This is a genomic window from Stenotrophomonas sp. YJH_SMC_29, assembly GCF_059371235.1.
Genome location: NZ_JCAFUK010000011.1, coordinates 114392 through 160321 on the forward strand (window position 1 = coordinate 114392; position 45930 = coordinate 160321).

Annotated in this window: 45 protein-coding genes and 1 other RNA gene; 15 read left to right on the forward strand and 31 right to left on the reverse strand. The window is 67.1% G+C overall.

Annotated features, from left to right (window positions below):
• Positions 1-26 precede the first annotated feature (26 nt).
• The 3 genes from dnaK to hrcA all read right to left on the reverse strand — a co-directional run bounded on the left by dnaK (position 27) and on the right by hrcA (position 3774).
• Positions 27-1949, reverse strand: coding sequence for a molecular chaperone DnaK (gene dnaK, locus AC5P9I_RS13425; protein ID WP_049470287.1), 1923 nt, complete (start codon positions 1947-1949; stop codon positions 27-29).
• A gap of 181 nt (positions 1950-2130) precedes the next feature.
• Positions 2131-2646 carry a nucleotide exchange factor GrpE gene (gene grpE / locus AC5P9I_RS13430; protein WP_019661244.1) on the reverse strand — a complete coding sequence of 172 codons (516 nt, stop codon included), beginning with the start codon at positions 2644-2646 and terminating at the stop codon, positions 2131-2133.
• Positions 2647-2709: 63 nt separating this feature from the next.
• Positions 2710-3774, reverse strand: coding sequence for a heat-inducible transcriptional repressor HrcA (gene hrcA / locus AC5P9I_RS13435; RefSeq protein ID WP_053463285.1), 1065 nt, complete (start codon positions 3772-3774; stop codon positions 2710-2712).
• 115 nt (positions 3775-3889) lie between these two features.
• On the opposite strand from hrcA, the gene recN reads away from it, so the two are divergent.
• Positions 3890-5551, forward strand: a complete 1662-nt coding sequence (gene recN / locus AC5P9I_RS13440; protein ID WP_088475826.1) for a DNA repair protein RecN — start codon at positions 3890-3892, stop codon at positions 5549-5551.
• A gap of 110 nt (positions 5552-5661) precedes the next feature.
• Here the strand turns inward: recN and AC5P9I_RS13445 are convergent, their stop codons facing one another.
• On the reverse strand, positions 5662-6579 hold the full coding sequence (locus AC5P9I_RS13445) for a LysR family transcriptional regulator (protein ID WP_049470293.1): 918 nt from the start codon (positions 6577-6579) through the stop codon (positions 5662-5664).
• A gap of 97 nt (positions 6580-6676) precedes the next feature.
• On the opposite strand from AC5P9I_RS13445, the gene AC5P9I_RS13450 reads away from it, so the two are divergent.
• Complete coding sequence (locus AC5P9I_RS13450; RefSeq protein ID WP_088475827.1) at positions 6677-7957, forward strand: SGNH/GDSL hydrolase family protein; 1281 nt, start codon at positions 6677-6679, stop codon at positions 7955-7957.
• A 63-nt stretch (positions 7958-8020) separates the two neighbouring features.
• Here the strand turns inward: AC5P9I_RS13450 and fur are convergent, their stop codons facing one another.
• Positions 8021-8437 (reverse strand): ferric iron uptake transcriptional regulator, encoded by a 417-nt coding sequence (fur, locus tag AC5P9I_RS13455; protein WP_014646807.1) that lies wholly within the window; start codon positions 8435-8437, stop codon positions 8021-8023.
• A gap of 103 nt (positions 8438-8540) precedes the next feature.
• On the opposite strand from fur, the gene AC5P9I_RS13460 reads away from it, so the two are divergent.
• The gene (locus AC5P9I_RS13460) at positions 8541-8933 is read left to right on the forward strand and encodes an outer membrane protein assembly factor BamE (RefSeq protein WP_049470299.1); all 393 of its coding nucleotides are present in this window, start codon (positions 8541-8543) and stop codon (positions 8931-8933) included.
• 35 nt (positions 8934-8968) lie between these two features.
• Here the strand turns inward: AC5P9I_RS13460 and AC5P9I_RS13465 are convergent, their stop codons facing one another.
• Both AC5P9I_RS13465 and AC5P9I_RS13470 read right to left on the reverse strand, forming a co-directional pair.
• Positions 8969-9226: an RnfH family protein gene (locus tag AC5P9I_RS13465; RefSeq protein ID WP_049470301.1), complete on the reverse strand. Its 258-nt coding sequence runs from the start codon at positions 9224-9226 to the stop codon at positions 8969-8971.
• Between the two features lie 3 nt (positions 9227-9229).
• Positions 9230-9655, reverse strand: a complete 426-nt coding sequence (locus AC5P9I_RS13470) for a type II toxin-antitoxin system RatA family toxin (RefSeq protein ID WP_049470304.1) — start codon at positions 9653-9655, stop codon at positions 9230-9232.
• Positions 9656-9712: 57 nt separating this feature from the next.
• On the opposite strand from AC5P9I_RS13470, the gene smpB reads away from it, so the two are divergent.
• Entirely contained in the window at positions 9713-10216 is a 504-nt protein-coding gene (smpB, locus tag AC5P9I_RS13475; protein WP_049470305.1) for an SsrA-binding protein SmpB, read from the forward strand.
• The gene (locus AC5P9I_RS13480; RefSeq protein WP_049470307.1) at positions 10213-10644 is read left to right on the forward strand and encodes a GNAT family N-acetyltransferase; all 432 of its coding nucleotides are present in this window, start codon (positions 10213-10215) and stop codon (positions 10642-10644) included. The genes smpB and AC5P9I_RS13480 overlap by 4 nt, the downstream gene beginning before the upstream one ends.
• Positions 10645-10672: 28 nt before the next feature.
• On the opposite strand, the gene AC5P9I_RS13485 is transcribed toward AC5P9I_RS13480, so the two are convergent.
• Positions 10673-11245, reverse strand: a complete 573-nt coding sequence (locus AC5P9I_RS13485) for a hypothetical protein (protein ID WP_049470310.1) — start codon at positions 11243-11245, stop codon at positions 10673-10675.
• Positions 11246-11465: 220 nt separating this feature from the next.
• Here AC5P9I_RS13485 and ssrA point away from each other — a divergent pair.
• Positions 11466-11819, forward strand: a transfer-messenger RNA (tmRNA) gene (gene ssrA, locus AC5P9I_RS13490).
• Positions 11820-12003: 184 nt separating this feature from the next.
• Here ssrA and AC5P9I_RS13495 read toward each other — a convergent pair.
• Together AC5P9I_RS13495 and AC5P9I_RS13500 are read right to left on the reverse strand one after the other, a co-directional pair.
• Positions 12004-12435: a hypothetical protein gene (locus AC5P9I_RS13495; protein ID WP_187756631.1), complete on the reverse strand. Its 432-nt coding sequence runs from the start codon at positions 12433-12435 to the stop codon at positions 12004-12006.
• A gap of 319 nt (positions 12436-12754) precedes the next feature.
• Positions 12755-13216 (reverse strand): methyltransferase family protein, encoded by a 462-nt coding sequence (locus tag AC5P9I_RS13500; RefSeq protein ID WP_049470313.1) that lies wholly within the window; start codon positions 13214-13216, stop codon positions 12755-12757.
• A 154-nt stretch (positions 13217-13370) separates the two neighbouring features.
• Between AC5P9I_RS13500 and AC5P9I_RS13505 the strand changes: the two genes are divergently transcribed.
• The 3 genes from AC5P9I_RS13505 to AC5P9I_RS13515 all read left to right on the forward strand — a co-directional run bounded on the left by AC5P9I_RS13505 (position 13371) and on the right by AC5P9I_RS13515 (position 17067).
• Positions 13371-15401 carry an esterase/lipase family protein gene (locus AC5P9I_RS13505; RefSeq protein ID WP_088475893.1) on the forward strand — a complete coding sequence of 677 codons (2031 nt, stop codon included), beginning with the start codon at positions 13371-13373 and terminating at the stop codon, positions 15399-15401.
• Between the two features lie 84 nt (positions 15402-15485).
• Positions 15486-16358 carry a glyoxalase III HchA gene (gene hchA, locus AC5P9I_RS13510; RefSeq protein ID WP_049470319.1) on the forward strand — a complete coding sequence of 291 codons (873 nt, stop codon included), beginning with the start codon at positions 15486-15488 and terminating at the stop codon, positions 16356-16358.
• 4 nt (positions 16359-16362) lie between these two features.
• A complete protein-coding gene (locus AC5P9I_RS13515; RefSeq protein ID WP_049470322.1) occupies positions 16363-17067 on the forward strand; it encodes a PA1136 family autoinducer-binding transcriptional regulator in 705 nt (234 codons plus the stop codon).
• 20 nt (positions 17068-17087) lie between these two features.
• Here AC5P9I_RS13515 and AC5P9I_RS13520 read toward each other — a convergent pair whose 3' ends face one another.
• Entirely contained in the window at positions 17088-18344 is a 1257-nt protein-coding gene (locus AC5P9I_RS13520; RefSeq protein ID WP_231353043.1) for a cytochrome P450, read from the reverse strand.
• 374 nt (positions 18345-18718) lie between these two features.
• On the opposite strand from AC5P9I_RS13520, the gene AC5P9I_RS13525 reads away from it, so the two are divergent.
• Positions 18719-19576, forward strand: a complete 858-nt coding sequence (locus AC5P9I_RS13525) for an endonuclease/exonuclease/phosphatase family protein (RefSeq protein WP_235645206.1) — start codon at positions 18719-18721, stop codon at positions 19574-19576.
• Between the two features lie 19 nt (positions 19577-19595).
• Here the strand turns inward: AC5P9I_RS13525 and AC5P9I_RS13530 are convergent, their stop codons facing one another.
• A complete protein-coding gene (locus AC5P9I_RS13530) occupies positions 19596-19859 on the reverse strand; it encodes a hypothetical protein (RefSeq protein ID WP_049470327.1) in 264 nt (87 codons plus the stop codon).
• Positions 19860-20000: 141 nt separating this feature from the next.
• Between AC5P9I_RS13530 and AC5P9I_RS13535 the strand changes: the two genes are divergently transcribed.
• Positions 20001-20378 (forward strand): VOC family protein, encoded by a 378-nt coding sequence (locus AC5P9I_RS13535; protein WP_187756630.1) that lies wholly within the window; start codon positions 20001-20003, stop codon positions 20376-20378.
• Positions 20379-20419: 41 nt separating this feature from the next.
• Here AC5P9I_RS13535 and AC5P9I_RS13540 read toward each other — a convergent pair whose 3' ends face one another.
• From AC5P9I_RS13540 to AC5P9I_RS13565, 6 genes are all read right to left on the reverse strand, one after another.
• Positions 20420-21841, reverse strand: a complete 1422-nt coding sequence (locus AC5P9I_RS13540) for an efflux transporter outer membrane subunit (protein WP_495217366.1) — start codon at positions 21839-21841, stop codon at positions 20420-20422.
• Positions 21835-22572 (reverse strand): SDR family oxidoreductase, encoded by a 738-nt coding sequence (locus AC5P9I_RS13545; RefSeq protein WP_049470334.1) that lies wholly within the window; start codon positions 22570-22572, stop codon positions 21835-21837. The genes AC5P9I_RS13540 and AC5P9I_RS13545 overlap by 7 nt, the downstream gene beginning before the upstream one ends.
• 63 nt (positions 22573-22635) lie before the next feature.
• Complete coding sequence (locus AC5P9I_RS13550; protein WP_057493810.1) at positions 22636-25806, reverse strand: efflux RND transporter permease subunit; 3171 nt, start codon at positions 25804-25806, stop codon at positions 22636-22638.
• A 127-nt stretch (positions 25807-25933) separates the two neighbouring features.
• The gene (locus AC5P9I_RS13555; protein WP_049470340.1) at positions 25934-27157 is read right to left on the reverse strand and encodes an efflux RND transporter periplasmic adaptor subunit; all 1224 of its coding nucleotides are present in this window, start codon (positions 27155-27157) and stop codon (positions 25934-25936) included.
• 91 nt (positions 27158-27248) lie between these two features.
• The gene (locus AC5P9I_RS13560; protein ID WP_049470344.1) at positions 27249-28019 is read right to left on the reverse strand and encodes an SDR family NAD(P)-dependent oxidoreductase; all 771 of its coding nucleotides are present in this window, start codon (positions 28017-28019) and stop codon (positions 27249-27251) included.
• Positions 28016-28243: a hypothetical protein gene (locus tag AC5P9I_RS13565; protein ID WP_049470347.1), complete on the reverse strand. Its 228-nt coding sequence runs from the start codon at positions 28241-28243 to the stop codon at positions 28016-28018. The genes AC5P9I_RS13560 and AC5P9I_RS13565 overlap by 4 nt, the downstream gene beginning before the upstream one ends.
• Positions 28244-28390: 147 nt before the next feature.
• On the opposite strand from AC5P9I_RS13565, the gene AC5P9I_RS13570 reads away from it, so the two are divergent.
• Positions 28391-29422: a LysR family transcriptional regulator gene (locus tag AC5P9I_RS13570; protein WP_005416157.1), complete on the forward strand. Its 1032-nt coding sequence runs from the start codon at positions 28391-28393 to the stop codon at positions 29420-29422.
• Positions 29423-29454: 32 nt separating this feature from the next.
• On the opposite strand, the gene AC5P9I_RS13575 is transcribed toward AC5P9I_RS13570, so the two are convergent.
• A complete protein-coding gene (locus AC5P9I_RS13575; protein ID WP_049470353.1) occupies positions 29455-30345 on the reverse strand; it encodes a LysR family transcriptional regulator in 891 nt (296 codons plus the stop codon).
• 120 nt (positions 30346-30465) lie between these two features.
• Between AC5P9I_RS13575 and AC5P9I_RS13580 the strand changes: the two genes are divergently transcribed.
• A complete protein-coding gene (locus AC5P9I_RS13580) occupies positions 30466-31191 on the forward strand; it encodes an SDR family oxidoreductase (RefSeq protein WP_049470357.1) in 726 nt (241 codons plus the stop codon).
• Between the two features lie 211 nt (positions 31192-31402).
• Here the strand turns inward: AC5P9I_RS13580 and AC5P9I_RS13585 are convergent, their stop codons facing one another.
• The 6 genes from AC5P9I_RS13585 to AC5P9I_RS13610 all read right to left on the reverse strand — a co-directional run bounded on the left by AC5P9I_RS13585 (position 31403) and on the right by AC5P9I_RS13610 (position 39361).
• The gene (locus AC5P9I_RS13585; protein WP_005416156.1) at positions 31403-32098 is read right to left on the reverse strand and encodes a YiaD family glycine zipper/OmpA-like lipoprotein; all 696 of its coding nucleotides are present in this window, start codon (positions 32096-32098) and stop codon (positions 31403-31405) included.
• Between the two features lie 140 nt (positions 32099-32238).
• The gene (locus AC5P9I_RS13590; protein WP_049470359.1) at positions 32239-33654 is read right to left on the reverse strand and encodes a cryptochrome/photolyase family protein; all 1416 of its coding nucleotides are present in this window, start codon (positions 33652-33654) and stop codon (positions 32239-32241) included.
• A gap of 89 nt (positions 33655-33743) precedes the next feature.
• Positions 33744-34358: an inorganic diphosphatase gene (locus AC5P9I_RS13595; RefSeq protein WP_049470361.1), complete on the reverse strand. Its 615-nt coding sequence runs from the start codon at positions 34356-34358 to the stop codon at positions 33744-33746.
• 10 nt (positions 34359-34368) lie between these two features.
• Positions 34369-35718, reverse strand: coding sequence for a purple acid phosphatase family protein (locus AC5P9I_RS13600; RefSeq protein ID WP_231353170.1), 1350 nt, complete (start codon positions 35716-35718; stop codon positions 34369-34371).
• Positions 35719-35732: 14 nt separating this feature from the next.
• A complete protein-coding gene (locus AC5P9I_RS13605; RefSeq protein WP_049470367.1) occupies positions 35733-36848 on the reverse strand; it encodes an NHL repeat-containing protein in 1116 nt (371 codons plus the stop codon).
• Positions 36848-39361 (reverse strand): TonB-dependent receptor, encoded by a 2514-nt coding sequence (locus AC5P9I_RS13610; RefSeq protein WP_223017377.1) that lies wholly within the window; start codon positions 39359-39361, stop codon positions 36848-36850. Before AC5P9I_RS13610 ends, AC5P9I_RS13605 begins: the two co-directional genes overlap by 1 nt.
• 219 nt (positions 39362-39580) lie before the next feature.
• Between AC5P9I_RS13610 and upp the strand changes: the two genes are divergently transcribed.
• Together upp and AC5P9I_RS13620 are read left to right on the forward strand one after the other, a co-directional pair.
• A complete protein-coding gene (gene upp, locus AC5P9I_RS13615; protein WP_005409099.1) occupies positions 39581-40213 on the forward strand; it encodes a uracil phosphoribosyltransferase in 633 nt (210 codons plus the stop codon).
• 186 nt (positions 40214-40399) lie between these two features.
• On the forward strand, positions 40400-40693 hold the full coding sequence (locus tag AC5P9I_RS13620; RefSeq protein ID WP_046430010.1) for a PsiF family protein: 294 nt from the start codon (positions 40400-40402) through the stop codon (positions 40691-40693).
• A 77-nt stretch (positions 40694-40770) separates the two neighbouring features.
• Here AC5P9I_RS13620 and AC5P9I_RS13625 read toward each other — a convergent pair whose 3' ends face one another.
• The 6 genes from AC5P9I_RS13625 to rsmD form a co-directional block, all read right to left on the reverse strand.
• Positions 40771-41658, reverse strand: coding sequence for an MBL fold metallo-hydrolase (locus AC5P9I_RS13625; protein WP_049470373.1), 888 nt, complete (start codon positions 41656-41658; stop codon positions 40771-40773).
• A gap of 118 nt (positions 41659-41776) precedes the next feature.
• On the reverse strand, positions 41777-43507 hold the full coding sequence (gene ggt / locus AC5P9I_RS13630) for a gamma-glutamyltransferase (RefSeq protein WP_049470376.1): 1731 nt from the start codon (positions 43505-43507) through the stop codon (positions 41777-41779).
• On the reverse strand, positions 43504-43785 hold the full coding sequence (locus tag AC5P9I_RS13635) for a YfhL family 4Fe-4S dicluster ferredoxin (RefSeq protein ID WP_010484376.1): 282 nt from the start codon (positions 43783-43785) through the stop codon (positions 43504-43506). The genes ggt and AC5P9I_RS13635 overlap by 4 nt, the downstream gene beginning before the upstream one ends.
• Positions 43786-43917: 132 nt before the next feature.
• On the reverse strand, positions 43918-44409 hold the full coding sequence (locus tag AC5P9I_RS13640) for a hypothetical protein (RefSeq protein ID WP_005409092.1): 492 nt from the start codon (positions 44407-44409) through the stop codon (positions 43918-43920).
• 60 nt (positions 44410-44469) lie between these two features.
• Complete coding sequence (gene coaD, locus AC5P9I_RS13645; protein WP_005416145.1) at positions 44470-44979, reverse strand: pantetheine-phosphate adenylyltransferase; 510 nt, start codon at positions 44977-44979, stop codon at positions 44470-44472.
• Between the two features lie 26 nt (positions 44980-45005).
• Entirely contained in the window at positions 45006-45584 is a 579-nt protein-coding gene (rsmD, locus tag AC5P9I_RS13650) for a 16S rRNA (guanine(966)-N(2))-methyltransferase RsmD (protein ID WP_049470381.1), read from the reverse strand.
• Positions 45585-45930 lie beyond the last annotated feature (346 nt).

A 45930-nucleotide genomic window follows, 5' to 3' on the forward strand; every position in this document is an offset into this window, starting at 1 on the left:
CTGGCAGCGTCCCGCGTCGGTCCGGATCAGGACTTCTTGTCGTCCTTGACTTCGGTGAACTCGGCGTCGACCACGTCATCGTTGCCCTTGCCGGCATTGCCGGCATCGGCACCCGGGGCACCGCCCTGGTCGGCCGAAGCCGCAGCGAACAGCGACTGGCCGGCTTCTTCCAGCGCCTTCGACTTGGCTTCGATCTGCGCCTTGTCGTCACCCTTCATCGCGGTCTCCAGGTCGGCCAGGGCCGCCTCGACCTTGCCGATGACATCGCCGCCGACCTTGCTGCCGTGCTCGGTGATGGCGCTGCGGGTGCCGTGGATCAGGGCGTCGGCCTGGTTGCGGGCCTGCACCAGTTCCTGGAACTTCTTGTCTTCCTCGCGGTTGGCTTCCGCGTCGGCGACCATGCGCGCGATCTCTTCCTCGGACAGGCCCGAACCTGCCTTGATCTCGACCTTCTGTTCCTTGTTGGTCTTCTTGTCCTTGGCCGACACGTGCAGGATGCCGTTGGCGTCGATGTCGAAGGACACTTCCACCTGCGGCAGGCCGCGCGGAGCCGGCTCGATGCCGGACAGGTCGAACTTGGCCAGCGACTTGTTGAAGCGGGCCTGTTCGCGCTCACCCTGCAGCACGTGCACGGTCACGGCCGACTGGTTGTCCTCGGCGGTGGAGAACACCTGCGAGGCCTTGGTCGGGATGGTGGTGTTCTTCTCGATGATCTTGGTGAACACGCCGCCCATGGTCTCGATGCCCAGCGACAGCGGGGTCACGTCCAGCAGCAGCACGTCCTTGACGTCGCCGCCCAGCACGCCGCCCTGGATCGCCGCACCCAGTGCCACGGCTTCGTCCGGGTTGACGTCCTTGCGCGGTTCCTTGCCGAAGAACTCGGTCACCGCCTGCTGCACCTTCGGCATGCGGGTCTGGCCGCCGACCAGGATCACCTCGCTGATGTCGCTCGAACGCAGGCCGGCATCGTTCAGGGCGACGCGGCACGGCTCGATCGACTTCTTGATCAGGTCGTCCACCAGTGCTTCCAGCTTGGCGCGGGTCAGCTTGATGTTCAGGTGCTTCGGACCCGAGGCGTCAGCGGTGACGTACGGCAGGTTCACTTCGGTCTGCTGGGCGCTGGACAGCTCGATCTTGGCGCGCTCGGCAGCGTCCTTCAGGCGCTGCAGGGCCAGCGGATCCTTGCGCAGGTCGATGCCCTGGTCCTTGTTGAACTCTTCAACCAGGTACTCGATGACGCGGTTGTCGAAGTCTTCGCCACCCAGGAAGGTGTCGCCGTTGGTGGCCAGCACTTCGAACTGCTTCTCGCCGTCGACGTTGGCGATCTCGATCACCGACACGTCGAAGGTGCCGCCGCCCAGGTCGTACACCACGATCTTGCGATCCTTGTTGTCGCCCTTGTCCAGGCCATAGGCCAGCGCGGCCGCGGTCGGCTCGTTGATGATGCGCTTGACGTCCAGGCCGGCGATGCGGCCGGCGTCCTTGGTGGCCTGGCGCTGGCTGTCGTTGAAGTAGGCCGGCACGGTGATGACCGCTTCGGTGACCTTCTCACCGAGGAAGTCCTCGGCGGTCTTCTTCATCTTTTCCAGCACCTTGGCCGAGATTTCCTGCGGCGCCATCTTCTTGCCGTCGCTGGTGGCCACCCAGGCATCGCCGTTGTCATGGGCCAGGATGCTGTACGGGACGTGGGCGATGTCCTTCTGCACCTCGCCGTCGGTGAACTTGCGGCCGATCAGGCGCTTCACCGCGTAGAAGGTGTTCTTCGGGTTGGTCACGGCCTGGCGCTTGGCCGAGGCACCGACCAGGACTTCGCCGTCCTTGGTGTAGGCGACGATCGACGGGGTGGTGCGATCGCCTTCCGAATTCTCGATGACGCGGGCCTTGCCGCCGTCCATGATCGCCACGCACGAGTTGGTGGTGCCGAGGTCGATACCAATGATCTTGCCCATGGGGGAGACTCCTGAGGATGCTAGTTGGGGTCAGTCCGGCCGTTCGGCCGGTGGATGAATACGATGTGGGGGAGGCTCGTGGAACATTCAAGCCATCCTCCGAACGCTGTGTTTCCGGTCATCCGGCGCGTTCAGCGTCGGGTCGGGTGGCGGTCTCTGTCCGCCGCCCGGCCCCGCGGGATCACTCGGCGGCCACCACCACCAGCGCCGGCCGCAGCAGGCGCTCGTTGAGCAGGTAGCCCTTCTGGAACACGGTCACCACGCTGCCCGGGGCGGCACCCGGGGTCGGGGCCTGGCTGATCGCCTGGTGGTGTTCCGGGTTGAACGGCTGGCCGATCGGGTCCAGCAGGACCAGGCCGTTGTCGGCAGCGACCTTGAGCAGCTGCTTGTAAGTCAGCTCCAGGCCTTCGCGCAGCGGGTGCGGGTCGTCGCCGGCGGCCTTCAGGCCGGCATCCAGGCTGTCGAACACGGGCAGCAGATCGCCCAGCAGCTTCTCGTTGGCGAACTTGCGGGCCTGTTCGATGTCACGGGCAACGCGCTTGCGCTGGTTCTCCAGGTCGGCGCGCTCACGCAGGGCATCGGCCTTGACCTGTTCGATTTCGGCGCGCAGGCGCTCGACTTCGTCGTTGACGCCGGCGGTGGCGGCCGCATCGGCGGCACTCTGCTGGGATTCGATATCTGGCTGTTCGTGGTTCATGTCTGGGTCCCTGGCGGTCAAACTCCGCCTCCAACCACCCTAGTGTGGGCGGGATGCTGCGTTTCAAGCGTCGGATGTTCCCGGCGTGCGCCCGGCCGGTGAAAAGGCCGCGCCGAGCACATCGGCCGTGGCCTGGACCAGCGGGATGACGCGGTCGTAGGCCATCCGCTTGGGACCGATCACCCCCAGCACGCCCAGCACCTGGCCGTTGGCGGTATAAGGGGCGGTCACCAGCGAGACGCCTTGGAGCGGCATCATCCCGGTCTCCTCGCCGATGAAGATGCGCACGCCCGGAGCCTGGATGGTCCGTTCCAGCAACTGCAGGATCTCGCGCTTGCTGGAGAACAGCTCGAACAGTTCACGCAGGCGCTCCAGGTCGGACAGGTCCTGCACCCCCATCAGCCGGGTCTGCCCGGCCACCAGCATGTCGTCAGCCGCCGGCTGCAGGGCCTGCTCGGCCAGTTCGATGCTGTGCGCCAGCAGCTGCTCCAGTTCGGAACGGGCGTCGTGCAGCTCCAGCAGCAGGCGGGTGCGGATCTCGGCCATCGGCAGGCCGGCGAAATGCGCATTGAGGTAGTTGGCGACCTGTTCCAGCTGGCCCGGCGCAAACTCCTGGCGGGTCTCGATGACCCGGTTCTGCACCTCGTTGTCGGCGAACACCAGGATCGCCAACACCCGCCGTCCGTCCAGCGGCACAAAATCGATCTGGCGGAAGGCGAACTGCTCCCGCCGCGGCGCGCTGACCACGCCGACGAAGTGGCTCATCGCCGACAACAGTTCCGAAGCGCTGCCGAGCAGGGCCTGGGTACTGCCGCCACCGGCCAGTTCCTGGCGCAGGCGGGCCAGTTCGCCCTCGCCCGGCGGCTGCATCTGCAGCAGGCTGTCGACGAACACCCGGTAGCCATGCGCGGTCGGGACGCGCCCGGCCGACGTGTGCGGCGAAGCCAGCAGGCCCAGGTCTTCCAGGTCGCCGAGGATGTTGCGGATGGTCGCCGGGCTGACCTCCAGGCCGGCCACGCGCGCCAGCGTCTGCGAGCCGACCGGCTCACCGTCCTGGATGTAACGCGCGATCAGCGTGCGCAGCAGATGGCGCGCACGCGGGGCAAGCTGGTCGGGAGAACCGTGCATGGAATCAACCTGTGAGACACGGACACTAGATAATGGCGGCGCATCACCTTGGCAAGTCATTGGACCTCCCGCGCCCGCGTGCTAGCGTTGCGCGGCTGCTGATACCCCCTTACCCATGCTCAGACATCTTTCGATCAAGGATTTTGCCGTCGTCCGCGCCACCGAACTGGAGTTCGGGCCAGGCATGACCGTGGTTTCAGGCGAGACCGGCGCCGGCAAGTCGCTGATGGTCGACGCGCTGGGCTTCCTGTCCGGCCTGCGCGCCGACAGCGGCGTGGTCCGCCACGGCGCCGCACGCGCCGAGCTGTCGGCCGAGTTCGTGCTGGACCAGCTGCAGGCCGCGCGCCAGTGGCTGGCCGACAACGAGCTGGACGACGAGGACCAATGCCAGCTGCGCCGCGTGATCCGCGCAGACGGTGGCTCGCGGGCCTGGATCAACGGCCGTCCGGTGACCCTGGCACAGCTGGCCGACCTGGCCTCGCGGCTGGTGGAGATCCACGGCCAGCATGAACAGCAGGCCCTGCTGGCACGCCCGTCGCAGCTGGCCCTGCTCGACGCCTACGCCGGCAACGAGGAAGAACGCCGCCAGGTGCGCCGCGCCGCCGCCGCCTGGCAGGCACTGGTCGATGAATCGCTGGCGCTGTCACAACAGGGCGACGTCAGTGACCGGATCGGCTTCCTCGAGCACCAGCTGCGCGAACTCGACCGCGAGGACCTGGAACCGGAATCGATTGCCGCGCTGGGCGCCAGCCACCGCCGCCAGGCGCATGCCAGCGCCCTGCTGAGCGCCTGCCAGGCCGCCAGCAACCAGCTCAACGGCGATGACGGCAGTTCCGCGCTGGACCTGCTGCAGCAGGTGCGCCACGAGCTGTCGCGCCTGATCGAACACGACCCGCGGCTGGGCGAGGTGGACGGCCTGATCGAGAACGCCTCGATCCAGTTGCACGAGGCCCTGTCGCTGCTGGACCGCGTGCATGACGATCTCGACGCCGACCCGGAGCAGTTCGAGGAGAACGAGCGCCGCCTTGGCCGCCTCCACGACCTGGCCCGCAAGCACCGCGTGCCGATGGACGAGCTGGGCGCGCAGCGCGAGCGCATGCATGCCGAAGTGGAGCAGCTGCGCGGCGCCGACGAGCGCCTGCAGCGCCTGGCCGGCGAGATCGACAAGGCCGCCGCCGCCTGGCGCGCGCAGGCCGAACGGCTGACGGCCAGCCGCCGCAGTGCCGCCGCCGAGCTGTCGGCCACCACCACCGGCATCATCGCCGAGCTGGGCATGGGCGGCGGCCAGTTCCTGATCGAACTGGAGCCGCAGGATGCCGGCAAACCCGATCCGCAGGGCGCCGAGCGCGTGGAATTCCTGGTGGCGGCCAACGCCGGGCAGCCACCCCGAGCCCTGCGCAAGGTGGCCTCCGGTGGCGAACTGTCGCGCATCTCGCTGGCCATCGAAGTGGCCGCGCTCGACCTGGACGCGGTGCCGACGATGGTGTTCGACGAAGTGGACTCCGGCATCGGTGGCGCGGTGGCGGACATCGTCGGCCAGAAGCTGCGCGCCCTTGGCGAGAAGCGCCAGGTCCTGTGCGTGACCCACCTGCCACAGGTCGCCTCCAAGGGCCACGCCCACTACCGGGTCAGCAAGGCGCCGGTGGAAGGCATGACCCAGAGCGCAGTGGAAAAACTGGACAGCAAGGCCCGCGAGGAAGAACTGGCGCGCATGCTGGGTGGCGTGGAAGTGAGCAAGGAAGCGCGCGCCGCCGCACGCAAGCTGCTGCAGGCCTGAGGCCGGCAGAGCAGCGCGTGGGCCCGGCTTCCGGACGGTAGTGCCGGCCGCTGGCCGGCAACCCAACACACGGGGACGAAGATCGGGAGGTTGCCGGCCAGCGGCCGGCATTACCCCCGTGGCTGTGTCAGGTCGACGTTTTCCACCAGAAAATCGAGGAAGGCGCGCACCCGCAGCGGCAGGTAGCCCCCCTGCCCCAGGAACACCGCGTGCACCTCTTCCAGGTCACCCGGATTGGCCTCTTCCAGCACCGGCAGCAGGCGCCCGGCGGCGATGTCGTCCTGCACCTGGAACGCGGCCAGGCGGGCCATGCCCAGCCCGCCCAGCACCAGCTGGCGCAGCGCGTCGCCGTTGCTGGCACGGGCATTGCCACTGGGCAGCACCATCCGCTCGCGCCCGTCCTGCAGCAGCGGCCAGCCCTGCATCGCGCGCGCATGACCGATGTCCAGCCGGTTGTGGGACTGCAGTTCCTCGGCGTTGCGCGGCATCCCATGCCGCTGCAGGTACGCCGGCGCGGCCACGATCATCATCCGCGTCGCGCCCAGCCGACGCGCGACCAGGCTGGAGCTTTTCAGCGGACCGGCCCTTACCGCCACGTCGGTGCGCTGCTCCAGCAGGTCGATCACTTCATCATTGAGGGTCAGGTCCACCCCCACCTGCGGGTTGCGCGCCAGGAACGCCGGCAGCAGCGGCAACAGGAAATGCTGGCCGAACGGCACGTTGGAGTTGACCCGCAGCCGCCCGCGCGGCTCGGCATGGGCGCTGGCGCAGCGCTCGGCTTCCTCGAGGTCAGCCAGCACGCGCAGGCCACGCTCGTAGAACGCGCAGCCTTCCGGGGTCAGCTGCAGCTGGCGGGTGGAGCGCTGCAGCAGGCGCGTGCCGAGCCGCTGCTCCAGCCGTGCCACCAGCTTGCTTACCGCCGAGGGCGTCATGTCCAGGCTGCGGGCGGCGGCAGAAAAGCCACCGGTCTCGATCACCCGCACGAACACTTCCAGTTCGCCGGATCGGTTGATGTCGGATCGCGCCATGGCGATGAATCCAGTTCACAGATGATTGTCCATGCGCAGTCTAGTTCACAGGTGAACCCGGAATCACCATGGCCGTCCCTTTCCTCCGGACCGACCGATGACCCGTTTGCGCCAGCTCACTGCCACCGTCCTGCTCGCCCTGTCCGGCGCGGCCGGCGCCTCGCCCACTGCGCACTGGGTCGCCAGCTGGCAGGCCAGCCCGCAACCGGTCTGGCGCGCGGATTTCCTGTTCCCGACGCTGGTCCCGACCACGCTGCACGACCAGACGTTCCGCCAGACCGCGCGCATCAGCCTGGGCGGTGCACGGTTGCGGGTGCGCCTGAGCAATGCCTACGGTACGCAGCCGCTGCGGATCGGCGCCGCCAGCGTCTCCGCACGCATGGACGGCGCCCCTCGGCCACTCAGCTTCGATGGCCAACCCGGCGTGCTGATCGGCCCCGGCCAGGAGCGGCTGAGCGACCCGCTCGCGCTTGCCACCGACGACCGCCAGGCACTGCAGGTCAGTGTCTTCGTGCCGGGGCCGGCAGCGGTCCAGACGTTCCATTGGGACGGTCGCCAGACCAGCTGGATCGCCGCTGGCGACCAGAGCCAAGCCCAGATGCTGCGCGCTGCCAGCAGCACCACCGCGCGCCTGCTCCTGGCCGGTATCGAGGTCGAGGCCAACGCCAGCGCGCGCAGCGTGGTGGTGATCGGCGACTCGATCACCGATGGCGCCACGGCCAGCCTCGACCAGGACCAGCGCTGGACCGACCACTTGGCCGCGCGGCTGGCCCCGCGCGGGGTGGCGGTGGTCAATGCGGGCATTTCCGGCAATCGGCTGCTGAGCGACGGCATGGGTGAGTCCGCCCTGGCCCGCTTCCAGCGCGATGCACTGGATCAACCCGGGGTAGCCAGCGTCATCGTGCTGATCGGCATCAACGACATCAGCTGGCCCGGCACCGCGTTCGCCCGGGGCCAGGCCCGACCGACGCTGGCCGAACTGCAGGCGGGCTATCGCACCCTGGCCGAACGTGCGCGCCACCGGGGCGTGCGTATCGTCGGCGCCACGTTGCCGCCGTTTGCCGGCGCCCTGCCCGGCACGCCACTGGACGATTACTACCATCCGGACAAGGATGCCCTGCGCCAGCAGCTCAACGCCTGGCTGCGCTCGGACAGCCCGTTCGACGCGGTGATCGACCTGGACGCGGCGCTGCGCGACCCGACCGACCCGGCGCGGATGGCCGCCCCCTACGACTCCGGCGACCACCTCCACCCGGGGGATGCCGGCAACCGGGCGATGGCCGAGGCGGTGGACCTTGAGGTCCTGCTGGGTTGCAAGGGGTCCGACGCCGCGGAGCGCCCGGGGTCGGCCCCCTCTCCTGAAGGGAAAGGGCTCTGACCCCATCAACCAAAAACCCCGGGCAGGCCCGGGGTTTCGTCGCTGGCGGCTGGCCGGAACGGCTTACTTGCGCTTCTTGCGCACGTACAGCACCAGCGAGTGTTCTTCCAGCTCATAGCCGTGATCGGCCGCGATCTTGCGCTGCAGCTCCTCGATCTCATGGCTTTCGAATTCGATGATCTTGCCGCTGTCCACGTCGACCATATGGTCGTGGTGGCCACCACGGTCCAGCTCGTAAACGGCCTGGCCGCCCTCGAAATTGTGCTTGAGCACGAGGCCGGCGGCCTCGAACTGGGTCAGCACCCGGTAGACCGTCGCCAGGCCGATCTCGTCGCCATGCTCGAGCAGCTGGCGGTAGATGTCCTCGGCGGTCATGTGGTGCTGGTGGTGCTGGGCATTGCGCTGTTCGAGCAGCGCCAGGATCCGCATCCGCGGATGGGTCACCTTCAGGCCGACTTTACGCAGGTCGTGGGTTTCCATAGGTCTCCGTTCATTGGCGATTTAGCGCCAGCTGCCTCGGATTGGGTCGCGGTGGCACGCCGGGAGTGTATCATCGGTTTGATTTCCCCAACCGCCAGTCCCGATGCGCAATCTCCTGTTGGTCGCCGCCGTCGCCCTGTCCACCACCGGGTGCGGCATCATCTACAAGCAACCCATCTATCAGGGCAACCTGATCCGGGAAGATGCCGTGGCCAAGCTGCAGGTCGGGCAGAGCAAGCAGCAGGTCAGCGCGCTGCTGGGCACCCCGTCCATTCCCGACCCGTTCCACGCCCAACGCTGGGACTACACGTCCAGCCAGCGCGTGAACCGCCTGGGCCGCACCGAAGTGAAGAACTTCGTGGTCTTCTTCGAGAATGACACCGTGACCCGCTGGGAAGGCGACTACTTCCCGGGCAACGACAAGGCCCTGGCCCAGCAGACCGTGCGCCAGTTCGGCCGCAACCTGCCGAAGGACAAGAAGAAGAAGGGCCGCTGAGCCCCCTGCCCGTCCGCAACGACGGGTTGCCGGGATCAACCGCCGAGCGCGCGACGCCGGCGGTTGTCCTTTGGATCGGCCAGCAGCGGGCGCAGCAGTTCGATGCGGTCGCCATCCAGCAGCACCTGCTGCGGACGCGCCAGGACGCCGTGCACGGCGGCGGCCGGACAAACGGCACTGCCTTCCAGCGCCGCAGCGGCAATGGCGTCGGCCACGGTGGCACCCTCCTCCAGTTTCAGTCGGCGCGACAGCACCCGCTGTGGCCAGGCCAGTACCACCTCGACCTCGATCATCGCTCAGGCCTCGTCGGCGACGCGGATGAAGTCGTTGACCATGCGGTCGGCCAGGCTCTGGAAGCCCAGCGCCAATGCAGGACCAAGCAGGCGCGAGCTGGGTTCGAACTCCAGGGTGAGAGTGACCTTGCAGGCGTCCTCGGCCAGCGCATGGAACTCCCAACGGCCGTGCAGCTGCTTGAACGGGCCGTCGCGCAGCTGCATATCGATGCTGTGCGGGCGCCGCAGCGTGTTTTCCGTCTGGAACCAGGTGCTGAACGAACCCAAGCCCAGGTCAAGGCGCGCCACCAGGCGGTCCTCGCCCTGCTCCAGGATCTGGGCAGCCGAGCACCAGCGGAAACGGCTCGGATAGGCCTGGACATCGTTGACCAGGTCGAACATGCGCGCGGCCGAATGTTCGACCAGGGCGCTGCGGCGGATAGTTGGCATGAATACAGGACGTTTCGGCAATCGACCGGGCGGGCCCGAATCGGAGACAATACGGAAATGAGCAAGAACAGCGGCAAGGATAAAGCAAAGAGCGCGACGGCCAACAAAACCATCGCGTTGAACAAGCGTGCCCGCCACGAATACCACATCGAAGAACGGTTCGAGGCCGGCCTGGCCCTGCAGGGCTGGGAGGTGAAGTCGATCCGCGCTGGCCGCGGCAACATCATCGACGCCTACGCCTACGTGAAGCGCGGCGAGATCTACCTGATCGGCGCACAGATCACCCCGTTGATCCAGGCCTCGACCCACGTGGTGGCCGAAGATCGCCGCGAGCGCAAGCTGCTGCTGCACCGTAGCGAGATCGACAAGCTGGTCGGCAAGGTCGAGCGCGATGGCTACACGATCGTGCCCACCGCGATGTACTGGAGCAAGAACAAGATCAAGCTCGAGATCGCGCTGGCCAAGGGCAAGCAGACCCACGACAAGCGCGATGCCGCCAAGGACCGCGACTGGGCGATCGAGAAGCAGCGCGTGATGCGTCGCGGCAACCGCGACGCATGACCGCCCGCATCGGCGCCCTGGTGACTGCCAGCGCCGATGAAACGCGCACGTTGTGCGCGCGCCTGCTGGCCTTCAACCAGGCCCACGGCGGCGATTCACTCGATGAGACTCCAGTCCGCCTGGCCTGGCATGACGAGCACGGCGCGCTGCGCGGTGGTGTGCTGGCCGACGTCTGTGCCGGCTGGCTGCAGGTACATGTGCTGTGGGTGGATCCGGAACTGCGCGGGCAAGGCATCGGCCAGCGCCTGCTGGCGGAAGCAGAAGCCGCCGCGCGCCAGCTTGGCGCCCGCAACGTGATGCTGGATACCTTCGACTGGCAGGCCGAAGCTTTCTATCTGCGGCAGGGCTACACCGTCTATGGGCGACTGCCCGATTGCCCACCCGGTCACGAGCGGATCTACCTGCGCAAGACGTTGTCGGGGTCGTAGTCGTGTCGGCGCTGGAGTTGCCTGCCGGTCACCCCGCCAGCACGCCCTGCCCTCGCATGCGCGGTGCCAGCGCGGCGTGCATCACGGCCAGATGCATCACCACCGCCAGTTCCGGCGCATGCCGGTCATCGCCGGCGCGCCACCGCTGCGCCAGCTGGGCCGCGTCGGCCGGCAGCAGGGCCAGCAACTGGGCGTCATCCAGCGAATCGGCCGCGCCCTGGAGTTGCCGCGCCATCTGCCGCGACTGCCACACATGCACGCCGATGCTGAGGCTGGCCAGCGACATCAGGACCACGGCCAGCCCGTGCTCGAACCACTGCGACAGCACTTCCGGCCCCCACAGCAGGGCCGCCAACACCGCCAGGCCCGGCAGGCGCCAGCCCAGCCAATGGATGCGACCGCGCTGCGACCAGTGCACCACCACCGCGCTGGCAACCAGTGCCGCGGCCGCGGTGGCCGGCAGTTCGGTCAGCCCGGTGGCCGCAAGCAACACCGCCAGCACCGCCCAGACCCAGCCGGGCGGCAGCGCGCGCCGCTGGTAGTCGGCACCGACCGGCCCGATCAGTTGCCGCAGGCTGCGTTGTTGGCTTGCATCGGTCACCCACAGTCTCCGTGTCTGTCCTGGCCCGGATGGTCGCCGCCAGTGTGTCGCAAATTCGTGCCAATGACGTTACCAATCCGCTATGCCGCTGGCTCTACAACATGTTGTGGATTGCCACGGTGACTGTTCAGCTGTTTTGGCGTAGCATTGGCAGCGTTGGGCAGGCACTGGCCGTGGCGACACGAAACAGGCCTTGTACCTTGCAGAACTTGAAGAAACCGGGGGTGCATTGGTTTCGACGGGGGTTGTGAAGTCGCCTGGCGCATGCCGAGGGGGTAGCTTTCCTCGTAAATCCAGCTGCAAAACTCTAGTTGCCAACGACGACAACTACGCTCTGGCCGCTTAAGGCCTAAGCCTCGAAACCGCTTGTGTCCATGCTCGCGGTGTAGAGTCACTATCATGGAATCGCGCTGGGCGGCTGCCTGTCAGTCCGGCACTAGAACACAACAGGCTGGTTCCCGGATGCGCTTTGCGCACCGTGCTGTTCGGGGACGAGATCCAACGGTGAGCTAAGCATGTAGTGCTGGGGATGGAGTGCCTTCGGACGGCGGTTCAATTCCGCCCACCTCCACCAACGAACGGTTCGTCAAGGACCGGAGAAGCCCGGGAACCCCCGCATAACAAGGGTTCCCGGGCTTTTTTATGTCCCCGACTGGTTCGCGTCAGTTCGTTCTCACCGATGATTCGATCATCGGCGGCGGTTCACCTCGTTCAGCACCTGGAGCGTGTCGCCTGGCGACAGCGCTCCGCCTGTCCGCTCATTGCTCCCGCGTGAGCCGGAGGTTTCCGTCTGACGGGGTAGTCGAGCGGTAGGACTGTCGATCACCGGCAGCCAGCGTAAGGTTCTGCGAAGTGGAAATGTTCGCGCAGAGCCCACCACCGGTCGACAGCTTCAGGAAGTATGAGCCTGGAGCGACATAAAGGGTCGCAGCCTCGGACTGCCGCAGGGCGATGATCTTCACGTTGTTCAGCGAGATGTCGTGGCTGCAGCCCGATCCCAGAAATCCCTTGTCGCGGGCGACGTAAATGGTCGCCGTGCGCTCCGGCGAGGGCGATAGATAGGCGTTTTCGTAGATCCGGTCTGCAGGGACCGCTCTTGCCGTGGTATCGGTGACCGGAACGGTTGAGCAAGCGGAAACGGCTGAAGCAACGAGAACCACCGCGCAGAGCGCCAGCACTGGGTTACGCATCCTGTACCTCCCCTTATGGTGCAGAGATTCTAGCGTGACAGCCTTCTGAACGCCCCAGGAAACTGCAACCTACCTTGCGGGCTTCCGGAAACCCACGCTCGGCCTGGGTTTCCGGGCTTTTCCATTGCCCGTTTGAGTGACCAGCCGATACTGCGCATGGCACCCATCGCATCACCGCCGTTGATGATCGTGGCGCCCTTCAATGCCAGGGCGACGCCAGGAGCCTCGACAGAGTCGTAACCGCGATGCCCGAACGGCACGGCGATCCGGAGATCCCAGAGGCAGCGTCGGCCCGAACGGATGCACCCGCTGGCCTGGCCTAGAGCCAGCGCCGTACACGCCTGCAGAAGGCTGCATAAGCGTCGGGGAAGCGCGCCGACAACATGCGTTCCTCGGGCAGGATCTGAAGGCGTGTGATGTATACGACAAACAGGGGTACCGCCAACAGCGCGCGCAGATCCTGCAGGTAGAGCATGGCGCCGAGCAGGACCAGCGCCTGCCCCAGGTACATGGGATTGCGCGTATGCCGGTACACGCCGTGCGTGACCAGTGCGCTGGCCGCCTGCGGCCGCAGAGGATTGACCGTGGTACCGGCGCGGCGGAACGCCAGCTTCGGCAGCAGATTCAGCGCCACGCCCGTGGCTGCCACTGCCGCCGGCACCAGCACCGGAAACGCCATGGGCCAGGTCCACGGGCTTCCCCAGGCACTGGCGGCAAGACCTGCCATCGCGCATGCCAGCATCACCAGTGGTGGGGGAATCCGGGTTTCCAGCCACGTCATCGGCGTTGCCTGTCGGCGTCCATTCATTTCAGTGTCACACACCGGTGCCTCAATCGCCCAGCGGTGAATGCGTCCGTCGGTCGAGGCGACCGCCCGGGATATTCCGCTTTGACAGACCGCCCGCTAGAGTGGCGCCACCGCGCAGGAGGATCGCATGGCTACCACGGGCTTGGGCTTGATCGGCCGCACGACCCTCATCATCACCGTGCTGCTCACCCTGGGCGGCTGCGCGACGCTGCGCCAGTTCGGGCCGTCGGTGCAGGTCGCTTCGGTCACGCCCGGCCAGTACATCGCGCTCAAGCGCGGTGACATCCTCACCTCCGGCAAGCTCAGCGCGGCGACCACCGAGACCCTGCGCGTGGCCGGGCTCGATGAGGGGGCCTGTGCCAAGCCCGGCCTGCCCTGCATCGAGGCGATGGAAGGCAGCATCGTGGTGCGCGAGGAAGACAAGCGCTCCAGCCTGGCCGAGCTGTGGCTGCAGTATGCGATGACCCTGCCGGCGCCGAAGCGCGAATACTCCGCTTCAGGCCGGGCCAAGACTGCGATCACCGAGCTGGATGCCGACTTCCAGCCGCGCCTGGACGCGTGGATGCAGGTCGCGCGGCAGGCCTATGCCTATCTGTTCTTCACCGAGCGCACCGCCAACCAGCGGGGGTTCGAGGACCGCCAGACCCAGGTGCGCGACTACTACAACCTGGCGGTGCAGGAGGCTTCGGTGCAGCTGTACGATGCCTATGCCACCGGGCGCGTGCACAACACGGCCAACCACCTCCGGCTGGGCCGCTGGACCTTCGTGCTGGCCCCTTCAGACGAAGCATCGGCGCTGGACCAGCGCACCCCCAGCGAGCTGGTACCCGCCGCCTCGCTGTCGTTCACCGGCACGCTGCGCAGCGTGCACCGCCGTGATGGCTTCGGTGCCGAGCTGGTGGCGGTGATGGACGACCCGGCCGGCAGCACGACTACTCCGCCTCCGGCGGCGGCGCAGGCGGCGCAGGCGCCGCAGGCAAGACGTTCTGCCACGCAGAGCTGGAGCGAGATGCCTTCGCCATCGATGACGGTGCTGCTGCGCTTCTCGGGAAAGAACCTGTGGGAAGTGCTGCATGACGACGAGCCGGAACTGGAGATCCACGATCCCTACCAGGTCTCGGAAGTGACCCTGCACGGCCAGCAGGTGCCGCTGGCAGCCAATTTCACCGCCGGCTACGCGCTGTGGCTGGCCCGCTCCAACTTCAGCCGCCAGTCGTTGCGCACGCTGTTCGGTGGCAAGGGCGGCATCGACACGCCGCATCTGTACATGATGCAGCCCTACGACCCGAACCGTCGCGTGCTGCTGATGATCCATGGCCTGGCCAGCAGTCCGGAAGCGTGGGTCAACGTGGCCAACGAACTGCTGCGCGACGACGAGATCCGCCAGGCGTTCCAGGTCTGGCAGTTCTATTACCCCACCAACATGCCCATCGCGATGAGCCACGATGCAATGCGCCACACGCTGGCCGAGGTGTTCAGGCACTTCGACCCCAGCGGCAAGGCGCAGGCCTCGCATGACATGGTCCTGGTCGGGCACAGCATGGGGGGAGTGATCGCACGGTTGATGGTCTCCTCCTCGGGTGACCACCTGGTCGATACCCTGCTGGCCACCGCGCAGATGACGCCTGCCCAGCGCGAGCTGCTGCGCACCAAGGGCGCGCCGGTGCTGACCTTCCTGCCGGAGCCGGAAGTATCGCGGGTGGTGTTCATCGCCACCCCGCATCGCGGCACCGACGTGGCCGGCACCCGCCTCGGCCGCTGGATCGGCCGCCTGGTCCGGCTGCCGCTGACCGTGCTGGAAGACGTGGCGACGCTGGCCAACGACGGCCAGATCGACCGCACCGATGGCAAGCACGGCTACCAGATGAACAGCATCCAGAATCTGGACAAGGATGACCCGTTCGTCCGGGCCGTAACCGACCTGCCGATGTCTCCCAGGGTGCACTACCACTCCATCATCGCCCGCGCCAAGGCCGACGGCCCGCTGGAAAAGACCGATGACGGGCTGGTGCCCTACTGGAGCTCGCACCTGCCGCATGCGGATTCGGAGAAGGTGATCGTGTCCGGGCACAGCGTGCAGGAAGCCACGCCGGCCATCGTTGAACTGCGCAGGATCCTGCATGAGGACATGCAGCAGCACCGGACGCCGCTGAAGTAGCAGGGCCCGATTGAGGGGAATCCCTCATCGTGGCTGCGCGCGCGGCCTTTTATGCTGGGTCCACTTTCCCCCACGGAGGTCCGCATGCACACGCAAGAGCCCAGCCGCCAGCCCAGCCCCGATCCGGCCGAGCGCGATGCCTTCTTCCCGTCGCCGTACTCGCTGTCGCAGTTCACATCGCCCCAGAGCAACCTGTCCGGGGCCGAGTACCCGGATGCACGCCGCGACGGCCGCTGGAAGGTGCTGATGATCGCTGCCGATGAGCGTTACCTGCCGACCGCCAATGGCCACCTGTTCTCCACCGGCAACCACCCCGTGGAAACCTTGCTGCCGATGTACCACCTGGACAAGGCCGGCTTCGGGATCGACGTGGCAACGCTGTCCGGCAACCCCGTCAAGTTCGAATGGTGGGCCTTCCCGCGCGAGGACCGCGAGATCGGCGCACTGTACGAACGCTACGAGGCGCGCTTCCGCCAGCCGTTGCAGCTGGACGCGGTGGTGGCCGGCCTGGGAGCCGATTCGGACTATGCCGCCGTGTTCATTCCCGGTGGCCATGGCGCACTGATCGGCCTTCCGGAGAGCGCAGCAGTGAAGGCCGCGCTGCACTGGGCCATGGCCGCGCAGCGCCACATCATCACCCTTTGCCATGGACCGGCGGCGCTGCTGGCGGCGGGCGTCAACGAAGCTGAAGGCAGCTCGCTGTTCCGTGGCTACCGCATCTGCGCGTTCCCCGACGCGATGGACCGGCAGACGCCGGAGATCGGCTACATGCCGGGGCAGCTGCGTTGGTTCTTCGGTGAGCGGCTGGCGCAGCAGGGCGTGCAGATCGTCAATGAGGGCATCGATGGCAGCGTGCTGCAGGATCGGCTGCTGCTGACCGGCGACAGTCCGCTGGCGGGCAACGCGCTGGGCAAGCTGGCCGCGCGTACGCTGCTGGACGCGTTGGCCGGGCGCTGAGCCAGTGCCCGCGCTGGTGTCCGCGTTGCTGGAACTGGAACAGGCGCGCTCACTGGCCGCGGTGGGCGGCGTGCTGCGCCGCGCTGCCTCACCCCTGGGCTACGACCGCCTGCTGGTGTTCGCCACCGGGACCGGCCTGGAACGCGGCGCACAGCGCGTGTACTGGATCGAAGGGGACTGGTTCGACGACGGCAGCGCTACCGGGCTCGCCCGCTACCTCCACGCCTGCCCGGTCAACCGCCATGTACTGGACAGCACGGCGCCGTTCTTCTGGAGCAAGCGCCAGGGCGTGCGCGGCGAACGCTATCTGGTGGTGAAGCAGCCGCGCGGCGATGGCCTGCATGGGCTGCAGGTTCCGGTGTTCGGCCAAACCGGTCTGGAAGGTGCGGTCAGCTTCGCCGGCACCTCGATTGATGCGTCCGCCAGCGCGCGCGTGCTGCTGGACATGGTCGGCACGTCCGCCTTCCGTGCGGCGCGGCGTCTGGCCGAAGCGCCTGCGCAGGTTCCCGCGGGCACCTTGAGCGCGCGCGAACGTGAAGTGCTGCGCTGGGTCGCGGCTGGGCGGCGCCAGGCGGACATCGCGGCCACACTGGGGCTGTCTGCGCGCACGGTGGAGAACCACCTGCGTCGAGCGCGGCAACGGCTGGGCGTGGCCACCACCGCGCAGGCGGTGCGCGCGGCCGCCCGCCGAGGCGAGATCGACGACTGAGCCCCGCGCGGTGGCGACCGTCATGCGCGCCGCGGCGTCAACGTACCGATGAAGTCGACCGGGATGGCAAAGCCCTCCAGCTGCATCCAGGGTGCTGGCACCTCCTGCACCGACAACTCGAAATCGCGGGTCACCAGCGCGCAGAACAGCAGCAGCTGGGCATGGCCGACCGCGCTGCCGATGCAGGCACGCGATGAGAATCCGAACGGGACATAGGCGCCCTTGTTGGCCTGTCGGCGCTCGGGCAACCAGCGATCCGGATCGAAGCTGTCCGGGTTCTGCCAGTACTCCGGCGAATGATGCTGGAAGTAGGACGACAGCTCGTATGCCCCACCCTTGCGGATGCAGACACCCTCGATGTCGATATCGTGCGAGGCGGGACGATGCAGGGCGAACAGTCCCGGCCACAGCCGCAGAGTTTCCTTGACGAAACGCGACGTGCACGGCAGGGACTTGATCGGCAGTGCATACAGCTGCTCCAGGCTCAGCGCCGAGGTTTCCTCGCGAATGCGCGCATGCCAGTGCGGAAAACGGTGCATCGCGTAGAGCAGGCTGGCGGCAGTGATACCGGGCAGGCCCGACATGCCGGCCAGCACCATCGACACCAGATAGGCCACCCGGTCCACCCCGACCCGTTCCACCAGCGGCAGCAGCGATTGCAGGAAGTCCTCGCGCGGCGCGCTCTCCCGCGCACGACGCCGGATGTGCCGTGACACGGTGCGCGCCGCGCGGCGGGAAAGGTGGAAGTCGATGATCCGCCGCCAGAACGAGAAGTTCTGCAGCACGATGGCGTTGTAGCGGGTCCTCTGCTCGCCGATGAGGGCGTCGACGTCGCTGCGGCTGAGGCCATCGATCAGCAGCGGCAACAGCGACTGCGAGATCGTCCACCAGCTCAGTTCGCTGAGGTCATGCGCACGATCAGCACGCTGGGCGAGAAAGCCGTGCATGCGCGCGTAGAGATCGCGCATGTGCCCGGGGCTGGCCAGGCGTCCGGCCTGCTCGCTCAGCAGTCCACGCACCTCACGCCATGCGACCGGGTCGCGGGCACGGCGCAGGCCAAGATAGTCAATCAGCGAATCCGGTACTGTGTGCCGGTCGGTGTTGGCCTTGTCGACCCTGACCGCCAGGGCCGGATCAAAGATGCCGACAACATCATTGTTGAAGCGCAGCACCGGCCCTTCGCGGCGCACGCGATCGAGCAGATCGTCGATGGAAACCACTTCCGCATCCGCTGCACGCTCATCCATGCCCTGCCCCCCGATGCCAGGGAAGATCATCGACCTTCCCTGGCGATGTCATCGAATATGTGGCGTCCTACCGGTCAGAAGATGTTCCAGTAGCGATACTTGGAACGGATGCACTGGGTGGAATTGTCCGAACGCAGGTTCAGCGACACCTGCAGGGCGCGAATCAATCGTGTCATGGCACAGCTCCTTGTGGTTCCGTTGTGGGTTTGCTGCTGCGATGCCGGATTCAATGGCCGGCACGGCCGTTCTAGCACGCAGGCCCGGTCTGACGGGTCAATGCGCCGTCAACGCCAGGCTGAATACGCCCCATTCCCGACAGATGCCGCCAGCGCGTGCACAGCCATCCACCGGCAATCCGTGCGATGCTCCGTGAAACCGTTTTCATGGAATGGAGGGATTCCACGATGTTGTCGCGTTTCCGTCGCCCCGCGCTCTCTGCGCTGCTGGCCCTTGCCCTGCCTCTCACCAGCGCCTGGGCGGCTGCCCCCGCGCCGTTGAAGGTGATGTCGTTCAATGTGCGCACCCCGGCCGATACCGAACCCGGCAAGCGCTGGCCTGACCGCCGCGACGCGATGGTGAAGGTCATCCTCGATGCACACCCCGCAGTGATCGGCACCCAGGAACTGGTGCAGGAGCAGGCCGACTACCTGGCCGGGCACCTGCCCGGCTATCGCTGGTTCGGCGAGGGCCGCCGCGGGGGCAGCGGTGACGAGCACATGGGTGTGTTCTACGACAGCAATGTGCTGGCAATCGAGCAATCAGGCAACTTCTGGCTGTCCGACACACCGGACGTGCCGGGCAGCATCACCTGGGGCAACCTGTATCCGCGCATGGTGACCTGGGCGCTGTTCCGCCGCATCGACGACGGCCGCCGCTTCTACTTCATGAACACCCACCTGCCCTACCGCGACGAAGACGAACCGCGGCGGGTCAAGTGTGCCGAACTGATCGGCACGCGCGTGGCCAAGCTGCCGGCCGATCTGCCCGTCGTGCTGACCGGTGACTTCAACAGCGAACCCGGCGGCGACACCTACAAGGCATTCACCCGCGTGCTGCAGGACACCCGTACCCAGGTGAAGGCCCCGCAGGGCCCGCGGCTGACCTTCCACGATTTCACCGGCAAGGCCACCGTGCAGCTGGACTGGGTGCTGGTGCGCGGCTTCCATGCGCGCAGCTTCCTGACCGACGACCGACGCGTCGATGGCGTGCTGCCGTCGGACCACTTCCCGCTGGTGGTCGAGCTGGACTGGCCCAAGCACTGAGCAGCCACGGCAGCCGCCGTTACAGCGGTGGCTGCCGCGACAGCAGGCGATACAGCGCCTGATGCTGGTCGCGCGCCTGGCAGATGCGGGCGCCGATCGCCAGAAACACGGCCACACCGATCAGGCCCAGCCCGAGCATCGAATCCTGCAGGCGCAGGAAACCGACCGCAGCGGCCATCGTCGCCAGCACCAGCAGCACCACGACCGCCACCGACAACCCGGCACCGGGTGGGCCCGGATCGCCGAACAACATCCGTTGGGTATCCCGCCATCCGTCCGCCATTGCTTGTCCTCCCAGGTGCCTGACCCACTAGTTACACGGCGCGACGCCGTTTCGGCAGAGTCAGAAACGTCACGGACGTGAAGATGTCCACGCGGGGCACCGCGCTACCCTGCCGCATCCCCCTGGACCGCGGAGCAGGACATGGCACACCAGAGCCGGCTGGCCGGATTCATCATCGACTGCCAGGACATGCCCGCCGACGAGGCTGCCCGCTTCTGGGCCGCCGCGCTGGGCCTGCAGGCGCAGGCGGCACGTGCCGAAGACGGCGCCGAGTACGCCGACCTGCTGGGCGCGCCGGCAGGCTTGGACGTGGAGGTGCAACGCGTCGATCACCCGTCACGGGTGCACCTGGACATCGAGAGCGACGACATCGATGCCGAGGCCGACCGCCTGGAAAAACTCGGCGCCCGTCGCATCGGCTTCGTCAAACGCTGGTGGGTGATGGAAGCGCCCTGCGGCCATCGATTCTGCGTCGTGCGCATGCGCGACCGCGCGGTGCCGGCCAACCAGTGGCCCTGAAAGAAGAAAGGGACGGAAGCCAGCGCTTCCGTCCCCCGGGTCTACTGCAGTTGCGCCACGCTGGGCGGCTGCGGTGATTGCCCCCAGCCCCCCAGTGCCTTGTAGACGCCCACCACGCTGACGTTGACTTCGGCCTCGGCCGCCGCCAGGGCATCGTCGGCAGCCAGCTGCGTGCGCTGCGCGTCGAGCAGGGTCAGGAAGTCCTCCGAGCCCTCGCGGTAGCGGATCTGTGCCAGCGATTCGGCACGCCGTGCCGCCTGCGCCTGCTCGACCACGATCGCCAACCGTGCCTGCTGCTTGGAATAGCGGGTCAGCGCGTTCTCGGTGTCCTCCAGGGCGAGCAGTACCGCCTGTTCGTACTGCGCGGCCACGCCTTCGGCTTCAGCCTTGCTGGCACGCAGGCGCGCACGCACGGTACCGAAGTCGAACGCTGCCCAGCTCAGCGACGGGGTCAGCGACCAGGCCTTGTTGTTGCCGTTGACCAGGCCGCTGGCATTGCCCCCCAGGAAGCCGACGAAACCGGACAGCGACAGCCGCGGGAACAGATCGGCGGTGGCCACGCCCACGCGCGCGGTGGCGGCCGCCAGGCGCCGCTCGGCCACGCGCACGTCGGCGCGCTGGCGCAGCAGTTCGCGGGTGTCACCCAGCGGCAATGCCTTGGCGAAGGCCGGCACGTCGTGCGGCGCAAGCATGTCGGTCAGTACTTCCGGACGCTGTCCCAGCAGCACGGCCAGCCGGTTGCGCGACTGTGTCTCGGCCACTTCCAGCAGCGGGATGTCGGCCTCGATCGCCTTCAGGCGCGCGCGGCTGCTCTGCACGTCCAGCTCGCTGCCGGCGCCCAGTTCCCAGCGCGCCTCGGTCAGCTTCTGCGTATCGCGCAGGTTCTCCAGCGTGTGCTGGGCCACGGCGATGCGCTTCTGCGTCCCACGCAGCTCGAAGTAGTTGCGTGCCACTTCGGCGGCGACCAGTACCTGCGCGTCGGCCAGGTTGGCCTGCTCGGCACCGAGGTCTGCACGCGCGGCTTCGGCGGCACGGCGCTTGCGGCCGAACAGATCCAGCTCCCAGCCGGCATCGAAGCCGAGCTGGTAGCTTTCACTGAACACCCGCTGCCCACCCAGCTGCGGATCGGGCTGCTTGCGGCGGTCGTAGCTGCCGCCTGCGGTGATGTGCGGGGCCTGGTCAAGGCGGCTTTCGACGAACACCGCGCGGGCCTGGCTGACGCGGGCCACGGCCACGCGCAGGTCCAGGTTGTCCGACAGGGCACCATGGACCAGCTGCTCCAGCACCGGATCATCGAACTGCGCCCACCAGCTGGCGACCGGCGAGGCCGTGCTGAAGACCGGCTGCTGTGCACCCTGCAGGACCACCGGTTCCTGCACCGGGGCCTTGTAGTTCGGGCCGACGCTGACACAGCCCGCCAGCACCAGGCTGGAGACGGCCATCGCCAACGTGCGGATCACCATGGCAGCACCTCGCCCAGGTAGGTGAAGCTGCCGCTGGCACCGGATTCACCGATCAGCGCCATTTCCACGCTGGAACGCGCGCCTTCGCTGATTTCGATCTCGCCGTTGCCGCCGTTCATGTCGGTCTTTACGTAACCCGGATGCACGGTGTTGACCTTGATCGGCGTGTTGCGCAGCTCATAGGCCAGGCTCAGGGTCCAGCTGTTCACTGCGGCCTTGGACGCGTTGTAGGCCGGAATCTTGAAGTCGTAGATGCCCGAGGAGGGATCCGCGTGCAGGGTCTGCGAGCCGAGCATGCTGGACACATTGACGATGCGTCCGGACTTGGACTGCTTGACCAGCGGCAGGAATGCCTGGGTTACCGCGACCAGCGCATAGACGTTGGTATCGAAGGTGCGCTTCCAGGTGTCCAGCGACTGCTCGGACGGCGCCTGCGCCGGGTTCTCGATCATGATGCCGGCATTGTTGACCAGGATGTCGAGGCGACCGTGGCGCTGGCGCACCTGCTCGACCGCTTCGGCGATGCTGGCCGCGTCGGTCACGTCCAGCTGCAGGGCTTCGACCGGCAGGCCTTCAGCCTGCAGCTTCAGGGCCAGCTCCACCGCGGTATCGCGCTTGCGACCGGCCAGCAGCGTGTGCACGCCGGCCTCTGCCAGCTGGCGCACGGTTTCCAGGCCGATGCCACGGGTGGCGCCGGTCACCAGCGCGATCTTGTTCTGATGGGTGTTCATGGATGCATGCCTTGTCTGTGGGGAGAGTGGCCGCCGGCCAACGACCGGCGGCGGAGTTCCGTATCAGTGGTGGATGGTCGGTTCGCCGTGCTGCACCAGCTGACCGCCACCATTGCGGGTAACCAGCTTGCGCAGCGCCACGTAGAACACCGGGGTGAGGAACAGGCCGAACAGGGTCACGCCCAGCATGCCGGCGAACACGGTAATGCCGGTCACCGAGCGCACCTCGGCGCCTGCACCGTGCGACAGCACCAGCGGTACGGTGCCGGCGATGAACGCGATGGAGGTCATCACGATCGGGCGCAGGCGCAGGCGGCAGGCTTCCAGCGCGGCTTCAACGATGCCCTTGCCGCCCATCTCCAGCTCTCTGGCGAATTCGACGATCAGGATCGCGTTCTTGCACGCCAGGCCCATCAGCACCACCAGGCCGACCTGCACGAACACGTTGTTGTCACCGCCGGTCAACCACACGCCGAACAGCGCGGACAGCAGGGTCATCGGCACGATCAGGATCACCGCCAGCGGCAGCGACCAGCTTTCGTACAGCGCGGCCAGCACCAGGAAGGCCAGCATGATCGCCACCGGGAACACGATGAACGCGGCCTTGCCCTGCGTGGCCTGCTGGTAGCTCAGGTCGGTCCATTCGGTGGCCATGCCCACCGGCAGTACCTTGCCGGCGATCTCGGTCAGCTTGTTCATCGCCTCGGCCGACGACAGCAGGCGCGGATCGGCTTCACCGGCCAGGTCAGCGGCCGGATAGCCATTGAAGCGCAGCACCGGGTCCGGGCCGAAGGTCTGCTTGATGGTGACCATCGAACCGATCGGCACCATCTCGCCGCGGTCGTTGCGGGTACGCAGCTTGCCGATGTCCTCGACCGTCTCGCGGAACGGACCGTCAGCCTGGGCGATCACCTGCCAGGTACGGCCGAACTGGTTGAAGTCGTTGACGTACGCCGAACCCAGGTAGGTCTGCAGGGTGTCGAACAGCTCGGTGAGCTGCACGCCCTGTGCCTTGGCCTTGACGCGGTCGACCTCGGCATCCAGCTGCGGCACGTTGGCCTGGTAGCTGGAAATCGGGAAGGCCATGCCCGGCGTCTGCGCCACGGTGCCCTGCATCGCCTGCACGGCGTTCTGCAGCGCGCCGTAACCCAGGTTGCCACGGTCCTCGATGAACATCTGGTAGCCGTTGCCGTTGCCCAGGCCGAGGATCGGCGGCGGCATCATCGCGAACGCGAAGCCTTCCTGCAGGCCGGCGATCTTCTGGTTGATCTCGGCGTTGATCTGCGCGGCGGTGCGGCCATGGCGCTCGGCGAACGGCTTGAGCGGGATGAACGCCACACCGGTGTTCGGCGTGTTGGTGAACTGCAGCGCGTTCAGACCGGGGAACGAGATGGTGTGGGCGACGCCATCGGTTTCCTGGGCGATCTTGGCGACCTTGCGCAGCATTTCATCGGTGCGTGCGATCGACGAACCTTCCGGCAGCTTCACACCCGCAATCAGGTACAGCTTGTCCTGGGTCGGGATGAAGCCCGGCGGCACCAGCTTGAAGATCACGCCCGTACCGACCAGCAGGATCGCGTAGACCACGAACACCGCGCCACGGCGGCCGAGGATGCGGGCCACGCCACGCTCGTACTTCTCCGAGCTGGACTTGAAGAAGCGGTTGAACGGACGGAACACCCAGCCGAACAGGCGGTCGATCAGGCGGCTCGGGCCGTCCTTCGGTGCGCCGTGGGCCTTCAGCAGGCGTGCGGCCAGGGCCGGCGACAGGGTCAGCGAGTTGATCGCCGAGATCACCGTGGAGATGGCGATGGTGACGGCGAACTGCTTGTAGAACTGGCCGGTGACCCCGGACAGGAACGCCATTGGCACGAACACGGCACACAGCACCAGCGCGATCGCCACGATCGGGCCGGACACTTCACGCATGGCCTGGTGGGCCGCAGCGGTGGGCGACAGGCCCTCTTCGATGTTGCGCTCGACGTTCTCCACCACCACGATCGCGTCGTCGACCACGATGCCGATCGCCAGCACCAGGCCGAACAGGCTCAGCGTGTTGATCGAGAAGCCCAGCAGGTACAGCGCGGCGAAGGTACCCACCACCGACACCGGCACCGCGATCAACGGGATGATCGACGCGCGCCAGGTCTGCAGGAACAGGATCACCACCAGCACCACCAGCGCGATCGCTTCCAGCAGCGTGGAGACCACGGCCTTGATCGAGTCACGCACGAAGATGGTGGTGTCATACACCGCTTCGTACTTCACGTCGGCCGGCATCGTCTTCTGCATCTCGTCCATCGTCGAGATGACCTTGTCGCGGATTTCCAGCGCGTTGGCGCCCGGCGACTGGAAGATACCGATACCGACCGCGTTCTTGCCATCCAGCTGCGAGCGCAGGGTGTAGTCACCGGCACCCAGTTCAAGGCGGGCCACGTCGGCCAGGCGCACGATCTCGCCGTCGGTGCCGCTCTTGAGCACGATGTCGCCGAATTCCTTTTCGGTCTTCAGCCGGCCCTGGGCGTTGATCAGGGTCAGGAACTTGCTGTCCGGCAGCGGTTCGGCGCCAAGCTGGCCGGCCGAGACCTGCACGTTCTGCTCGCGCATGGCGCGCACCACGTCGCTGGCGGTCAGGCCGCGCGAGGCCACCTTGTCCGGGTCCAGCCAGGCACGCATGGCGTAGTCGCCGCCACCGAAGATCTGCGCGTCACCCACGCCCGGAATGCGCGCCAGCGCATCCTTGACGTGCAGGCGGGCGTAGTTGCGCAGGTACAGGGTGTCGTACTTGCCTTGCGGCGAGGTCAGGTGCACCACCATCAGGAAGGTGGGCGACTGCTTCTGCGTGGTCACGCCCTGCCGGCGCACGTCCTCGGGCAGGCGTGCCTGGGCCTGGGCCACGCGGTTCTGCACCTTCACCGCCGCCGCGTCCGGGTCGGTGCCCGGGCGGAAGGTGACGGTCATCTGCAGCACGCCGTCCGAGCCGGCAACCGACTTCAGGTACATCATGCCTTCGACGCCGTTGATCGCCTCTTCAAGCGGCGTGGCGACGGTCTCGGCAATGACCTTGGGATTGGCGCCCGGATAGACCGTGCGCACGACCACCGACGGCGGCACCACTTCGGGGTACTCGCTGATCGGCAGGATCGGAATCGTGATCAGGCCTGCGGCGAAGATCACGATCGACAGCACCGCCGCGAAGATCGGCCTGTCGATGAAGAAACGGGAAAAGTCCATGGAGGAATTCCTGGGAAAGGCGTCCGGCGGGCAACAGCCACCCTGCCCCTCGCCGGGATGACGAAGGCAGGAAAGGCTGCCGCTGGCGCCGGCAGCTAAGCGGGGACGCGGATCAGGAGCCGGCGGATCAGTGGTTCAGCGCAGCGGTTGCATCGCGGCCCGGTGCCGGCGCCGACTGTGGCTGCATCGCCACGGTCTTGGCCTGCACCGGCATGCCCGGCATGAAGACCTTCTGCACGCCGTCGATGATCACCTTGTCACCGGCGGCCAGGCCGTGCTCGACGATACGCAGGCCATCGGCGGTGCGGCCGAGCTGGATGTCGCGGCGCTGGGCCTTGCCCTCCTTGTCGACCACGTAGACGTACTTGCGGTCCTGGTCGGTCAGCACGGCCTTGTCATCGATCAGCATGGCCTGGAACTGGCCGCTGCCGAGCAGCTGCACGCGGGCGAACAGGCCCGGCGTGAACTGGCGGTCGGCGTTGTCCAGCAGCGCACGGACGCGGATGGTGCCGGTGCTGCGGGCCACCTGGTTGTCGAGGAAGTCGACCTTGCCCGCATGCGGGTAGCCCTCTTCCCCGGACAGGCCCACCTTCACCGGCAGCGCGCTGTCACGCTCGCTCGGGCGCTCGCCCTTGCGTGCCATCTGTGCATAGCGCAGGAAGGTGCTTTCGTCGGCATCGAAGTAGACGAACACGGTATCCAGCGAGACCAGCGTGGTCAGCACGCTGGCGCTGTCGCCGGCAGTGACCAGGTTGCCGGCGGTGACCATCGCGCGGCCGGCGCGGCCGTCGATCGGTGCACGCACCTTGGTGAACTCCAGGTTGAGGCGGGCGGCATCCAGCGCCGCCTGCGCGGCCTGCACGGCGGCCCCGGACTGGTCGGCCGCGGCGCGACGCTGTTCGGCGGTCTCGGTGGAGATCGCCTGCTGCTCGGACAACCGCTTGGCGCGCTCGGACTCGCTGCGCGCCAGCGTGGCCTGGGTGCGGGCGCGGGCCAGCTCGGCGGCGGCGCGATCGTATTCGGCCTGGTAGCTGCGCGCGTCGATGGTGAAGAGCACTTCGCCCTTCTTCACTTCCTGGCCTTCGACATAGTTGACCTTGTCGATGTAACCGGACACGCGCGGGCGCAGTTCAACGCTCTGCACCGCTTCGACGCGACCGCTGAACTCGTCCCATTGGCTGACCTGCTTGACCAGCACCGGCGCCGCGCTGACCTGCGGCGGCGGCGGCGCACCGGCTTCTTCGGCATGGCCGCCGCTGCAGGCCGCAAGCACGGCCGCGGCGAGGATCGACACGCCGACCATCGCGATGCGATGGCCGAAACGATGTGGGGTGGTATTGGGGGAAGTCATGGCATGCATCCGTACGGAGGGGTGGTACAGCAATATGAGAACGTGTTGCAAAAATCAGCGGCGCATCCTGCGACCTCAACCATGGTCGAGGTCAAGCAACACCTGCGGTATCGCGCCACGAAGGGGGAACGTCCAGGTGCAGCAGCCCGCGTGGCAGTTCGGCATCGCTGCTGTCACAGCGGACGATGGCGCGGTTGTCGCGGCAACCGTCGAGCAGCGAAACCACGCGACGGCCAACCAGCAGCGAGCTCGGCCACTCGATGCAGGCGTTGGCGGCATTGGCCGGGGTACACACCGGGCTGCAGACTTCCAGCATCTGCGCACGCACGCCCAGTGCCTGTGCTTCCTGGTGGACCACCTGCGCGTACATGCGCAGCGCCGCAGTGGTGATCGAGGTCTCGCCGTAGCCGGCCCACGGCTTGGCGCTGGCCGGGCTGCCGATCATCACGTAGCGCCGCGCATGCACGTTGTCCTGCAACAGCGGCAGCAGGTGGCGTACGGCGTGCACGTGCGGCATCAGATCGGCCTGCATCGCGCCCAGCAGTTCATCACCGTTGCGGTCGATCACCCGGCCGCGGCGGTAGGGCCCGCCCATTGCCGCGATCACGGCAGCCAGGGGGCGCGGGCGCTGCACGATGCGCCCGGCCAGCGCGCGGGCCGAGCCGTCGTCGCTGAGCGAGCCCAGCATCGTCTCCAGGCCCGGCTCATCGGCGAACTGCTCATGCAGTGCGGCCAGCCGGCCCGGATCGCGACCGACGACCAGCACCGGGCTGCCGGCTTCCAGCAATGCGCCGACCACGCCCTGGCCGACGGCACCGGTGCCGCCGAGGACCAGGACTTCGGGCGTCAGTATCCCATTCACGGGACATTTCCTCCCAAATCCGGGATAGTCCCAATCCGGCGCAGCCGGTCGCCCTTGTGCGGGACCAGGCGGAGGGCACCGCCACGCTGCTGACGCATGGGCGCGGTAAACTCACGGAAGTCCTTGTGCACCAAGGAACTGGGACGTGCTTCGACGGTCATCGCCAGGTCCAGGGCGTTCTGGCCGACGTGCCGGAAGCGGGCAAGAATGTTGCGCAGGCTCATGGCGAGGGGGCTCCATTTCACGAATGGCGCCACGATAGACCTCAAACCTTTACTTGATTAGTCCTGATTAAGGGGAATAATCATCCCGCACCCGGTCCAATCGTTCTGTCACGATTGCCCCATTCCCGACGTCCAGGATCCCCGACCATGTCCCACGATCTCAACGAGACACTGATCTTCGTCAAGGTGGTCGAGCAAGGCAGCTTCATTGCCGCTGCCAAATCGCTCGGCCTGCCCAAGACGACGGTCAGCCGCAAAGTGCAGGAACTGGAAACGCGCCTGGGCGCGCGCCTGCTGCACCGGACGACCCGGCGCCTCGGCCTGACCGAAGCCGGCTCGATCTACCACGAGCATTGCCAGCGCATCGCGCGCGAGCTTGAAGAAGCCGAGAGCGCGGTAAGCCAGCTGCAGTCCGGCCCACGCGGCTGGCTGCGCTTCACCGTGCCCTATTCGATCGGCATCACCTGGATCGCGCCGCTGCTGGGCCAGTTCCACGCGCAGTATCCGGAGATCCGCCTGGACATGCACATGGGCAACGAGAAGCTGGACCTGATTGCCGGCGAAGCAGATCTCGCGTTGCGCGTGGGTGCCCTGCCCGATTCCAACCTGGTCGCGCGCAAGCTTGGCAGCCTGCGCACGCAGGTGTTCGCCAGCCCGGCCTACATCGAACGCTATGGCGAGCCGCTGCATCCGGAAGAACTGCAGTTCCATCGCATCCTGGCAATGCGCAAGCCGTACCACACCGGCAACTCGCCGCGCTTTACCTGGCAGCTGGGCGAGAACGGCGGCGAGCTGCGCGACTTCCCGGTCACCCCGCTGATGACCGCCAACGACATGTCCGCACTGAACGGCGCATTGGTCTGCGGCGAGGGCCTGCTGCTGACCGGCGACGTGATGGCCAAGCCGTTCGTTGAATCGGGCATGGTGCGTCGTGTACTGGCCGGCTGGACCGGTCCGGAAGTGGACTTCAACGCGGTGTTCGCCGGCGGCCGCCTGGTCTCGCCGAAGGTGCGTGCGTTCGTCGATTTCCTGGTGGAAAAGCTCAACTTCGACGCCAACTACATGCTGGCGCAGTGCCCGGGTGCGAAGCTGGCGCAGCAGCAGAAGGCGCAGGAAGACGCCGCGCTGGAAAGCAGCGGCAAGCGGATCCTGGAAAAGGTGGCCGCTTCGGCGGCGTAACCGGATCTTGTAGAGTCGAGCAGGACTCGACTCTACCGTTCGGACAGCACGTGCTCCACCAGCGCGCGCAGCTTCGGCTCGGCCTGCCGGCGGCTGGGGTAATACAGGAAAAAGCCCGCAAACCGCGGACAGTATGCTTCCAGCACCGGCACCAGTTCACCGCGCTGCAGCCAAGGCCGCCAGGTCTCTTCCATGCCGATGGCCAGGCCCGCGCCGGCCAGCGCCAGCCTGAGCATCACGCCCATGTCGTTGCTGGTGATTTCAGGCTGCACATCAACACTGAATTCCCGGCCGCGCTCCTCGAATTCCCAGCGATAGGGCGCTCTGCCGGGCGCGCTGCGCCAGCCGATGCAGCGATGCGCGCCCAGTTCACGCGGGTGGGTCGGCAGCACGTGCGCATCGCGATAGTCCGGCGAGCACACCACCAGCTGGCGCTGCCGCGCCGACACCGGGACCGCGACCATGTCCTGCGCAATGACCTCCCCTAGACGCACGCCGGCGTCGAAGCCCGCGCCGACGATGTCGAACGCCTCGTCGGTCACGGTGATGTCCAGCTGCAGCGCCGGGTAGCGTGCTGCGAACGTGGCCAACAGCGGGCCCGCCAGGAACGCTTCGGCGATGGAGGACACGGCAAGCCGCAGCTGCCCGGACACGGCGGCCTGGCGGCGCACGCTGGCCTCCAGCGCATTGCCCAGTTCCGCCAGCGCAGGGCTGACCGAGACCAACAGCGCCTGCCCGGCATCGGTGAGGCTGACGCTGCGCGTCGTGCGCAGCAGCAGGGCAACGCCCAGCGACTGCTCCAGCTTGGTGAGGGTCTGGCTGACCGCAGATCGAGTCACGCCGAGTTGCTGGGCCGCGGCGGTGAAGCTGCGACAGTCGGCCACCCGCTGGAACACGGCCAAAGCGTTGAGATCGACGGACATTGGTTAGCAATTCTGAACAAGGTAATCAGGAATCGCCATCTTATCGCGGCAAGGCGTGCCATCTACCGTGGCTGCACCGGGCACGCCCGGGCACTCCCTACCCCCTTCAGAGACACCGCCATGAGCCTTTCCCGAACCATCCTGATCACCGGCGCCTCCAGCGGCATCGGTGCCGGCATCGCCCGCGCCCTCGCACAGCCGGGCGCGCGCCTGGTCCTCGGTGCCCGCCGCGTGGATCGCCTGCAGGCGCTTGCCGACGAACTGCGCCAACAGGGCGCCGAAGTGCGGGTCCACGCGCTCGACGTGACCCAGCGCGCGCAGGTCGATGCCTTCGTCGAAGCCGCGTTGCGGCATTTCGGCTCGATCGACGTGATCGTCAACAACGCCGGCGTGATGCCACTGTCCCTGATGGGCTCGCTGAAGGTGGAGGAATGGGACCGGATGATCGACGTGAACATCCGTGGCGTGCTGTACGGCATCGCTGCCGTGCTGCCCGGCATGATCGCCCAGCGCAGCGGCCAGATCATCAACATCGCCTCGGTCGGCGCACTGTCGGTGGTGCCGACCGCAGCGGTCTACTGCGCGACCAAGTATGCGGTGCGCGCGATTTCCGACGGCCTGCGCCAGGAGCACCGCGAACTGCGGGTGACCTGCATCCATCCTGGCGTGGTGGAAAGCGAACTGGCCGACAGCATCACTGATCCGGCTGCCGCCGAGATGATGGTCGGCTACCGCGCCATTGCGTTGCAGCCCGACGCGATCGGGCGCGCGGTGAGGTTTGCGATCGAGCAGCCGGACGATGTGGATGTGAATGAGATCGTGGTGCGGCCGACGGCGACGGTGTAACGAAGGTCTGGCCGAGTGGCCCTTGCAGAGTCGAGCCGTGGTCGACTGCTCGCATGGTGTCGAGCATGGTTCGACTCTGCAGGCGCCAGAGCACGCGATGCTGCGGCCGAGTGTTCCAGTGTGTGCCGAGCAACGCTCGGCACCTACAGAAAATGCCGCCTGCAAGGGCGGCATTTTCGTTCCGGCTGCGCCGGGACTGTAACGCTGCGCGTTACTGCTTGAGCGGAATCACGCGGATCTCGACGCGGCGGTTCTTGGCACGGCCAGCATCGGTGCTGTTGTCGGCGATCGGGTACGCCTTGCCGGCGCCCAGCGTTTCGATACGCACGCTCTGCACGCCCTGGCCGATCAGGTATTGCGCCACCGAGTCGGCGCGTTCCTTCGACAGGCGGTTGTTGACCGCGTCGCTGCCGATGCTGTCGGTGTGGCCCACTACTTCGATCATGGTCTGGTTGTACTCGCGCAGCGTACCGGCCACACCGTTGAGCGAGCCGTAGAACTGCGGCTTCAGGGTGGCCTTGCCGAAGTCGAAGGTGATGCCGTCCGGCAGGTTCAGCATGATGTTGTCGCCCTGGCGCTGGACATCGATGCCGGTATTGGCGGTGCGCTCGCGCAGGGCGCGTTCCTGGCGATCCTGGTACTGGCCAACGGCGGCGCCGCTGAGCGCGCCGATACCGGCGCCGATCAGCGCGTGCTGACGACGTTCGGTCGCACTGTCGCCGGTCAGCAGGCCGGCAGCCACGCCGATGGCGGTACCGATCAGCGCGTTGCGGCCGGTCCGGTTCTGCTGCTCGGTCGGGTTGCCGTACTGGTCACTCTGCACGTAGGAGCCGCCGGTGGCGCAGGCCGACAGGACGGCCGCACTCATCAGGGCCAGTGCGACGTTGCGGGTGGTGTTGCGGATCATGGAGTTCTCCTTGTTTTCCGGTCGGGCCGGCGGCTTGCGGGCGCAGAGAGAATAAACAGCCCGGTGCGATGTCGGGATGATGATCGGTCACGGCGACAGGGCCGCGTTCAGCTAACTGACTGGATCACCCACGCGGCCCTTTACCCTGCTCCCGACTGGCGGTAGGCGGCCAGGGCGGCATCGCGGCCAGCAGCCAGATCCACCAGCGGGGTGCGCGGATAGCCCGGCGCGTGCGTGGCCAGCAGCTGCGGGTGCTGCCATGGCGCGAAGCGCGCCTTCACCGGCAACGCCGCCAGTTCGGGCACCCAGCGGCTGATGTAGCGGGCCTGCGGATCGAACTTCTCGGCCTGGGTGACCGGGTTGAACACCCGGAAGTACGGGGCCGCGTCGGCGCCGGTACCTGCCACCCACTGCCAGCCCATCGTGTTGTTGGCCAGGTCAGCATCGACCAGGGTGTCCCAGAACCAGTGCGCACCATGCAGCCAGTGGGCGCGCAGGTGCTTGCACAGGTAACTGGCCACGATCATCCGCACCCGGTTATGCATGTAGCCGGTGTGCCACAGCTCGCGCAGGCCGGCGTCGACGATCGGCACGCCGGTGTTGCCGCGCTGCCAGTGGTGCAGCTGCGCTGCAGTGGGCGTGGCCCAGGGGAAACGGTCAAACCGTGGGTTGAGGTTGTCGGTGGGTGTCTTCGGGAAGTGATGCAGCAGGTGATAGGCGAAGTCGCGCCAGCCCAGTTGCCGCAGGTAACCATCGATGTCGGCATCGGTGCCTGCGGTGCGCAGCCCCTCCAGCGCATGGGCGATGCGCCACGGCGCGATCTCGCCAAAGTGCAGGTGGGGCGACAGCCGCGAGGTGCCCACGCGATCGGGCAGATCGCGCTGCTCGCGATAGCCACGCAACGCGCCGTCCTCGAACACCGACAGCGCGTCCAGCGCACCGGCCTCGCCCGGCTGCCAGTGCTCCCAGAAGCCAGCATCCCAGTCCAGTGTCGGTGCCAGCTGGAGATCCTCCAGCGCGAGGCTGTCCACCGTGTGCGCCGCCATTGCCTTCGGTGCGGCCTGCAGCGCCGGCAGGCGCCAGTGACTGAGCACGTTGCGCCAATACGGCGTAAATACCTTGTAGGGCTGGCCCTGCTGGGTGGCAATGTCCCAGGGTTCGAACAGCAGGCTGCCGTTGCAGCTCTGCGCGTCGATGCCCTGCTCGCGCAGCGTGCGCTTGATGGTGGCGTCGCGTGGCTGCGTGGCCGGCTCGTACTTGCGGTTCCAGTACACGGCTTCGGCGCCAGCCTGCTCGATCAGGGCCTGCAGGGTCGGCAGGCTGTCACCGCTGCGCAGCACCAGCGCGGAACCGCGGGCGTGCAGGTCGGTATCCAATGCAGCCAGGGAACGGTGCCGCCACGCATCGGAGGCCGCACCCGGCGCCCATTCACCTTCTTCGTGGGGCGCATGGATGTAGACCGGCACCACATCGTGCCCCGCCTCCAATGCGGCCTGCAGGGCCGGATTGTCCTGCAGCCGCAGATCACGGCGGAACCATACCAACGCTACCGACACAGACACCGCCCCCGTTGTTGAAGGCGGACATGATAGCCAGGGGCAGTGAAGGAGATGCGCGCGCCAGGCCATCCACGCATGGCATGGATCTACTTGCCGAAGCGCTGCATCGCCTCGCTGATCAGCGCACGCGCTTCAGCAGCATTGCCCCAGCCATTGAGCTGCACCGGGTTGCGCCCGGCCGGCAGGTCCTTGTAGACGCGGAAGAAGGCCTCGATGCGCTGCCGTTCGACCTCCGGCAGATCCGCCAGGTCGCGGATGCCGGCGTAGCTCGGGTCGACCTTGTCGGTCGGCACGCCGATGATCTTCTCATCATGCTCGCCGCCGTCGATCATCTTCAGGTAACCGATCGGCCGGAAGCGCACGATTACGCCCGGATGCAGCGGTTCGCGGGTCAGCACCAGCGCGTCCAGCGGATCGTTGTCACCGGCCAGGGTACGCGGCATCGAGCCGTAGTTGGCCGGATAGGCGACCGGCATGGACTGGAAGCGATCCACATGCACCAGGCCATCGTCCTTGATCTCGTACTTGGTGAAGCTGCCGGCCGGAATCTCCACCGCCAGATTCACTTCCTGCGGGGCCTGCTTCGGCTGGGCGACCAGGAAGGGATGCAGCACGGTATCGGCGGCGGCTACCGCACTGGCCAGCAACAGCAGGGACGCGCCGATGGCAGCCAATGGAATGATGCGACGGGGTGTGGTCATCAGTGTGTCCTCATTCCCAGCAGCGGTCGGCTCGACCCTTGGCAGTCTGCGCGCGCGGACAGTCGCGCGGTGCGATACGGCCTTCGATCAGCTCCGTGCGCTGCTTGCCGCCCTTGGCGTCGCGGCGCAGTTCGAAGGCATCGTAGAGACGCCCGGTCACGGTGCGCGCCTCGTAGCGCAGGTGCTGCGGATCGATAGTCAGCACCTGGAACAGCTGGGTGTCCTCGGCTACCGGATCCATCGTCTTCCGTGCCTCGTCGGAAAGGCGGTACTGCTTCGGCCCGGCCACGGTCACCACGTACTGTGGCGTCGCGGCCTGACCTTCGCCACGGCGGCCATAGGTGTGATCGTGGCCCTGCAGCACCAGATCGACGTTGTGGCGGCGTACCACCGGCAGCAGCACGTCACGCAGCGCGGCGTTCTCGCGTCCTTCGCGCGGCGAGTAGAACGGCTGGTGCAGCAACACGATGGTCCATGGCTGCGGATTGCCGGTCAGCACCTTGTCCAGCCACTGTGCCTGTGCCCTGGCGGTGCCCAGATCGAGTGCCGAGGTGCCATCGACCACGGCCACACGCACGCACTGCGCATCGAACCAGTAGCTGGTCTGCTGCGCGGCGGGGGCGCCATTGCCCGGCAGCGCGAACGTGACCGGCCAGTGCCGGCCCAGCACGCGGCGCTCCTGCGGGGTGTCCTCGAATTCCTCGAAGTACTCATGGTTGCCGATCGCCGGGGCTACCAGCGTTTCCTGCGCCAGCCAGCCGGCGGCGGCAAACCACTCTCCCCATTCGCTGTCGTCCATGTTGTCGCCGCCGCTGACCAGATCACCGGCGAACAGGCTCATGCGCGCCTGCGGTGCAGCCTTCTGCGCGGCACGCACCACCCGGCTGACATGGCTGACGTTCTTGTTCTGGGTATCACCGAAGTACAGCAGGGTCAGCGGCTGGTCGGCCGCGGCCAGCGTGCGCAGCTGGTTCCAGGCACTCCAGCTGCCATGCCCCTGCACGCGGTAGACATACAGGGTGTCCGGCTGCAGGCCGCTGACGTCGACGCGGTGATGATGCGACAGACCGTTCTCGGTCTGCAGCGCGCGGGTCGTCGCGCGTACCTGTCGGATGCCATCGATGGCGGGCGAATCACCGGCCAGGGCGATCTCCAGCAGGGGCGCCTGCACGCTGCCATCGGTACGCCAGGCCACGGCGAACCCGTGGCTGGGATCGGCCGCCGGCGAGGCGACGATGCGGTCCGGCACCGGCGTCGCTGCGTAGTGGTGGCTGCCGGTCGGCACCTGGGTGTTCGGTTCGGCCGCAGCCCACGACAGCGACGGCAACGCCAGCAGCAGCCCCAACGCCAGCCTGCGCATCACGCACTGCCCGCTCATGCGCCACACTCCAGCGGCAATGCCAACTGCTTGGCGATGCTCTCCCAGTCGAAGGCCACCACGCCCTGGTCGTCGTGCACGGCGTACAGCGCACCATGCGGGAAGCGCGCGCTGGGCTGCTGCATCATCCAGATGCCATCGGTGTTGGCCACGGTATTGCCCTGGAACGCGCCGACCGGTTTCAGCGTGTGCCGGTCGAACAGGTGGAACACGCTGCGCTGCTTGCCCTGTTCGGTGGTGATCCACCAGCCGTCCTTGCCACAGGTGCGCAGGGTCACGCCTTCGGCCTGTGCCTTGAACACGTCGCGGCCGAAGGTGGTGCCGGTGAAGCGGCCCGCCAGGGTGTAGACCTTGAACTCGCTGGCGTAGCGCTCGTCCTCCTCGGCAATCAGCAGGCGATCGTTCTCGGGGTCGCCCCAGATCGACTCGACCACGCGCAGCGCACCGGCCTCGGTGGTGTCACCGATGCTGGCGACAAGCTTCGCTTCGACCTTCGCGCCGTTGCGGGTCACGTGGTACTGGCGCACGCGCTTGTCCAGCTCGGCCAGCGGCGGCAGGATGTCACGCCCCTGCGCATCCTCGCCGTTGTCCCAGGAGTCGGTGACGTAGACGCTGTAGCCATCGGCACGGCGGTCGACCCACAGCCCGTACGGCTTGCGCAGATCGCCGGCAGCGAACGTCGCCAGCGGCGCGAAGTCCGGCAGGCTCAGCACCTGCACGCGGTGGTTGTCGCGCTCCACGATCCACAGCAGGTCGTCGGTCACCGCAATGCCGTTTGGGCGGTCGAACTGTCCCGGTCCGGTGCCGCTGCTACCGACGTCACGCAGGTGCCGGCCGGTGCTGCCGTCGTAGACCACCAGCTTGTCGGTGGCCTTGGCGGTGGCGATCAGCCACAGCGTGCCGTCCGGGGCGCGCCAGGCCGCCGGCGAGTCGATGTTGTCGGCCGGGGTCATCGGCGTGAGGAAGGCTTCGGCGAGGGTGGTCACCCCGCGCGCGCCACTGGCGGCCGGCGCGGCCGCTCCCGAAACCGGATCGTTGCCGCTGGCCGGCGTGCAGCCGGCGATCAGCGTGGCGGCCAGCGCCGCGGCCAGGACGGCACGGCTGCGCCCCATCACAGCGCCACCTTCAGGCCCAGCGCGTAGGTGCGGCCATACTCTTCCATCTGCAGGGTGCGCGACCGCGTGCCCTGGTACAGCTCCAGCGGCTTGTCCAGCAGGTTCTGCGCCTCGAAGTACATGCTCACCCGCGGGGTGAACTTGTAATCCAGCGAGAAATCGAGCTGGGTGTTGGGTGCCACGTAGATGTCGAACGCACGGCCCTTGCCGATGCTGTCCAGGTACTCGCTGCGGTATACCGCCGCCAGGCGCGTGCTCACGCCGTACTTCTCATAGCCGATGTGTGCGCTGTAGACATGCTTGGAGGCGCGCGGCAGGGTGAAGTCCTCGCCCGCACGGTCCTTGATACCGGCATCGAACGTGGTGTCCAGCCAGGTGCCACTGGCACCCACCAGCAGGCCATCCAGGCCGTCCGGCAGGAAGGCCAGCTGCTGCTGCCAGTTGAATTCAGCACCGCGCACGGTGGCGTTGCGACCATTGATCGGCTGGGTCACGTCGAATCCGCCGTAGGCCGGATCATTGGTCCGCACGGTTTCCACGATGTAGCCATCGATCGACTTGTGGAACAGGCCGAGCGACACGATGCCGCTGCTGCCGATGTACTTCTCCACCGACAGGTCGATGTTCTTCGACTCGTACGGGTCCAGTTCCGGATTGCCCAGGCGCACTTCCTCGTCACCGCGGCTGTAGCCCACGCGCGGAGAAACGTCGCCGAAGGACGGGCGGGATACGGTCTTGTTGGCCGAGGCGCGCAGCACCCAGTCATCGGCCGCGTCATAGCGCAGGTGCAGGCCCGGCAGCACGTTGGTGTAGCTGCTGTTGGCCACGCGCGGGGTGACGGTGAAGCTGCGGCCGTTGGCGGCCACGTCCACCTGGTTGCCGATCGCCTTGAAGCGGGTGTTCTCCACGCGCACGCCGCCGATGATGCGCAGCGCGCCCACGTCCCAGGTACCCATGGCATAACTGGCGAAGATGTCTTCGCTGGCCACGTAATCCTCTTCCAGCGACGTCATCGCATTGCCGCCGACATCCTGCGGACGGGCGCTGTACTGACTGCCGCTGGCCGCCCAGAACGCGCGCATCGCGGCCGAGTCCATGCCGTCCCCCATGTTGCCGTGGCGGTGCTCCGGCGAGGAGGTGGTCCAGCTCGACAGCGCCACCTTCGGGCCGACACGCAGTTCGCGCTCATCCACATTGACGTCGCGGTCGCGCCAGCGGCCCAGCAGACCGAACTTGATGCTGCTGCTGTCGCCATCGAAGCGCACGTTGACCTGTGCGCTGTGCTCCTTGTCGTTCACCTGCTTGGGCGAGAGCACGAAGCGGTCGAACGCGTAGTTGCTGTTGTCCAGCCACTGCGGGTTGTCGAAGCTGTAGCTGGGCAGGCGGCTGCGCTGGTCCAGGGTGCCGTTGAAGACCTTGCCGTTGAGCTTGAAGCGCGCCTCCATCTCGTCGTTCACGCGTTCTTCTGTACGGGTATAGCCGATCCGGTAATCGACCACGGCGTGGGTCAGCCGGTTCTCGCCACCGAGGCTGGCCGCGAACGTGTTTTCCTTCTTGGTGCGGTAGCGCATGCGCTTGTCGATCGAATCCTTCGGCATGCCGTCCAGGCGGTACTGGTCGGTGCCGGTCTTGACCATCTTCGCGTCGTCGAAGTTGAAGATCACGCGCTGGCGGGTCTCCGCATCATCGAACTGGCTGTACAGCGTGCGCAGGTAGTACTTGCTGTCTTCGTTCGGGCGCCAGTCGAGATTGAGGTTGGCGCCGATGCGCTTGCGTTCGATCTCATACTTGCGGTGCTGCAGGTTGATCGCGGTCACGTCACCGGGGGCGGCATCGTCCTCGCCGTCATATTCCACTTCGGTGTTGTCCGACTCGAACTTCCGCTTCTGGTAGTTCACGCCCAGCGCCACGCCGAGGGTATCGTTGAACACTTCGCTGTAGTTGAGCGCCGCCTTGGGGCTGGTCTCGCCGGACAACGGCTGGTGGCTGCCCTCGATCTTGCCACGCAGGCTGCGACCATCGCGGTCGAAGGCCGACGCCGATTCCACCAGCACGGCGCCACCGATGGCATCGCCGGGCATGTCCGGGGTGGGCGATTTGACCACGCGCAGGCGCTCGGTGGAGTCGGACGGGATCACGTCCAGAGGTGCGGCGCGACTGGAATCTTCCGGGGTGCCGACGGCAATGCCATCCACGCTGACGCTGTTGAGATTGGCGTCCAGGCCGCGGATGACCACGAAGCGGCCCTCGCCCTGGTCGCGGGTCACGCTGACACCCGGCAGACGCTGCAGTGATTCGGCCACGTTCTTGTCCGGGTACTGGCCCAGGGCGTCCGAGGAAACGGCATCCTCGATGGCATCGCTGCTGCGCTTGAGGTCGACCGCGCGGATCTGCGACTCGAGCTGGGCGCGTACTTCGATGCGGTCCAGGTCGACCGCGTCGGCGGCCACGGCGCCGGTAGCGGCTACCGCCTGCTGCCCGGCCGCCTGCAGCGGTGCCGCGGCCCCCATCGCCAGGGTCAGGGTGATGGCAACGGCCAACGGAGTCTTGATATGCACTGGGAATCCCCATTCCTGTTAAGAATGGGTCTGCACGGTATGTCCGCAAGGTTGCATGGCCATGACATGCGCCTGCACATTTCGGGTCATGCCGCTGCGGGGCCGGTTTGGGATTCGACACGCCGATCCGGCAAAATGGCGTCCTCTCTCTCATTTCCCCCTTCCCCGACCATGAAGATCGTCGAAGTGCGCCACCCGCTGGTGCAGCACAAGATCGGCCTGATGCGCAATGCCGCGCTCAGCACCAAGGATTTCCGCGAACTGGCCAACGAGCTGGGTACGCTGCTGGCCTACGAGGCCACCGCCGACCTGGACACCGAGCCGCACACCCTGCCCGGCTGGGCCGGGCCCGTCACGGTGCAGCGCATTGCCGGCGCCAAGATCACCGTGGTGCCGATCCTGCGCGCCGGCCTGGGCATGCTCAGTGGCGTGCTGTCGCTGATCCCGGCTGCCCGTGTCAGCGTGGTGGGCCTGCAGCGCGATGAGGAAACCCTGCAGCCGGTGCCCTACTTCGAGCGCCTGACCGGGCGCCTGGAAGAGCGCGACGCGCTCATCCTGGATCCGATGCTGGCCACCGGCGGTACCCTGATCGCTACCATCGACATGCTCAAGCGCGCCGGCGCCCGCCGCATCAAGGGCATCTTCCTGGTGGCCGCGCCGGAAGGCATCGAGGCGGTCAAGGCCGTGCACCCGGACGTGGAGATCTACACCGCGGCCATCGATGCCCAGCTCAACGACAAGGGCTACATCCTGCCGGGTCTGGGCGACGCCGGCGACCGCATCTTCGGAACCCGCGTCGGATAATCCTGGTGAACGGGTCGGATCCCTCTCCGCAGGAAAGAGGTCTGACCCGCTAACCGTTCGCGGGCGCGCTTCGCCGCGGCACGTGAACGCCCGTGGATGCGGGCGTGGCCGACGCGTGATTCTTCACGTGGCCTTACCGGTCGGAAGCGAATGCTCCGCGCACCCGCCACCGCTTGGAGCATTCCGATGAAAGCCTCTTTCCTGCTGGCCGCCGTCCTGCTGGTTGGCCTGCCCCTGGCTGCCAATGCCACCACCCCGCAGCAGCAGCGCATGGCCGAATGTTCGGCCAAGAACAAGGGGCTGAAGGGTGATGCCTACAAGACCGCGCAGAGTTCCTGCCTCAGCGGCCACGCCGCCGAAACCAAGGCGGTCAATCCGCAGCAGGAACGCATGCGCAAGTGCAATGCCGACGCGGGTGCGAAGAAGCTGGCCGGTGATGCGCGCAAGACCTTCATGAGCAGCTGCCTGAAGTCGTCGTAGCGATCGCGTCCGATCGGAACGCCGCAAGGCGTGGATCGACACACCCATGGATGGCCGGGCACTGCCCGGCCATTCCATTACCCCAGGGCGCGCGCCTTCAGCTCGCCCTGCTCGTGCAGGGTCACGAAACGTCCCTTGTCATCCCGGCCCAGCTGCGCCAGCGCCACCTGCGGGTCGTGGGTGAAGAACAACCGCACGTTGCGCGCCAGCTTGTCTTCAAGGAACTGCCGCTTCTCGTCGATCAGCAACTCGGCGTTGCGGTCGTAGCCCATGGTGATCGGCACGTGTACCCATGAGCGCCCCGGGATCAGGTCGGCACAGAACACCACGCCACCATGCGCGCTTTCGCCAGCATGCGCGTGCCCGACGATCTCGGCCAGCATCAGACCCGGCGTATGCCCGTCGCTATAACTGAAGCGTACGCTGCGGCCGAGCGCCTTCGAGTATTCGCCGTCGACCACTTCCAGGCGGCCACTGGCCTGCAGCAGGCCCGGCAGTTCCGGAATGAAGCTTGCGCGATCGCGCGGGTGTGGCTGCACGGCGCGCTGCCAGTGCTGCGCGCCGACCACATAGGTCGCGTTCGGAAACAGCAGCTCGGGATCACGGCCTTCGCTCCACGCCGCCAGCAGGCCGCCGGCATGGTCGAAGTGGAGGTGGCTGAGCACCACCACGTCGATATCCTCATGCTCGAAACCGGCTTCGCGCAGGGAATCGATCAGTACGTGCTGGCTTTCCTGCACCCCGTAGCGCTCACGCATGCGCGGGTCGAAGAACGCGCCGATACCGGTTTCAAACAGCACCGTCTTGCCTTCCAGCGGGCTGGCAAGCAGTGCACGGCAGGCCAGCTCGATACGATTGAGCTCGTCCGGTGCCGCCCATTTTTCCCACAACGCGCGCGGCGCGTTGCCGAACATCGCGCCGCCGTCGAGGCGCTGCGAGTTTCCACGAATAGACCAGAGTTTCATGCGTCGATTATCGGCGCCGGCTCGTTAAATAATCGCTAGACGGCAACAGAAAACCCCGCCGGCAAAGGCGGGGTTTCGGTATCAACCGGATTGCCGGCCAGTGGCCGGCACGGCCGGATCAGCGCGCCGGCACAACCTGGGCGCTGCCCACCGGGTTGCGGGGGTCGCTGCCGCCGAACAGCTTGTTCGCCTTGCGGTCCCATTCCACGGTCTGCAGGTTGCCCCACACGTGGCTGGAACCGCGACCGCCTGCGGCAACGTCGCCGGGCAGGTCGATCTTGTGACCCATGGCCTGCAGCTGCTTCACCGTCGCCGCGTCGAACGCATCGTCCTCGGCTTCGATCAGGTCCGGCAGCCACTGGTGGTGGTAGCGCGGCAGCGCGGCAACCTGCTGCGCGTCCAGGCCGTCGTCGTAGCCCAGGATGCCCAGCAGCACCATGGTGATGATGCGGCTGCCGCCCGGCGTGCCCAGCACCACCACCTTGTCGGCGTTCTCCATGAAGGTCGGGGTCATCGAGCTGAGCATGCGCTTGCCCGCCTTCGGTGCGTTGGCCTCGTAACCCATCACGCCGAACGCATTGGGCGTGCCCGGCTTCAGCGCGAAGTCGTCCATCTCGTTGTTCAGCAGCACGCCGGTGCCCTTGGGAATCAGGCCCGAGCCGTACAGCAGGTTGACGGTCTGGGTGGCGCCGACGCGGTTGCCATCGCGGTCGATGATCGAGAAGTGCGTGGTCTCGTCATCTTCCAGCGGCGTGGGGTTGCCGGACAGCAGGTCGCTGGGCGTGGCCTTCTCCGGGTGGATGGTGGCACGCAGGCCCTGCGCGTAGTCCTTGCTGGTCAGCACCTTCTGCGGGATCTGCACGAAGTCCGGATCGCCGAGGAAGAACGTGCGGTCACGGTAGGCGCGGCGCATCGATTCCACCACCAGGTGGGTGCGGTGCGCCGGGTCCATCTTCCTGATGTCCCAGCCTTCCAGGATCTGCAGCATGCTGGCCAGCGCGATGCCACCGGACGACGGCGGCGGCGCGGTGGTGATCTTCCAGCCGTTGTAGTTGAACACGATCGGCTCGCGCTGCTTGACCCGGTACCCGGCCAGCTCTTCAGCGGTCCACTTGCCGCCGGCCTGCTTCACGCCGGCCAGCAGCAGCTTTCCGGTCTGGCCCTTGTAGAAGCCGTCGAATCCGCCAGTAGCCAGGCGCTCCAGCGTCTGCGCCAGCTCCGGCTGCTTGAACAGGTCACCGGTGGCGATCGGCTTGCCGTTGCGCAGGTAGACCTCCCGCGTGCCGGGATAGCGCTCCATCACTTCACGCCGCGACGCGTAGCCCTTGGCCATGCGCTCGTACACCGGGAAGCCTTCGCGCGCGATGCGGATGGCCGGTTGCAACGAGGCCGACAGCGGCAGCTTGCCGTGCTTGGCCGACAGCTCGACCAGCGCTGCGGGCAGGCCCGGGATGCCGGCCGACCAGGCGCCGTTGACCGAACGATCCCGGTCCAGGTTGCCCTGCTTGTCGAGGAAGGCCTGCGGGGTCGCGGCGGCCGGGGCCGTCTCGCGCGCATCCAGCATCACGTCCTTGCCGGTGGCCGCGTCGTGCAGCAGGAAGAAGCCGCCACCGCCCAGCCCGGAGCTGATCGGCTCGACCACCGCCAGCGTGGACGATACCGCCACCGCCGCGTCGAAGGCGTTGCCGCCCTGCGCCAGGATGTCGATGCCGGCCTGGGTGGCCAGCGCGTGGCCGCTGGCAATGGCCGCGCCATCGGGGCGTTCGGCACGGGCCGGGCCGTCGGCCCAGGCAACCGGGCTCAGCAGCAGGGCGAGCAGCAACAAGCGGCGGACGATCAGCGTCTTCATTCGGATGGGGGCTCCGCGTAGAGTTCGGGGTGATCGTGCTGCAGTTGGCGCAGCTTGGCCAGCAGCTGGTCTTCCGTTTCCACGATCTCCGGATCCGGGTCGATGCACTCGACCGGGCAGACGACCACGCACTGTGGTTCGTCGAAATGGCCCACGCACTCGGTGCAGCGGGCAGGGTCGATCACGTAGATGGTTTCACCCATCGAAATGGCCTGGTTCGGGCAGGCCGGCTCGCAGACGTCGCAGTTGACGCAGAGCTCGTTGATTTTCAGCGACATGGCGATACTCCTCGCCCGCGCCTTGGGACAAAGGACCGGCCAGCGCGGGCGCGCGGGCCGGTCAGGTCATCAGCGGCGCCCTTGCGGGGCGCCGCCCGGGCCATGCCGGGGCATGGCCGCCATGGCTCGGTATTACTTGGCTTCGACGAAAATGTACTCGGCGCCGGTCGGCTGGATCGCCGCCTGCACGCGGGCGTTGTCGGCCGACTGGCCGATGAAGACGACGCGCACGCCCTTCATCGAATCCGGCGACACGTCCTTGAACACGGCCTGGATCATGTCAGCCATCTTGCCCGAGGCCGACGAACCGAAGGCCAGCATGTTGCCCGGCTGCACGCCACGGGCCACGGCCTGGGTCGCGCTCTCGGTCTGGCGCTCGTACTTTGCCTGGAAGTCCGGGTCCGATTCCGGCGACAGGTAGTACAGGAACGGGCTGTTGGTGATGTTGCCCATGTTCTGGATCGCCACTTCCTGCAGGTACTTCTTCCAGCCTGCATCGTCATCCTTGGCCGGAGCGACCAGGGCCTGCTTGGCTTCGTCGACCGGAGCGGCCTCTTCCTTCTTGCAGGCGGTGAAGGCCAGGGCCAACGAAGCGATCAGCATCGCGCGCATGGTGGTGTTCATGGGTTTCCTCCCGGAGTGGTGCGTGGTGGTGTACGTAATGGGGTGCGGATACAGCGGGGCTTACGACTGTGCCGCCTTCGCTTCGCGGACCTTGCGCAGGGCTTCGAGCACCGCGGCCGGCACGAAACCGGACACGTCGCCGCCCAGGCGCGCGATCTCGCGGACCAGCGAGGACGAAATGAAGCTGTGCTGCTCGGCCGGGGTCAGGAACAGGGTCTCGACCTCGGGGATCAGGTGGCGGTTCATGCTGGCCATCTGGAACTCGTACTCGAAGTCGGACACCGCGCGCAGGCCGCGCAGCAGCACCCCGCCCTGGACCGAACGTACGAAATGGGCCAGCAGCGTGTCGAAGCCGATGACCTCGACATTGCCGTGATGGGCCAGGGCGCCACGTGCCAGCTGCACGCGCTGTTCCAGCGGCAGCGCCGGGCCCTTCGACGGGCTTTGCGCCACGCCGACCACGACCTTTTCAAACAGCGGCGCAGCCCGGCTCACCAGGTCGATATGGCCGTTGGTGATCGGGTCGAACGTGCCGGGGTAGACGGCGATGCGGCGGTTGGCCACGGTCATGGGCGGTAGCAGATGTTCAGATGAGGTCAAAGTGTAGCAGTGGCGCGGCGGTACAGGGCAAAGCGCACCTCGCGGGTGCCGCCCTCCCGGTGCAACAGCCAGTCCGGCGGCAGCACCGGCACGTGGCCGGCCGGCGATTCCAGGTACAGCCAGGCATCGGCGGCCAGGTGCCGCGGCAGCTGGGCCAGTACGTCCTGCCACAGGCCATCGGCAAACGGCGGATCGATGAACACCAGGTCGGCCTGCTGCGCCGGCGCGCCCTGCAGCCAGCGCAGGGCGTCGGCCTGCACGACGGTGATCTGGTCCGCGGCCTGCAGCTTGGCCACGGCGGCAGCCAGGTTGCGTCCCAGCTGCGCATCGCGCTCGACCAGGGTGGCGTGGGCGGCGCCACGCGAGACCGCCTCCAGGCCGAGCGCACCGCTGCCGGCGAACAGGTCCAGCACCCGCGCACCACCCAGCTTGGGCATCAACCAGTTGAACAGGGTCTCGCGCACGCGGTCGCTGCTGGGCCGAAGGCCTGGCAGGGTCGGCACCGGTAGGCGGGTGTTGCGCCAGCGCCCGCCGATGATGCGGACCTGGCCGTCGTTGCCCCCACGGCCGCTCATCGGCGCCCCCGGCGGGAGGTATTCGAGAAATTCAGCATGAGCGGGATTGTAGTTCGGCCGGGCTTTGCCCGGCACCCGCAGAGGCCGAAGCAACAGCCAGAGCAACGGCAAAAGCTGGTTTCCTGTGGGTAGGCGGGGTGGGCCAGGTTGTGGGGGACGCCGTAAACCCGTCCATGGGGGCTTGGCCGCGGCATCCATGCCGCGGACTGATCTGGCCCCCCGTCAGCGGACGCCAAGAAGCGATACTTTGATCGCACTTGGAGGTCCCTTATGTCCCGTATCACCCGTCGTAGCTACACCGATGAGTTCAAGCACCAAGCCGTGGAGCTGGCCGAGTCGCTCGGGC

Excerpts from the sequence above, each read along its gene's own strand:
- AC5P9I_RS13625 (WP_049470373.1), bottom strand. The coding sequence starts at position 41,658 with ATGAAACTCTGGTCTATTCGTGGAAACTCGCAGCGCCTCGACGGCGGC.
- fur (WP_014646807.1), bottom strand. The coding sequence starts at position 8,437 with ATGGAAACCCACGACCTGCGTAAAGTCGGCCTGAAGGTGACCCATCCG.
- AC5P9I_RS13505 (WP_088475893.1), top strand. The coding sequence starts at position 13,371 with ATGGCTACCACGGGCTTGGGCTTGATCGGCCGCACGACCCTCATCATC.
- AC5P9I_RS13610 (WP_223017377.1), bottom strand. The coding sequence starts at position 39,361 with ATGGGGGCCGCGGCACCGCTGCAGGCGGCCGGGCAGCAGGCGGTAGCC.
- grpE (WP_019661244.1), bottom strand. The coding sequence starts at position 2,646 with ATGAACCACGAACAGCCAGATATCGAATCCCAGCAGAGTGCCGCCGAT.
- AC5P9I_RS13460 (WP_049470299.1), top strand. The coding sequence starts at position 8,541 with ATGCGCAATCTCCTGTTGGTCGCCGCCGTCGCCCTGTCCACCACCGGG.
- AC5P9I_RS13480 (WP_049470307.1), top strand. The coding sequence starts at position 10,213 with ATGACCGCCCGCATCGGCGCCCTGGTGACTGCCAGCGCCGATGAAACG.
- AC5P9I_RS13545 (WP_049470334.1), bottom strand. The coding sequence starts at position 22,572 with ATGAACACCCATCAGAACAAGATCGCGCTGGTGACCGGCGCCACCCGT.
- AC5P9I_RS13520 (WP_231353043.1), bottom strand. The coding sequence starts at position 18,344 with ATGATCTTCCCTGGCATCGGGGGGCAGGGCATGGATGAGCGTGCAGCG.
- AC5P9I_RS13640 (WP_005409092.1), bottom strand. The coding sequence starts at position 44,409 with ATGAACACCACCATGCGCGCGATGCTGATCGCTTCGTTGGCCCTGGCC.
- AC5P9I_RS13565 (WP_049470347.1), bottom strand. The coding sequence starts at position 28,243 with ATGAGCCTGCGCAACATTCTTGCCCGCTTCCGGCACGTCGGCCAGAAC.
- AC5P9I_RS13535 (WP_187756630.1), top strand. The coding sequence starts at position 20,001 with ATGGCACACCAGAGCCGGCTGGCCGGATTCATCATCGACTGCCAGGAC.
- coaD (WP_005416145.1), bottom strand. The coding sequence starts at position 44,979 with ATGACCGTGGCCAACCGCCGCATCGCCGTCTACCCCGGCACGTTCGAC.
- AC5P9I_RS13580 (WP_049470357.1), top strand. The coding sequence starts at position 30,466 with ATGAGCCTTTCCCGAACCATCCTGATCACCGGCGCCTCCAGCGGCATC.
- upp (WP_005409099.1), top strand. The coding sequence starts at position 39,581 with ATGAAGATCGTCGAAGTGCGCCACCCGCTGGTGCAGCACAAGATCGGC.
- rsmD (WP_049470381.1), bottom strand. The coding sequence starts at position 45,584 with ATGAGCGGCCGTGGGGGCAACGACGGCCAGGTCCGCATCATCGGCGGG.
- AC5P9I_RS13620 (WP_046430010.1), top strand. The coding sequence starts at position 40,400 with ATGAAAGCCTCTTTCCTGCTGGCCGCCGTCCTGCTGGTTGGCCTGCCC.
- AC5P9I_RS13525 (WP_235645206.1), top strand. The coding sequence starts at position 18,719 with ATGTTGTCGCGTTTCCGTCGCCCCGCGCTCTCTGCGCTGCTGGCCCTT.
- recN (WP_088475826.1), top strand. The coding sequence starts at position 3,890 with ATGCTCAGACATCTTTCGATCAAGGATTTTGCCGTCGTCCGCGCCACC.
- AC5P9I_RS13635 (WP_010484376.1), bottom strand. The coding sequence starts at position 43,785 with ATGTCGCTGAAAATCAACGAGCTCTGCGTCAACTGCGACGTCTGCGAG.
- AC5P9I_RS13595 (WP_049470361.1), bottom strand. The coding sequence starts at position 34,358 with ATGACCACACCCCGTCGCATCATTCCATTGGCTGCCATCGGCGCGTCC.
- smpB (WP_049470305.1), top strand. The coding sequence starts at position 9,713 with ATGAGCAAGAACAGCGGCAAGGATAAAGCAAAGAGCGCGACGGCCAAC.
- ggt (WP_049470376.1), bottom strand. The coding sequence starts at position 43,507 with ATGAAGACGCTGATCGTCCGCCGCTTGTTGCTGCTCGCCCTGCTGCTG.
- AC5P9I_RS13600 (WP_231353170.1), bottom strand. The coding sequence starts at position 35,718 with ATGCGCAGGCTGGCGTTGGGGCTGCTGCTGGCGTTGCCGTCGCTGTCG.
- AC5P9I_RS13500 (WP_049470313.1), bottom strand. The coding sequence starts at position 13,216 with ATGACGTGGCTGGAAACCCGGATTCCCCCACCACTGGTGATGCTGGCA.
- AC5P9I_RS13550 (WP_057493810.1), bottom strand. The coding sequence starts at position 25,806 with ATGGACTTTTCCCGTTTCTTCATCGACAGGCCGATCTTCGCGGCGGTG.
- AC5P9I_RS13555 (WP_049470340.1), bottom strand. The coding sequence starts at position 27,157 with ATGACTTCCCCCAATACCACCCCACATCGTTTCGGCCATCGCATCGCG.
- AC5P9I_RS13575 (WP_049470353.1), bottom strand. The coding sequence starts at position 30,345 with ATGTCCGTCGATCTCAACGCTTTGGCCGTGTTCCAGCGGGTGGCCGAC.
- dnaK (WP_049470287.1), bottom strand. The coding sequence starts at position 1,949 with ATGGGCAAGATCATTGGTATCGACCTCGGCACCACCAACTCGTGCGTG.
- AC5P9I_RS13585 (WP_005416156.1), bottom strand. The coding sequence starts at position 32,098 with ATGATCCGCAACACCACCCGCAACGTCGCACTGGCCCTGATGAGTGCG.
- hrcA (WP_053463285.1), bottom strand. The coding sequence starts at position 3,774 with ATGCACGGTTCTCCCGACCAGCTTGCCCCGCGTGCGCGCCATCTGCTG.
- AC5P9I_RS13605 (WP_049470367.1), bottom strand. The coding sequence starts at position 36,848 with ATGGGGCGCAGCCGTGCCGTCCTGGCCGCGGCGCTGGCCGCCACGCTG.
- AC5P9I_RS13445 (WP_049470293.1), bottom strand. The coding sequence starts at position 6,579 with ATGGCGCGATCCGACATCAACCGATCCGGCGAACTGGAAGTGTTCGTG.
- AC5P9I_RS13465 (WP_049470301.1), bottom strand. The coding sequence starts at position 9,226 with ATGATCGAGGTCGAGGTGGTACTGGCCTGGCCACAGCGGGTGCTGTCG.
- AC5P9I_RS13450 (WP_088475827.1), top strand. The coding sequence starts at position 6,677 with ATGACCCGTTTGCGCCAGCTCACTGCCACCGTCCTGCTCGCCCTGTCC.
- AC5P9I_RS13470 (WP_049470304.1), bottom strand. The coding sequence starts at position 9,655 with ATGCCAACTATCCGCCGCAGCGCCCTGGTCGAACATTCGGCCGCGCGC.
- hchA (WP_049470319.1), top strand. The coding sequence starts at position 15,486 with ATGCACACGCAAGAGCCCAGCCGCCAGCCCAGCCCCGATCCGGCCGAG.
- AC5P9I_RS13570 (WP_005416157.1), top strand. The coding sequence starts at position 28,391 with ATGTCCCACGATCTCAACGAGACACTGATCTTCGTCAAGGTGGTCGAG.
- AC5P9I_RS13530 (WP_049470327.1), bottom strand. The coding sequence starts at position 19,859 with ATGGCGGACGGATGGCGGGATACCCAACGGATGTTGTTCGGCGATCCG.
- AC5P9I_RS13540 (WP_495217366.1), bottom strand. The coding sequence starts at position 21,841 with ATGGTGATCCGCACGTTGGCGATGGCCGTCTCCAGCCTGGTGCTGGCG.
- AC5P9I_RS13495 (WP_187756631.1), bottom strand. The coding sequence starts at position 12,435 with ATGCGTAACCCAGTGCTGGCGCTCTGCGCGGTGGTTCTCGTTGCTTCA.